The following is a 57,671-nucleotide window of genomic DNA, read 5'->3' as shown; positions in this document are numbered from 1 at the left end:
AATACCCCTTTTGCGCTTAATGTTAGTGAATATTTACAACCAGGGAAAGATAATGTGATTGCGGTTCGAGTACATCGCAGAGCAGACTTTGATTCTTATACAAGTCCGGATGCGAAGCCTGTTACCAATGACGTGGAACTGCCATACAAACCTGTAGACTACTGGCGATATGCAGGAATTACACGCAGCGTGTATTTGGAGGCAACATCAAATGTAAATGTTAGTAAAATCCTTACTTCAACAGGTGATCATACTTTAACAACAAAAGTGGTTGTATATAATCATGGAGATAAAAAAGTAGAACGTCAACTAGTTGTAGATCCAGGTGAACAAACTGGAGGAAAGCCTAAGTCAAAGGAAATAGAATTAAATCCAGGCGAAGTAAAAGTGGTCTCAATGGATTTTGATATTAAGAGTGCAAGCTATTGGACACCGGACTCCCCTACTCTATATGAAGTAACCGCAACTCTTTATAAGGGAAAAGGTGAAGGTCAAGTTACACAGAGTGGAATTGGCTCCGTTGATGACAGTCTTTCAACAAATTATGGAATGCGAACAATTGCTACAGAGGGTAGTAAATTAACATTAAATGGAGAACAGGTATTTTTAAAAGGTCTTAACTGGCATGAGGAAACAGCTGCAAATGGAAAATCTATGACAATTGAAGAGTATGATACCGAGTTGAATCATGTTCTGAATGTAAATGCAAACTTTATTCGTAACAGTCACTACAACCGTCACCCCTATGTATATGATTTTGCTGATAAGCATGGATTAATGGTATTAGATGATGTTGATAATATGTGGCTTGATACGAAGCAAGAAGCGTTACAAACAAACTCATACGGACTTTCAAGAGCATTAGTATTAAGTATGGCATGGAATCAAATTAATCGCCCTTCTGTTATCATGTGGTCATTACAAAATGAGTCTCAAATTTGGGATGATCAGCAAGTTTACCGTGACTGGCTTTCGGATATGAAGAGTGCTGTCAAAAGTGTTGATATCCAAAACCGTCCTGTCACATGGGCATCTGGAAGCAGTTGGGACCCAGCCTATGACTTGGCAGATGTCATCGGTTTAAATGAATATTTCGGTTATTTCTATATGAAGGATGAGGACCTAGGGACCACTTTAGAAGCAGTTCATAGAAACCATCCTAATAAACCGATACTAATTACGGAAAATGGAACGTGGGCCTATGCAGAAGAGGAACTCAAACATGGAGAACCTACAACGTCCGGGACCGAAGAATGGCAATCCGCTAAATTCCTAAATCACTGGAACCAGGTAACAGATTCCAACCGTCTAGATTATATGGCCGGATATACGTTCTGGGTGTTAAAAGATTATAAACAAAGGTTAGGCTATAACCAACAGATAAACGGAATTTCTACCATGGGATTAATGCGATTCGACAACGAAGAGCCACGCTTGGTATATGAAACCTTTAAAAACGCAGCAAATCCATTTAAATAAGAGTTTTTGTACTATAAAACCTAATCATTAATAATCCGGCAATACCTTAAAAAAGGTAAACACAATTTAGTTATGTGTTTACCTTTTTTAATATTCATATAATCACAAGGGGCATGAATGGGCATTAAGGCATTTTGAACAATCACTTAGAGCGCTGGTTAAATAGTTTTTATAATGGTAAAATTATTTGAAAAAGTAGTTGTTCGGAGGGTTATGATGAAAAATATTTATCAGGATGATAGCTTAGCACTGCATACTGATCTATACCAGATCAATATGGTAGAAACGTATTGGAGAGACGGAAGATTTAATAAACGCGCAGTGTTTGAATTGTTTTTCCGTAAGCTGCCTTTTGGGAATGGATATGCTGTTTTCGCTGGATTGGAAAAAGTCATTCAGTTTATCCAGGGCTTCCGCTTTTCAGAAGATGATTTGGAGTATTTAAAAAATGAAGTAGGCTACCAGGATGACTTTCTGGACTATTTAAAGAGCTTGCGCTTTACGGGTACTATTCGCTGTATGAAAGAAGGCGAGCTGGTATTTGGAAATGAGCCGATTTTAAGTGTAGATGCCCCGCTTTGTGAAGCTCAGTTGATTGAAACGGCACTATTGAACATCATTAATTATCAGACATTAATCGCGACAAAGGCTTCTCGGATTAAACAGGTTCTTGGAAATGAAATTGCAATGGAATTCGGTACTCGCCGAGCTCAGGAAATGGATGCAGCTATTTGGGGTACACGAGCTGCATACTTAGCCGGTTTTGATGGAACAAGTAATGTTCGAGCGGGTAAATTATTTCAAATCCCCGTTTCTGGTACGCATGCTCACTCGATGGTCCAAGCCTATAAGGACGAATATATAGCTTTTCGTAAATATGCTGAAACCCATAAGGATTGTGTCTTTTTAGTTGATACATATGATACGCTAAGGTTAGGTGTTCCAAATGCGATTAAAGTCGCCAAGGAGATGGGCGATTCTATAAATTTCATAGGAATCCGTTTAGACAGCGGTGACCTTGCCTATCTTTCAAAGGAAGCGCGTAAAATGCTCGATGAGGCGGGATTTAAGGATGCAAAAATCTTTGCTTCAAGTGATCTCGACGAGTATACGATTCTGAACTTGAAAGCACAGGGTGCGAAAATTGATAGCTGGGGAATCGGTACTAAGCTGATAACGGCATACGAACAAGCAGCACTTGGGGCTGTCTACAAAATTGTTTCGATAGAAGGCGAGAACGGCAAGATGGAGGATACAATAAAAATCTCTTCCAATCCAGTAAAAGTTACAACCCCAGGTATTAAAAAAATATACCGTATCATTAATAATAAGAATAACCATGCTGAAGGGGACTATATTGCACTCGAGAATGAAAAATTGCCTGAAAAGCAGCTGAAAATGTTCCATCCAACCCATACGTATATGAATAAGGTGGTTACAAACTTTACGGCAAAAGAGCTTCACGAAGTAATCTATTCCAACGGTGAGCTTGTTTATGAAATGCCATGTCTTGAGGAGTCTCGTGAGTATTTAAAGCAAAATCTTTGTGCTCTCTGGGATGAGTATAGACGGACCATGAATCCTGAGGAATATCCTGTTGACCTTAGCCAAAAATGCTGGGATAACAAAATGAGAAATATTGAAGAAGTAAAAGAGAAAGTAGCCGAAATGAAGGCAGAATAGGTAAGTGTGGCACCCATTAATGGGTGTCTTTTTGTTTGAAAAAAGTGGGTTCGCGGAATTATTTCCATATCACACGGAATAAACAAAAAATCCCGCGGAATTATTTTGAAAACCCGCGGGATTCTTGTTTATTTTTGTTTAAAGAAATCCATAAAAGCATGGTAGATTTCTATGCCTTGAAAGGTTAGCATACCGGCTGCTGTTATTGAAAAAATACCAATCATCACAAAGCGAATCCACATTCATTTTTCCTCCCTTTTTGTAAGTTTTAACTTATCAAATCAGGAGAGGAGATAACGTAATTCGACTGATGAAAAATGGGTAGAAGGAAGATAAGAATCTTAGTGTATATTCTAGGAGTAATTCTGTGAAGGGTGACTACGATCTGTGAAATTAAGACAAGTACTCCAATAAAATTAAAATGGTATAGATGTTTTTCTTCATCGTCGGATGTTGATTGCGTATTCCAATCATCAATGGTTAGAACCGCTTTATGTTCATGATGTAGATGAGTAATAACCTTAGACTGGTGAAGAAGAACTGTAAAGGATATGAAGGCAAGGAGTAATGCGATGGGAAGAATTTTTACCTTCTTAATCGTAATCACCTCCTTCCGGGATTGTTTTTAATTATAAACACTTTTGTTGTGTTGTAAATCAATATGCTCCGACAATTTACGCGAAAGTAAATGGGATATAATCAATTTATGGCTGATTTCGCAATTAGATTGGGTTTATGATACAATCTTGCTAGTCAATTCGGAGTAAAGGAAGTAAAAAATGAAAAAAACAATACCGGTTAATAAAAATGATTTTATAGATGTGGTATTTGAAGATTTAACTCATGATGGGGCAGGGGTCGCTAAGGTGGATGGATTTCCTTTGTTCGTCCCAAATGGACTGCCTGGCGAAAAAGCACAGGTTAAAGTGATTAAAGTGAATAAGGGTTACGGCTTCGGACGTTTAATTGAAATTTATGAAAAAAGCCCATATCGCGTTGAAATTCCTAACAGTGAGATTCATAAGTATGGCGGCTGCCAGCTCGAGCACATTAGCTATGAAGGGCAGCTGAAATATAAGGAAAATCAAGTTAAGCAAGTGCTCACCCGTATCGGTAAACTTGAGGATGTAATCGTACACCCAATTTTAGGGATGGACAACCCATGGAATTATCGAAATAAAGCACAAGTCCCAGTCGGTGAAAAAGATGGCAAGCTGATTGCTGGATTTTTTAAACCTAGAAGTCATGAAATTGTTGATACCGATGAGAGTTTGATACAGCTGCCAGAGATTAATAAAGCCGTTCAAACGGTTAAGGAATTATGTAGCGATTTAGGGATTACTGCTTATCAAGAAGAGTCGCATAAAGGTGTCCTTCGCCACATCATGGCCCGTTATGGAAAACAAACAGGTGAGCTGATGGTTGTCCTCATTACGAGAACGGTTGAAATTCCAAACAAAAACCAGTTGGTCGAAGAGATTATCTCACGACTTCCGAAAGTAAAATCAATTGTACATAATGTTAATTCAAAGCGTACGAATGTGATACTTGGCGAAAAAACAACACTCCTATGGGGAAATGAAGTAATTTATGATCTAATAGGTGAAGTTAAGTTTGCTATATCAGCCTTATCCTTTTATCAGGTTAACCCTGTTCAAACAAAAGTGCTTTATGATAAGGCTCTGGAATATGCAGGGCTTAATGGAGAAGAGTCTGTTATCGATGCATACTGCGGAATCGGCACCATATCCTTGTTTTTAGCCCAAAAGGCAAAGAAGGTTTTCGGTGTAGAAGTTGTACCAGAGGCGATTGAAGATGCGAAACGGAATGCAGAGTTAAACGGAATGACGAATGTAGAGTTTGCAGCCGGGGAAGCAGAGGTTGTGATTCCTAAGTGGTACAAAGAGGGGAATTCTGCCGATGTGCTTGTTGTGGACCCGCCGCGCAAGGGCTGTGACGAAACATTTTTGCGAACAATTATTGAAATGAAACCTAAAAAGGTTGTCTATGTATCCTGTAACCCAGCCACACTGGCACGTGATTTACGGATTCTCGAAGATGGCGGCTATAAAACAGTGGAAGTTCAGCCGGTTGACATGTTTCCTCAGACGACACATTGTGAAGCGGTCGCGCGGTTAGAGTTGTATCGATAGTGAGAGGATTTGAGTTTGAAATGATAGATAATTTTTGGCGTGATTTACCTCGGCCATTTTTCGTACTTGCACCAATGGAAGATGTGACAGATGTTGTTTTTCGTCACGTAGTAAGTGAAGCCGGTCGACCGGATGTATTTTTCACAGAGTTTACAAACTCGGATAGCTATTGTCATCCAGAGGGCATGAAAAGTGTGCGTGGCCGTTTGACTTTTACAGAAGATGAACAGCCAATGGTGGCACATATTTGGGGGGATAATCCCGAATATTTCCGTCAAATGAGTATTGGCATGGCAGAGCTAGGATTTAAAGGCATCGATATTAATATGGGCTGCCCTGTACCGAATGTGGCATCGAGAGGGAAGGGCAGCGGCCTTATTCTGCGTCCAGACGTTGCGGCAGAGCTTATTCAAGCAGCAAAAGCGGGCGGACTGCCTGTCAGCGTGAAAACGCGACTTGGCAATAAGGAGGTTCAGGAGTGGGAGGAGTGGCTAACGCATATTTTTAAACAGGATATTGCGAACCTTTCTATTCATTTACGTACAAGAAAGGAAATGAGCCAAGTAGATGCGCATTGGGAGCTAATTCCAGAGATTAAAAAATTACGTGACCGTATTGCACCAAATACGCTGCTAACAATCAATGGAGACATTCCTGACCGTCAAACTGGGCTGCAGCTTGCGGAACAATATGGTATTGATGGCGTTATGATTGGGCGAGGTATTTTTAAAAATCCTTTTGCTTTTGAAAAAGAGCCAAAAGAGCATAGCAGTAAAGAATACCTTGATCTTTTAAGACTACAGCTTGATCTTCAGGATCAATATGCAGAATTACTGCCACGTTCAATCACAGGGCTTCATCGCTTTTTCAAAATTTATGTCAAAGGATTCCCTGGAGCTGCTGAATTAAGGAATCGTTTGATGAACACGAAATCAACAGATGAAGTGCGTGCATTGCTTGATAACTTTGGAAAAGAATCTTGATAGTAATTTCACGTATGTACAGAGAATAAAACTTTATTTTACCTCACGACAAAATATGTTGTCAACAAGAAATTTGCAATATTTCACAAAAAATGTTATAATAGTCTTACAATTGTTTTTTCAATCGTATTCCGAATTCCGCTGTATTTTTTTGCAGCTAGAATTATGGATACGTTTTTTTAATATCCTTTTTAAATAGATGAAAAATTCAAACAGTTGTGTGAGCTTTAAAGGTAAGTTAGTTGACTAAAATTTGCAATTTACTATCTCTAAAAGTAACCATTTTTTATTCTACAAGGAGGCCTAGAATATTGAATCTAATCAATAAGAAAGTTACACACAAGCTTTTTGGCATGGGTAGTATAGTTAACCATAATGATACTAGTATTGAAATACATTTCGCATCGGAAAATAAAAAGTTTGTTTTCCCCGATGTATTTGGAAAGCACCTAAAACTGCATGATAAAAGTGATGCTAATTCACTTGAAAAAATTATGCAAAAAAAGGAGATGGAACGAAAGGAGGAAGAATGGAAGAAGGAAGAGGAAAAAAACCTACAACGAAAAAATCAGGAACTTCGCTTGGAACATGAAAAACTAATGAAAAATCATAAACTTCATCTCGAATCACAAATGGTTTTTTGGTGTGACACAGAGGAACAGCATAGTTCTTTTTCAGAATGGAAGGTTTTTTCAGGCGTAATAAAAAGTGGTAATAACAAGGGGAAGCCTAACAAACCCATCCGCTTGCACCAAAATAGTGCTGTCCTGTTAACAGCAATAGATCCCAGCATGCCTGAAAAAGACAGACGTATCTTAGGTGTCTATATGGTAAATGAAGATTTTATCGGTAAACTTTGTGAAGATGGATATATTCCTGCTCATTCAAAATACAGACTCCAACTTACAGAACAGGAATCGGATCAGATGCTTTTCTGGGAGTATTATGTGAATGAAAAATCCCCCCAAAAAATGACATGGAATACTGGTAAATACCGTTATTTTGAGAATTTATGGATGGCTCAAATTTTACTTGATATAGTTTCGTTGAAAAGTGACCCAAAGGAACGAGAGCTGGCACAACAATTTTTTGAACATTTTTGTAAAATGAATCAGATAACAGATCAAGAGTTACCGAAGCCTAATGGCACATTAATGCGTATTTAGACGTTAGCCCAAAGATAATAGGATACCATGGGGACGGTTCTTGTGGACATTCGGAAGTTTTTGTGCGTGAAAAAGCCCGACTAGCGGATAGGAGCTAGTCGGGCTTTTGTGTAATTTAGGGGTAAGATCTAAAGTATGTAAGACAGAGAAAAAGCCAATTTGGGCCCTAAAATACTATTCTGTCTTTGGAAACCTCCGTTAATAACTTTACTACATAAGATTCCTAGTTATAGAATGACCATAAGAACCGTCCCCATGTAAAGCAAGAAAAAAATGGTTGATTTTTAGTGTTTCTATGACTAAACTCAATTCGATACCTTTCACAAAGACCATGGGGACGGTTCTTATGGATTTAATACATAAGATTTCTAGTTAAAGTATGACCATGAGAACCGTCCCTATGAAATGGGTTAGATAAAGGATAGGTGAAAATGTTTAATTTAGCGGCATTAATGCTTGAGAAGGTCGGAATTATTGTCATTGTTGCTTTTTTACTTTCACAAATGAAATCATTTCGTCATATTATTCAAACCGACCACAAGATAAATGAGAGAATCCTGCTTATTTTACTTTTTGGTGCCTTCGGGATCATTAGTAATTATACAGGGATTGAAGTTCATTATAATTCCATTAACAGAGTGGCGTGGCTTTCTGATTTAGAACAAGAGAGTGCGCTGGCAAATACAAGAGTGATGGGAGTTGTCATTGGAGGTTTGCTTGGAGGCCCGATAGTTGGTGTTGGTGCAGGACTGGTTGCTGGAGTCCATCGTTCCACGCTTGGCGGTTTCACCGCATTTTCTTGCGCAATTTCTACTATCTTAGCTGGAATTATCGCAGGTTACTTTGGAAAAAAAAGAAAACAGATGGGGAAACAAATCACTGCTGGATTTGCTGTCATGATAGGAATGATAATGGAATCCGTACAGATGTTACTCATTCTTGTTATGGCTAAACCGTTTGAACAAGCGTGGAGTCTTGTACAGTTCATTAGCTTACCGATGATATTCGGCAATGGATTAGGTACATTGCTGTTTATGTTCATTATAACAGCAATTAAACGTGATAAAGAACTTACCCGTGCAAATCAAACCAACCAGGCATTTCTTATTGCCGATCAAACTCTGCCATATTTTCGACAAGGATTAACTATCCATTCCTGCAGGGGAATAGCGGAAATTATGCTGAAACTAACCGATGCTGATGCTGTATCCATTACAGATGAACATCAAGTCCTAGCTCATGTCGGCGCAGCGACAGACCACCATATCCCTAAGGCAAAACCAGAGACCGGTTTGACAAAAAAAGTGCTCGAAAGCGGCAAGATTTCAATAGCAAGATCGAAGAAAGAAATTCTTTGTATTCATAATGATTGTCCTTTAGAAGCCGCAATTGTGCTGCCGTTAAAGGTTAAAAATAAAATCGTCGGTACATTAAAAATGTACTATACCGAGCCTGAAAAATTGGATAAGGTGCAGCAGGAATTAGCGGAAGGACTTGCTAATCTCTTTTCTACACAGCTGGAGCTTGCAGAAGCAGAAAAACAGACGAAGCTATTGAAAGATGCAGAAATCAAAGCCTTACAGGCACAAATCCATCCGCACTTTTTATTTAATAGTATCAATACCATCTCAGCACTTTGTCGAACAGATGCAGATAAGGCTCGTAAATTACTGTTGGAGCTCAGTTCATTTTTTCGCGGAAATCTCCAAGGAGCCAGGCAGATGCTCCTCCCGCTGGAGAATGAATTGGCGAATGTCAGGGCTTATCTATCTTTGGAACAGACCCGTTTTCCAAATAAGTACTTCATCGATTTTCAAATTGAACTAGGTCTCGAAAAGGTGCTGATTCCGCCGTTTACCCTGCAGCCATTAGTAGAAAATGCGATTCATTATGGCTTTCCTCGAAGTAAATCTGAAGGGAAAATCACCATCCGGATTTTTTCCGAAAATAATCAATTGCACATTATTGTCGCGGATAATGGAAAAGGCATTCCTGAAGAGAGGATAGAAGTGCTTGGTAAGCAAATTGTAAATTCTAAAAAAGGAAATGGCACAGCAATTTTTAATATAAGTGAACGTCTTAAAGGAATTTATAATGGTCATGCCAGTTTAACTATAAAAAGTCAAGTGGAGCATGGAACAACAGTCACGATTTCCATTCCGTTCGACTATAAAGGAGTTTTTGATCAAAATGCTGAAAGCTTACATAGTGGATGATGAACCATTAGCAAGAGATGAATTAAAATACTTGCTTATTCGCAGCAAGCAGGTGGACGTCTTAGGTGAAAGTGATTGTATGGAGGATGCCATTGCAGATATTCATGATCTAAAACCAGATCTTGTTTTTTTAGATATTGAACTAGCTGAAGATAGCGGATTGGACTTAGCAAAGCAATTAGAAAATCTTAATTCAGCTCCAGCGATTATTTTTGCTACAGCTTACGATGAGTTTGCGTATCAGGCCTTTGAATTAAATGCGGTGGATTATATTTTAAAACCCTTTGATGAAGAACGTATCGGAAAAACACTGGAAAAAATTAAAAAGATGCAAAAAATTGGGGATCAGGATCTTCCCATTAATTCCCCTTTGAAAAACAGCTACAATGGAAAAATTGCCGTCCTTGTCGATGAAAGAATTATTTTGTTAACCTATGCTGACATTGTTTATTTAGAATCCAGTGAGGGTAAGTGCACGATCGAAACAATGGACCAAAAGTACAAAGTAAGTGAGGCGCTCGTTGTATTAGAGAAAAAGTTAACTAACACCAAATTTCTTCGCGTCCACCGCAGTTTCATTGTAAACATCGATCATATCGTAGAAATAGAGCCTTGGTTTAACGCTACCTATAATTTAATCATGAAGAACGGCTCAAAAGTTCCGGTCAGCCGGACCTATGTAAAAGAATTAAAGCAGATGTTAGGGTTTTAAATTTTCTGTTTTTCATTTGTCAATTGTTGTATTTCATCTGTCGGTTTTTGCAATTCACCTTCCCATTTGTGCAAGTTATCTTGAAAATGAAATAAAAACGTTTTCATTTTGTAAGATAATGATTGTATATAAGAAGAAATGGAGGGAGAGTAAATAATGAATGCGATTTCAATCGTAGTAGGTTCAATATGTATCCTCTTAATCGTTTATCGTTTATATGGCACTTTTATGGCGGCAAAGGTTTTGAAGCTTAATGATTCAAAGCCGACACCTGCTCAGAAATTAGAAGATGGACAGGATTATGTACCTACAAATAAATGGGTTGTATTTGGTCACCATTTTGCTGCGATTGCTGCAGCAGGACCTTTAGTTGGTCCAATCCTGGCAGCACAATTCGGTTATTTACCAGGACTACTTTGGCTGTTAATTGGTGCAGTAATTGGTGGAGCTGTCCACGATATGGTCGTTCTCTTTGCATCAATGCGCAGAGAAGGAAAATCTTTATCAGAGGTTGCAAAGGAAGAACTCGGTCCTGTAGCAGGATTCTGTACAGGATTAGCGATGTTATTCATTATCACGATTACTATGGCAGGTTTGTCAATGGTTGTGTTGGGTGCACTTGAAAGAAACCCATGGGGAACATTCGCAGTTGGCATCACCATTCCGATTGCAATGGCGGTTGGATTATACCATAAAAAGACAGGCAATTTAAAACTAGCTACAACTGTGGGTTTCATTCTAATCATGGCAGCAATCGTTTGGGGACCAAACATTCAAGGTACATGGTTTGGAGATTTGTTAACACTTGAAAAAAGTACGCTTGCTCTTATTTTACCAATCTATGCATTTTTTGCGGCAGCATTACCTGTCTGGTTATTGCTGGCGCCACGTGATTATTTAAGTACATTTATGAAGATTGGCGTATTCGCAGCATTGATCGTTGGGGTATTCATTGTAAACCCAGAAGTTCAATTCCCTGCATTTACAGAATTTATTAATGGCGGGGGTCCTGTTGTTGCTGGTCCAGTTTGGCCATTTATCTCGATTACAATTGCTTGCGGAGCAATTTCAGGATTCCACGCATTCGTTGGGTCTGGTACAACACCGAAGATGATCAGCCGCTGGGGTGACATTAAAGGTGTAGCTTTTGGAGCAATGCTTGTTGAATGCTTAGTGGCAATTATGGCTTTAATTGCTGCCATCTCTCTTCAACCAGGAGATTATTTTGCTATCAATTCATCACCTGAGAAATTCGCAACACTTGGAATGGAAACAGTTGAACTTGATCAACTGGAGGAAAAGGTGGGAATGGACCTTGAAGGAAGAACAGGTGGGGCCGTTACCCTCGCTGTAGGGATGACATACATCTTCACTGCAGTTCCATTCTTCGCAAAATTAGCATCTTATTTCTATCAATTTGTGATTCTATTTGAGGCTGTCTTTATCTTAACTGCGATAGATTCAGGAACGAGGGTTGCTCGTTATCTTATTCAAGATTTCCTTGGAGACTTTATTAAACCATTAAAACGTACAGATTCAATTGGAGCAAATATCTTTGCCAGTGCATTAGCCTGCTTCGTCTGGGGATATCTTCTTTTCTCAGGGGACATCAGTTCCGTCTGGGCACTATTTGGTGTATCAAACCAATTAATGGCTTCTATCGGACTCATTGTCGGAGCGACAGTAGTCCTAAAGATTGCCGAAAAGCGCTGGTACATGCTGACTTGTCTAATCCCGCTTGCTTACCTATTTGTAACTGTAATGACTGCAGGCTACTGGATGATTAAAAACGTCTACTTCAATTCAGATAATGCTGGTTTCAGCGTATTAAACGGTATTCTATCCATTACCATGCTCATCCTTGGTATAGTAATTATGGTTGCTTCAATAAACAAATGGATTAAGCTTTGGAAAATTCCACAAAATCTATTAGTAGAACAATCGGAAAAAGAAGTAGCATAAATAACAAGCACCCATTCGACTTAATGAATGGGTGCTGTTTTTTATAGGGGTTCCTCATTGAAGCTTTGCGGAAATAGATTTAAAGAAACCGAAACCAGATAATTTAAGTATAAGTTTCTCCTTGCCTCTAATACTTTTTTGTACATAGACAGATAAATCATCGATTATAACCTCATTAAATTGGTTTAACGATTTAGGTTTTCCTGGTATAGCAACCAGCTCTTGTACACCAGGAGCACAGCAAGCCTTTACCTCAAGCGTTTTTACAGTCAATTGATTGCCCTTTGACTTAATCCACTGTTTTGATTCATTATCTAATTCAACAATCATCGATTTTCGCTCCCTTAGCTCTTTCATTAAGTATAATATAGTAGTTGGACCATGGGGACGGTTCTTATGGATTTAATTCATAAGATTCCTAGTTAAAGTATGACCATGAGAACCGTCCCCATGACACTCCATGACACTTTTTACTTATTCATAGGAGGCTTCCATGGCAAACGATATTATTATCCGTTTTGATAACGTAACAAAATCTTACAACAGTCACAGTAAAGTATTACAAGATGTGAGCTTTGAACTTGAACGTGGAAAATTTTACACATTACTTGGTCCTTCAGGTTGTGGAAAAACGACGATTTTACGTATCATTGCAGGCTTTGAAAAACCGACAAAAGGGGATATTTACATTAACGGCAAGTGTGTAAACGACATTCCAGCAAACGAGCGTCAAGTAAACACTGTATTCCAAGACTACGCCCTATTCCCGCACTTAAACGTATTTGAAAACGTGGCATTCGGTTTACGCATTAAAAAAGTAAAAGAATCTGAAATTAAAGTACGCGTAGCAGAAGCGTTAAAGTTCGTAAACTTAGCAGGTTATGAAAACCGTGAAATTACAGAAATGTCAGGCGGTCAGCGTCAACGGGTTGCGATCGCACGTGCTATTATTAATGACCCAGAAGTGATTTTACTCGATGAACCATTATCAGCACTTGATTTAAAGCTGCGGACAGAAATGCAATACGAGCTGCGTGAGCTACAGCAACGCCTTGGCAAAACGTTTATTTTCGTAACGCACGACCAAGAGGAAGCTTTAGCGATGAGTGATGAAATTTTCGTTTTAAACGAAGGGATTATCCAGCAATCTGGTACACCCGTTGATATATACGATGAGCCAATTAACCGCTTCGTTGCAGACTTTATCGGGGAATCAAACATCGTTGACGGCGTCATGCTTGAAGACTATAAAGTCAAATTCGCTGGAAATGTATTTGACTGTGTCGACGGCGGTATGAAGCACAATGAAAAAATCGATGTTGTCATTCGTCCAGAAGACCTGCACATCACATCGCCAGAAGCAGGTAAAATTGGTGTTCGCGTCGATACGCAGTTATTCCGCGGTGTACATTACGAGCTATCAACATATGACAAGGATGGAAATGAGTGGCTTGTACACTCGCTGAAAAAGGCTGAAGTAGGTGCACAAGTAGGTCTAGATTTCGACCCAGAAGCGATTCATATTATGCGTCTAAATGAAACAGAAGAAGAATTTGACGCACGTATAGAGGCATATACGAATGAAGTTTAAGTCAAAACCAGCGTTCGTCCCATATTTACTATGGATTGCGCTCTTCGTTATTGCACCGATTGGGCTCATTTTGTATTATTCGATGCTCGATTTAAACGGAGAATTTACGCTAGTAAACTATAAAAACTTCTTTACATCAGCATACTTAACGATGACACTGACAAGCTTTTGGTATGCATTAATCATTACGTTTTTTACACTAATAATCTCTTATCCAACTGCGTATCTTTTAACAAAAACTAAGCATAAGCATTTATGGCTAATGCTCATTATCATTCCTTCATGGATTAATTTATTATTAAAAACGTATGCATTTATTGGGATTTTCGGTTTATACGGACCGGTCAATGCAATAATGAAATTTTTGGGATTCGACCCAACGCAAATTTTATTTACCGACTTTAGTTTCGTGTTTGTTGCGGTGTACATTTTTATACCGTTTATGATTATCCCCATTTTCAATGCGTTAGACAAAATGAATCCGTCATTAATTTACGCATCACGTGACTTAGGTGCTTCACCGCTTACAACGTTCCGACGCGTCATTTTTCCCTTAACCATTGAAGGTGTAAAATCAGGGATTCAAGTAACGTTCATCCCTGCTCTTTCACTCTTCATGATTACGCGCTTAATTGCTGGGAACAAAGTGATTACACTTGGTACAGCGATAGAACAGCAATTTTTAGTCGCGCAAAACTGGGGAATGGGTTCAACGATTGCCGTGTTTTTAATTTTAATTATGTTTGCAATCATGTTGTTTACGCGCACAAAGAAAAAAGGAGGTCGAGCATAAATGCGATCACAGTTAACGACTAGAGCTAAAGTATTTTTAGCAATCGTGTTTGTTATTTTATATGCACCGATCTTCTACTTGATTTTTTATTCATTTAATAGCGGCGGTTCAATGGGTTCATTTGAAGGTTTTACACTAGAACATTATCAAGCGGTATTTGATGATAATCGTTTACTCGTTATCTTAATCAATACCGTGATTGTTGCACTGCTATCTGCGTTAATAGCGACCATTATCGGAACACTTGGGGCAATTGGTATTGTTTCATTAAAAGATTACAAAATACGTAACCTCGTATTATCAATAAATAATATTTTAATTGTTAGCCCAGATGTTGTGATTGGGGCAAGCTTCTTAATTTTATTCACAATGATTGGAGTTAAGCTTGGCTTTACATCCGTATTAATTTCACATATTGCCTTCAGTATCCCGATTGTTGTGTTAATGGTCTTGCCTAAAATATTGGAAATGAATACGAACTTAATTGATGCAGCACTTGATTTAGGAGCGAATCGTCGCGATGTATTAACGCGTGTTATGATTCCCTATATTAAACCTGGGATTTTAGCTGGTTTTTTTATGGCCGTAACCTATTCATTAGATGACTTTGCAGTTACATTTTTTGTTACAGGTAACGGATTTAGCACATTGTCCGTTGAAATCTATTCTATGGCACGTGCAGGTATTTCGTTAACTGTTAATGCAATCTCGGGGCTAGTGTTTATCGTGACAGTCGGTATTGTCGTTATGTATTACTTCATTACGATGCGGTCGAAAAAAACGGAGGGCTCTACTCAATGAAATCTTTAATTCATACAATGTTGGCAATCGTTATAGCATGCGGTCTACTTTCGTTTGCTGCTTCAAAGCTTGAAGCAGCAAGCTCAACGGGTGGAAAGGACACTTTAGTCGTATACAATTGGGGAGAATATATTGACCCTGCACTCATCGACCAGTTTGAAGAAGAAACAGGCATTTCTGTTATTTATGAAACGTACGATTCAAATGAAGCGATGTTAACGAAAATTAGACAAGGCGGCTCATCCTATGATGTAGTTGTCCCTTCAGAATATACTATTGAAACAATGATTAAAGAAGATTTGTTAATAGAAATCGATCATTCGAAACTTCCAAACTTACAAAATATTGATCCTTACTTTTTAGATTTACCGTTTGACCCGAAAAACAAATATTCCATTCCGTACTTTTGGGGAACGGTTGGGGTAGTTTATAATCCTAATGAACTTCCAAAAGATATCACTTTTGATTCTTGGGACGATTTATGGGACCCAGCACTAAAAAATAAAGTATTTTTAGTTGATGGTGCACGTGAAATCATGGGTATGGGTTTAAACAGTTTAGGCTATTCGTTAAATTCACGTGACGAAAACGAATTAAGTGAAGCATTAGAAAAATTAAAACAACTAAACGGCAATGTTAAAGCGATAATTGGAGATGAGATTACACCACTAATGATTAATAATGAAGCTACAGTAGCCGTAACATTTTCTGGACAGGCAGCAGACATGATGTTCGAAAATGAAGAGTTGAATTACGCAGTACCTTCAGAAGGCTCAAACTTATGGTTCGATAACATGGTTATTCCTAAAACTTCATTAAATGTGGAAGGTGCCCATCAGTTTATTAATTTTATGCTAGATGCGCAAGTGGCTGCACAAAATACGGATTATGTAGGATATGCTATTCCAAATAAAGCAGCGTGGGAACTATTGGATGATGAAGTGGTAAACGATGAACGTTTTTACCCGCGCGAAGAAAGTCGCACAAACTTAGAAGTATATGAAAACTTAGGTCTAGAGCTGCTGGGAAAATATAACGAATACTTTTTAGAATTTAAAATGTCACTAAAGTAATTCTTTAGATAATGAATGTTAACTATAGTGAGATTATAAGAACTTAACTTCCTTATTGCTAACGATTCAGATGAAAATTGAATGTGATTTATGTTCCCTCAGACTAAGAGTTTGGGGGTTCTTTCTTGTGTCGGGAAAGCATCTATTAATCTCTAAATTGGTAAATTATACCTATTACAGTGGGTTAATTGTGCTTATTCTGTTATTTTATTTAAATATTAAAATAATTCCAATTATTCATGTTATTTGACTTTTACTAAACTATAATTAATCCCATGGAAATTAATGGGAGGTTTTTAAATGTTGAAGAAAAAGTTTATTTTACCAGTAGCACTGTCTTCTGCCATGTTGGTAGGTTCTATTCCTGTTAGTAGTGTATTTGCACAGCTGGCTGATTCGAAGGTCGCAAGCAGTGTACAAGCTTCTAAGGTGTGGAATGAGAAAGCAAGCGTACCTTTATTTGTGAAAGAGAGATTTGCAGAGAAATTCTCTTCAAGTACTTCTACCAATGCATTAAATTATTTGAAGAATAACGAGGGTAAAACCGGAATTAATAATCCAGATAAGAATTTAAAAGTGAAGAATATCCAAAAAGATAAACTTGGTATGACTCATGTTCGCTTTAATCAGGCAATAAATGGAGTGAACGTGGAAGGGTCCGAGGTTGTTGTCCATTTTAATAAGGATAATGAAGTGGTATCTGTTAATGGAAGAATAAATCAAAGTATTGATGATAATGCAGTGGATACGACTGCTTCTTTAAGTAGTGACGCTGCATTAAAGACGGCATTATCCTCTGTCAATGCTCCTGAAGAGTTAACCTATGAGCCAACTTCTGAGCTTGTTATTCTTCCATTTGAAGGGGAAAATCACACAGCTTATAAAGTGAATGTCAACTTCATGGGGGATGAACCCGGAAACTGGTTTGTGTTTGTGGATGCAAACTCAGGAAAAGTCATCGACAAGTATAATGGCTTAATGCATGCTGATGAAATGAAAACACAAAAAGGCGCTGGAAAAGGGGTACATGGTGAGCACAGGGAATTACATATTACGCAAGTAAAGGAACCGGATGCTAGAACGAAGTTTGCGTTAGCAGATTACTCTCATGCAAATCTTGAAGGAATCGTAACGTATGATGCTAAAAATGATAATACTTCTAGTAACGACACTCTCTATGTGGGAAATTCAGCTGCATTTATCGGTGACTATGATCGAGCGTTAGTCGATGCACACTATAATTCTGAAAAGGTATATGAGTATTATCTAAATGAGCATGGGCGTAATTCCCTTGATGGGGAAGGAATGGCAATCATTTCTAAAGTTCACTATGGTACAAACTATAACAATGCTTCCTGGAATGGACGTTGGATGACCTATGGTGATGGTGACGGTGTGTTCATGACTTCTCTATCAGCTGGTCTTGACGTTGCTGCCCACGAAATGACGCATGGTGTCATCACTAATTCTGCTAATTTAGTATACCGCAATCAATCTGGAGCATTAAACGAATCGTTTGCAGACGTCTTTGGTGCGCTTGTAGACGACAGTGATTGGGAAATGGGCGAGGATATTATGGCACCAGCTGCTAAAGCTGACGGTGTTAACGTATTGCGCAGCTTAAGTAATCCAAATAGTGTTGTAGTCAGCAACGTGGAAAGAAGATCATATAGTACAAATGGCGGCGTCTATCCGGATCATATGGATGAATTTTATAACATGCCAACATCTGTTGATGGCGGTGGAGTCCATGTTAACTCCTCGATTACAAACCATGCTGCATACTTGATAGGTCAAGAAATTGGAAGGGAGAAATTGGGACAAATCTACTATCGTGCCTTAACGGTTTATTTAACTCCGAATTCCAATTTTAGCGACGCACGTCAGGCAATCGTTCAGTCTGCAACTGACCTTTATGGTGAAGGCAGCGAGGAAGTGGCTGCAGCGAATTCTGGATTTGATGCGGTGGGAATTTACTAAGGTTATATAAATTTACCTATCGCATTTTAGTGTATATTATTTGGAATATTGAAGTGAGTTCCAGATTCCCTCAAACTAAAAGTTTGAGGGATTTTTTAGGTCCTGGTTGTTAATGATTACAATTATTTGTTATTGTGTGTTGAAACACACTTCTGATATGCTAATACTGTGTTATTTTCTTTATATAATACTTTTGGAGGTTGAGAAAAAATTATGCAACTAACTTTGGAAAACACAAATACCAAAAGTGATAAACTTCCATTTTCAAGGACTAATCCATTTCAAGCGAAGGTCCTAAAAAATATTAATTTAAACGGGACAGGTTCTACTAAGGAAACAAGACATATTGAATTATCATTAAAAGGTTCAGGTCTTTCTTATAACCCAGGTGACGCACTTGGCATTGTCCCTTCAAATGACCCTGAACTAGTGGCTGCCATTCTTGAAGAAATGCAGTGGGATGAAGAATCGGTTGTGACTGTCGGTAAGCAAGGTGAAACACTACCGCTCGGGAAAGCACTAACAGACCATTTTGAAATTACATTGCTGACTAGGAAGATTTTGCAGCAGGCGGCTGCGCTGACAGAAAACAGTGAGATACAAGAGCTTGTATTGGCTGAAAATGCAGGCCATCTTAAGGAATATTGTTATGGACGTGATTTGCTTGATATGCTGCGCGATTTTGGCCCTTGGAACGCATCCGCACAGGATATCGTTACATTATTAAGAAAAATGACGCCTCGTCTCTATTCAATTGCAAGCAGCAATGCCGCTAATCCTGATGAAGTTCATCTCACGATCGGTGCTGTACGCTACACGGCGCACGACCGCGAGCGAAAAGGTGTTGCCTCTATTTTATGTGCCGAACGAGTTCAGGAAGGGGAGATGCTTCCAGTCTTTGTTCAAGCAAATAAACATTTCCATTTACCGGAGACCCAAGATAAAGATATTATCATGGTTGGTCCAGGGACAGGCATTGCACCATTCCGTTCATTTATCCAGGAACGTGCAGTGAATAAAGGGGAAGGCCGTTCATGGCTGTTTTTTGGAGAGCAGCATGCAAAAGTAGATTTCCTTTATCAGAAAGAGTTGGAAAACTATCTGCAGGATGGGATATTGACAAGGATTGAAACAGCATTCTCCCGTGATACAGATCAAAAAGTATATGTACAGCACAAAATGCTTGAATACAGCAAGGAATTATTTGAGTGGTTTGAAAATGGAGCTTACTTCTACGTTTGCGGGGATAAAGAACGTATGGCAAAAGACGTTAACGAAGCACTCATTAACGTGATAGAAAAAGAAGGTGCCATGTCTCGAGAAGCAGCCGAAGTATATCTAAAAGATATGCAAAAGCAAGGACGCTATCAGCGTGACGTGTATTAAAATGTAACTATGGGTGACCATGGTGACCATGGGGACGGTTCTAGTGGTTATAAAATGACCATGAGAACCGTCCCCATGTTATTCCATGTTATTTGTTATTTTATGTCCACCACATCTGACCAATCGATTCACTTACCATAATTGGTTTTAGGTTTTCAACGGCCTTTGTAAACCCTTCTTCAATCGACATTAAGCCATCTTCATGTTCAATGCTTACGACATAGTCGTATCCGTAAAGTCGAAGTGTACTAATGATATCAGCCCATGTTTTTTGATCGTGACCAAATCCAACTGATCTAAAATACCATGCTCGGTCACGTATTTGGCTGTAATCTGTCATATCTGTTAGGCCATTTCGATTCATATTTTGCTGGTCAATAATCGTATCCTTTGCATGGAAATGGTGAATGGCATTTTCACGTCCAAGAATTTTAATTGCCTCAATGGGATCAATCCCTTGCCACCACATATGACTAGGGTCAAGGTTTGCACCGATAGCAGGTCCACACGCTTCTCTTAATTTCAACATGGTCGCAGGTGTATGGACGGAGAATCCACCATGAAGCTCTAAACCAATTTTTACATTGTGGGCTATTGCAAAATCATTCTTTTCTTTCCAATATGGAATCAGTTTTTCTTCCCATTGCCATTTTAACACCTCTTGAAAGTCATGAGGCCACGGAGTTACAGGCCAGTTTGGGTAAAGGGCATTTTCGTGATCACCTGGACACCCGGAAAATGTATTAACTACCGGAACATCCAGCTTAGAGGCTAAAACAATGGTTTTTGTAAGCACCTTGTCAGCAGGCTCAGCAATTTTCTTTTGCGGATGAAGTGGATTGGCATGGCAGCTTAATGCGCTTATAATTAATCCAGGATCTTTAATCTTTTGCTTAAAGCTCTCCAGTTTCATATCATCAAATATAAGTTCATCCATTTTACAGTGAGCATCACCAGGGTATCCCCCAGTACCTAATTCAATCGCTTCTATACCAAGGCAAAAGAAATTATTAAAAATGAAGAGCTTGGAAAAGTCCTTACCTTTAAAACAAATTTCGGACACTCTGGACCAGAACAATGGGGTGTCAATAAATCAAACACTACATGGTTTTTTAAAAAAGAGCGTTCAGGTCTGGGTGTAGCCGGAGATTTAGGGATCCACAAAATCGATTTAATTCATTTCTTACTAGATGACGAAATTGAGCAAGTCAGTGCATTTCAAGGGGCTTTAGATAAAGTAGATGAAAAAGGTCATCCGATTGAAGTATCCGACAACATCGTTTGCAGTTTAAAAACGAAAAAAGGACGTTTAGGCAATGCTTCTTTTTCCTGGACCTATTATGGAGAGGAAGATAATAGCACCATCATCTACTTTGAAAAAGGGATTCTAAAAATCTATTACAATCATGAATACCAATTGGAAGTGATTCACGATAATGGTGAGAAGGTCCGTTATCAAATCGAAAGCATCCAAACTAATGATAATCAGACAAATAGTGGTGTCATCAATGAATTTATTAACTGTGTCCGCCTCAACCGAGAACCATTAGTATCAGGGACTGATGCTCTGTCTTCTTTAAAAGTGATAGTAGGTATTATCGAGGCAGCGGAAACGAATACTGTTGTTACTATATAAAAATGGTAAAAGGGTTAGAGCCTACTATGAGTAGTGTCTAATCCTTTTTTTATGATTAGGGGTATAATATATTTGTATTCCCCCATAAGGATTTACCATGGGGGATTTTTATTAATTTATTTCGAAAGGCGGAAGGGCATTGAAACTTTACAGCTCAATTCTTGATTTAATTGGAAAAACTCCGATTGTAAAATTGAATAAATTACCTGATCCAACTGGCGGGAAAGTATACATAAAATTGGAATCATTTAACCCTGGAGGAAGTGTAAAAGATCGTGCGTCCATTAATATGATTGAACGTGCAGAAAAAGAGGGTCAATTAATTCCAGGAAAGAGTACCGTTATCGAGCCGACTTCTGGTAATACTGGTATTGGAATTGCTATGGTATGTGCGGTAAAGGGATATCATTGTATTATTACGATGCCTGATAATGCGACGCTTGAGCGTGTGAAAATTTTAAAAGCGTATGGGGCGGAAGTTCATTTAACTCCAGGAAGTTTGCGAATGCAAGGAGCGATTGATGAAGCAAACCGATTGGCTGAATCCATAAATGATAGTTTTATTCCGATGCAATTTGAGAATCCTGCAAATGCCGATGCACATCGTGAAACGACAGCAGTTGAGATTCTAGAAGCTTTTGAAGGAAAATTGGACGCCCTAGTGTTGACAGCAGGAACAGGTGGAACGGTAACAGGGGTAGGGGAAGAGCTGAAAAAGCATATTCCAAACTTGAAAATTTATGTAGTAGAACCGTTTGGATCCCCTGTGTTATCAGGTGGTGAGCCTGGGCCCCATAAAATCCCGGGAACTGGTCCTGGTTTCATTCCTAACATTTTAAATCGTGCTATTTATGATGAAATATTGCTCATTAAGGATGAAGATGCCCAAGTGACGGCACGCCGGCTTGCCGCAGAAGAAGGGATCTTTGTAGGTGCATCAGGAGCATCTTCCACATATTTTGCTGTCGAGGTAGCAAAAAAACTGCCATCTTCCACTAGAGTCCTTTGTTTAGCTCCAGACACAGGAGAACGTTATCTGTCCTCTGACTTATTTTTGGCTTGATTTTTAAAACTCATTATAAATGTTAATAAAAAACTCCTGCTAGGGGAAATATGTATTTCCTAAACCGACCCTGATTTCGTTAAAAGATATTTTACGATTTTAGGGTCTTTTCATGTTAAATCCCATGTTAAATCAATTTTTTTCTAATTTTTACTTCTCTTCATATTCCAAAACTCTAGTATTTTAAAGCGAAAAAAGTTTTTATGTACAAGAACCTACCAATGTATTTTAATTTTTATACAAAACAGTAGTTGACTTTAAAATCACTTTCAATTATCCTAAAAGGGAAAAGAATATGTAACCGGTTACATGTTGGAGTCATGTTTTTTTAGCTAATTGTGTAACCGGTACCATATTTTTGTTATATGAAGGTTAATTCTATTAATCTCAGATTATGATGAATGGCAAGGGGGGAGCATTCATTCATCGATTTTAAATTAATATTTTAAATAAATTCCAGGGGGAAAAGTAATGAGAAAATCTTTTTTAGCAATTTTAAGCTTAATTATGGTTTTTGGTTTCCTAGCAGCTTGTTCTAACAAAGAGGAAACAAACCAGGGAGATAGTAAAGACAGCGGTAAAAATGGAGGAGCAACTACGATTCGTATTGTCATGAAGGATGATAATAGCACTAACCCTGTATCAGAAAAATATTATGATGCAATTGAAAAAGGGCTTCTTGAAGATGAAAATATTAAAGTGAATTTTGAATTAGTAGATCTTCCACAAGGTAACTATGCTGAAAAGCTGAACTTACTGCTTAATAGCGGCGAAATTCCGGATATGATTTATTTCCAAGGTGGAGACCAAGCAATGGCAGAGCAAGGTTTATTAGAGGATTTACGTCCTCACATCAAGGATTCAAAATATCTAAAGGATATTATCCAACCTTATAACGAAAAAAGACTTGAAAACTATCCTTACTTATTATGGATTAAACCTCTTGCTCCTAAAGTCCCTGTTATTAGAGGAGATTGGTTTAACCAAATGGAAACTTCTAAAGCACTATTAGAAAATCCAACTGTGGATAATTACTATGCATTTTTTAAAGAGTTAGTTGAAAAAAAACCAGGCAGCGATAAACCAAATTATGCAATTACTGTTGCTGGTGACATTGCTGAAATCGATTATATGTTTGATATGGCTTTTGGAATCAATAAGACTTGGTTACAAAAAGAAGATGGTTCATACGAATACGCAAGAGTTTCTGAGCAGCAAAAAGAAAAGCTTGAATTCTATACCAAGTTATATAAAGAGGGACTTTTAGATCCTCAATATTTAACTAAACAATGGGATACAAAAGAAAAAGCATTCTTTGATGGAGAAGCAGCAATCATTCCAGGTACAGCTGGTAAAGTAATTGATATTTATGATGGTAAAATGGCTCAAGTGAGTGGGGAAGAAGCTTCATTAGTAATGTTGCCACCAGCAAAAGGTGAATTCCAAGGCTTTGGTTCTACAGATGTTACGAAAGAATCTAGAGGTATTGCCATTTCTGCAAACTCTAAGAACAAGGAACTTGTATTCAAGGTTCTAGATTATATGGCAAGCCCTGAAGGACAAATGATTGACCGTTTCGGATTCGAAGGCGAACATTATAGCACGGTTGATGGAAAGATTCAGCTTACGGATAAATATTACAGTGAATGGTTTGCGAGATTCTGGGAGCCAGTTGAATTCACTCCTGTGACTCCAATAGATGAAACTACACCTTTATTAAGTGAAACTGCTGCAAAGTCACTTGAATCTGCAGAAGTGTTCTATGAAGATGATAATAGCTTCATTATTTCAGAAGAATTTGTTGCAAACTGGGATGCCATGCAGAATTTGTATAAAGAGTTTACAACAGACATCATTACAGGCAAGCGTCCAATCTCTGACTTTGATAAATTTGTTAAAGAGTGGAACGAAGCTGGTGGAAAACAGATTACTGAACAGGCAAATAAAACATTAAAATAAGATATCTAAAGAAATAGTGGAGACAAAGTTCTCCACTATTTTTAAAAACTAGTATAGTAGGGGGTTCTCATTTGAATTTCGAACAATGGTACAAACGGGTATATGGTTGTTTAATAGGTTTATCTGTGGGCGACGCATTAGGAGCTCCAACAGAAGGTTTGGCTTTGGAAGAGATAAGAGACAAGTATGGTTGGATCACTGATTTTGTCAATGACGATCCTGTGGGTACAGATGATACTGAATACACAATGTTAACAGCAAAAATTATTTTAAAATATGGGAATAAATTAAGCTATGGGGATATGACAAGAGAGTGGACAAAATACCTTGTCTCTCAAGAAGGTGGCTTTAAAGGCGGCGGCTTTAGTGAAGTAGAGGCTATTTTTAATCTACGAAAAGGATTGACTGCACCCAACACAGGGGTGGACAATCACCAAATGTGGAGTGATGGAGTAGCCATGAGAATCTCTCCAATTGGTATTTATTGTGCTGGGAATCCTGAAGAGGCTGCTAGATTAGCTGAGATTGAAGCAAGAGTTAGTCACGACCGTGATGGAGTATACTGTGGACAAGCTTTAGCAGCAAGTGTTGCATATGCCATGACAGGAAATGACTGGAAAAAAGTGATTGAAACAGGGATTAGCCACATACCTAAAGATTCGTGGACATATCGAAAAATCAACGAGGCAGTAGAAATCGGCTCGAAGTATACGAATGTGCAAGATGCAATGGAAGAGCTCTACAATAAAATCTCAATTTTCTACTATCCTTGGGCAGATATGGGTCCGGAAGCGATCCCGCTGGCATATGGCGTTTTTGCAGCAGCGAAGGGTGAGTATATCCCGGCTGTACTAGGGGGGGTTAATATTGGAAGAGATTCTGATACGATTGCTGCGATGAATGGCGCTATGGCAGGGGCATTACATGGTGCTGATGCTGTGCCGAAGGCCTGGCAGGATCGAATCAACATTATTCGCGGGCGTTGTGTATTGGCAATGGCAGGGATAGACGTTCGAGATGTTGCAACAGATTTAACAAATGTTTTGATAGGAGGAAAAGAGTAATGTCATTTGATAATATTTACGGTTCCCTTCTAGGTATGGCAATGGGGGATTCAGTGGGCTTTGCTGCCATGTATCATAGATCGCTCGTACTTCCTCCCAAGCGAAGAAACCGATTATGGACCTTCAGCCAAATTACCGATTCTCACCGAATTAATAAAATATCATTACCCTTCACACATGCTATGAGTGAGGAATTATTAGATTTTTGCGGTACGGATGATACGGAATTTGCAATCGTTGCCGCTCAAATGATTTTGGATTGCGGGAATGAAATTACAGAAGAAAAATTACTTCATGGCTGGATGAAATATATAGTAGAAGCTGAACAGGAAATATGGAGTGGAGTAAGTGAGAGAGCTTCTATTGAAAATATCAAAAAAGGAATCCTTCCTCCAGCGTCAGGTAATGACAATCCGCATCACTATGATGATGGATCCGTTTCACGTGCTGTTCCAATCGGCCTAATCTATAAAAATCAACCAGAAAAAGCTGCCAATGCTGCACAAAAAATGGCTTCCATCACGAATGCAGAAGATGGTGTCTATGCAGCCAAGGCAATGGCTGCCAGCATTGCTGCAGCATTATCAGGAGTTACTCCACAAGAAGTGGTGGAGGAAGGATTGAAATTCATACCTGAAAATACCTGGATTCGAAGGAAAATAGATATTGCCCTAAAAGTATTAGAAGAAACCAATGGGGATGGACTTGCGGCTATTCCATTATGGCATAAACGGGTTGTTAATGCGGTATATAACTATGCAAATGTCGCTCCAGAAACACTTGCAGTTGCTTATGCTATCTTTTTAAGCACGCAAGGAGACCTGCAAAAAGGAATTCAGCTGGCAGCCTTATTGCCGAAACAGTCCGATAGTATGCCTGCAATGGTTGGTGCTCTTTCTGGGGCCTTACAGGGGGCAGGCGCAGTTCCGGAGACTTGGAAAGAAACATTGGATGAAATTAAAGGAATTTGTATCCCAAGTTTACAAGGGACATCACTGAAAGAAGTTGCTGCGAGATTAGCTAACTTTGAAAATGCCTAGAGTCTGAGAAATAGTATAAAGAAAGGGTGCACGACTCAAAAAGTGCACCTCTTCTTTCAATATTAGAAAAAATGATTTGGTACTGTAACTAATTATAGGTGTTAAAAGTGGTTGACAAGGACTATAGGTAAGCGGTAACATAAGAGTAACAATGTGTAACCGGTTACATATTTAAAAAAAGCTTTTTTTTAAACAAATGTGTAACCGGTTACACATCGATAGTCAAAGCGAGATACAAATTCCAGTTAAAAGAGGTTTTAGCATGACTAACAGTGACGTAAGAATCGTTTCCCCATGTGGGATATTAGGCTATGGATTTCCGGAAGAATCTTTTAATCGAGCGTTTGACAACGATCAACAGGTCCACGGTATCGTGGTGGATGCAGGATCGACTGATGCAGGACCGCATAAACTCGGTGCGGGAGTAGCGATTGTGAGCCGCCGTGCAACAAAAAAGGATTTGGATATCATAATAAAAAATGGAGTTCCACGCAACATTCCGATCGTGATAGGATCAGCTGGCGGAGCGGGTGCGAAGCCACATGTTGAGTGGACGCTCGATATAATTAAGGAAATCATGGCTGAGCGTGGCTTAACAGCGAAAATCGCGGTGATTTGGGCAGACTTTACACAGGAAGAAATTATGAAAGCAAACAATGAGGAGCGAGTTAAATCGCTAACGCCAAACATTCCGGACCTAACGAATGAAGTGATTCAAGAAACGAACAGCATTGTAGCGCAAATGGGACACGAACCTATTTTGGAAGCACTTCAAAACGGAGCAGACATTGTTGTGTGTGGAAGAGCGTATGATCCTTCACCATTTGCTGCAGTCGGAATTTACTACGGCAAGGATCCAGGTCTGGCTTACCACCTAGGTAAAATATTGGAATGTGGCGCTTTGTGTGCAGAACCAGGCACAACGAAGGATTGTATCGTAGGAACATTAAAGGAAGAATCTTTCACTGTTCAATCCCTTAATCCAATTCGTAAATGTTCGCCAATAAGTGTTAGTGCTCATACTTTTTACGAAAAAGAACATCCATACATTTTACATGGACCAGGCATTATATTGGATCTTAGTCAATGTGAATTTACTCAAGTGAGTGAAGGTGTTGTCGAGGTTAAGAATAGTAAACTACTAAAAAATAATCAATACTTTATCAAGTTAGAAGGCGCACGAAAGGTTGCCTATAGAACTTTTGTAATTGCCGGTGTTCGTGACCCGATTCTAGTGGAAAATATCGAAGAAGTTGAGGAGCTCGTGATCAATCAGGTGAAGAACTACTACGATGACATTCCAGAAGAAGATTATTCTATAAACTTCTATAACTATGGGAAAAATGGGGTGCTTGGAGCAAGAGAGTCAGCATCATTCCATGGGCACGAGATTGGTGTGATGTTCGAAGTTGTTGCGAAAACACAAGAGCTTGCAAGCAGTATTTGCTCTAGCGTTAGGTCGACATTTCTCCATTACGGATATGAAAACCGGAAATCAACAGCTGGAAATTTAGCTTTTCCATTTGCACCAAGTGATGTAGAGTTTGGACCCGTTTTTGAATTTTCTCTCTATCATCTAATGGAAATTACTGAAAATCCATTTGTTATTGAGTATTTGTGAGGGGATGAAAATATGGCGACTCTATTTGAACTAGCTAAAGTACTACGAAGTAAAAATGCAGGACCTTTTGAGCTGACATTCGATATTTTATTTGATTCAAAGGCAGTCTATGAGCGAGTAAAGAATTCAGGGAAAATCAATAAACAAATCATTTGTGAACTATATAACCTGACAGAAGATGAGATTGACCATCTTGTTTTCTACGATCAAGCTCTTGGAATTAAGATTACGATATTTAGAGATATTTCTTCTGGAACTGTTGGAGACCGAGATGTATATGGGGCACAACAGCATGCACCGTTAATGAATATACTGATTGATTAGGATGATGAACATGCAGAGAATAGCCGTTGTTGGAAGTATCAATATGGATTATTTTATTGAAACCGAGGTACTCCCTAAAATAGGAGAAACCGTCTTGGGTGAGAATTTCTTTTTATCCATTGGTGGTAAGGGGGCGAATCAAGCTGTAGCTGCTGCACGCCTTGGTGGTAACGTATCCTTATTCGGATCTGTTGGGGACGATGAGAATAGTGAAATCATTATCAAGAAGCTGGAAAAGGAAAATATCAATCTAGTGAATCTCCAATCTGTAAAAGGAACACCTACAGGGGCAGCATTTATTGAGCTTTGTCAAAGTGAAAATCGCATAATTGTAGTACCAGGTGCAAATGCACATACTAATATTGATTATGTACAAAGCATAGCATTAGAACTGCAAAAATTCGATGTTATCGTATTTCAACTCGAGACACCAATAGAAATGATTGAATATCTGGTTCCGGGACTTTACGAACATGGAAAAACGATTATATTAAATCCTGCACCAGCAAAAACACTAAAGCAAGAGCTGATTGAAAAAGTAACCTATATCACACCAAATGAGCACGAGTACAACATGGTTTTTAACACGAATGAATCAATGGAAGAGTTACTTAAAAAGTACCCGAATAAATTGATTGTTACATGTGGGTCAGAGGGTGTTCGTTTTTTTGATGGAAGCGAAATCAAATTAGTTCCTGCCATTAAGGTGACTCCGGTTGATACAACGGGTGCCGGAGATACATTTTCTGGTGCATTCTCTGTTGCAATTGCAGAAGGGAGCAGCCTGCAAGATAGTATTTGGTTTGGTAACATAGCTGCTGGAATATCAGTCACAAAAAAGGGTGCTCAAACTGGAATGCCCAAACGAAATGATGTGACTCAATTTGTAAAGGAAAAGGAGTATCAAGATGAAAAAGGGCATACTCAAGGAAATTAAATCAAGCTGGGTTCTCTATCTTATGCTTTTTCCAGCCCTCCTTTATTTTTCGATTTTCCACGTCATTCCAATAATCGGGATGAAGCTGGCATTTCAGGATTATCGAATAATCGGTGAAAACGTTTGGGTCGGTTGGAAGCATTTCAAAGTTTTATTTAGTTCCCCAGCCTTTATGGATGTATTACAAAATACCATTATTATTAGCGTGATGAAAATTGTGTTTTTCTTTCCGATACCGATTATTTTATCATTGCTAATCAATGAGGTAAGGGTTGGGAAGTTTAGAAAATATGTTCAGTCAATTGTTTACCTCCCACACTTTTTATCATGGGTCGTTATTGCGGGGATTTGGATCGCATTGCTGAACCCAGAAGATGGTGGAGTCAATGTCCTCCGTAACTTTTTTAATATGCCATCTCTTGATTTCATGACGAGTAAGGACCATATCCGTTGGGTATTGGTGTTCCAAGAAATTTGGCGCAGTGCTGGTTGGGACTCTATTATTTACTTGGCGGCTATTCTGAAAATTAGTCCTTCTTTATACGAAGCGGCTACCATTGACGGAGCATCCAAATTACAGCAAATGAGATATATTACGCTGCCATCTTTAACTAGTACGATCATGACAGTCTTTATTCTAAACCTTGGATTCTTCATGAATGCTGGTTTTGACCAAGTATTTAATATGATGAACGCATCTGTCATCAGTGTTATTGATATTTTAGATACTTATGTGTATCGAATTGGACTAATTAACGGCCAATACGCATATGCGACTGCAGCCAGTCTTTTCAAGGGTGTGATTGGGGTTACCTTAATCTTGGGAACACACTTTATTACAAAACGCATCACAGGTAAAGGAGTTTGGTAGGAGGTGGAACAATTATGAAAAAATTAACAAAATTAAGTATTTCATCCATTGTTATTTACAGTATTTTGTTTGTAATCTCTTTAGCAATATTAGTTCCGCTTCTTCACTTACTAGCGATGTCTTTATCAGATCCGCTCAAGGTTCACGAACTAGGTGGATTAGGAATAATACCTGAAGGATTTTCACTCATTAACTATAAAATACTATTTTCCAACCCGTTAATTGTAAAAAGTATTTTTAATACCTTTTTAATTACGATCATTGGTACGACCTTGAACCTATTACTTACATCAATGACTGCCTACGTGTTGGCAAGAACGAAATTTCCTGGCCGAAATATCGTTATGATTTTTTTAATTGTCATTATGGTGTTCGAACCAGGATTAATTCCGGAGTATTTACTAGTAAAAAATTTAGGATTGTTAGATACGTATGCATCCTTGATTCTATATAAAACAGTCAATATTTTTTACTTGTTTATTATGATGAGATTTTTTGAGGATGTTCCAGAGAGCATTCTAGAAGCTGCACGTATGGATGGAGCTGGACACTTCCGCATTTTTACAAAGATTATGTTACCTTTATCCAAACCCGCTTTGGCAACAATGGGACTTTTTTATGGAGTATATCACTGGAACGAATACTTCCGTGCAACCATCTATTTAACCGATATTGGAAAATGGCCGCTGCAGGTAGTTCTTCGACAATTTGTTGTGGAACGTGATAACACATCCTTGGTAGGAGCACAAAACTTCCTATCCTATGACCAAGTAGCAACAATTGACTTTGCTTCCCTTCAGGCTGGAACGATTATCATTTCGATTGTACCTTTGCTTTTACTTTATCCTTTAATTCTGAAGTACTATACAAAAGGTGCCTTCGAGGGTGGAGTCAAGGACTGATCATTAAGATTAAAGTGGAATTAGTTTTGAAAAAAAACAAATTTTGTAGAAATAAAAAAAGGGAGTTCTTCGTATGGTTTCTTTTAAAGAACGAGTTAGAGGTGTAGTATTATCCACTGCACTGGGCGATGCAATGGGGGCGCCTGTTGAAAAACTGAGCTATAAAGAGATTAAAAAAATGTATAAGAGGGTCGAAACTCTCCGTACAAAATGGTACAAGGAAGATTACCCAGCTGATATGAATTTAGGCAGAAAAAGAGGCAATGGTACTGTTACAGACGATACTCTTATGACCGTTGCTCTCATCAACGTCTATAACCAAGAAAAAAGACATATAGACGCTTACGATATGGGAAATGAATTTGTGAAAGAAATTGCTTTCAGAAAAACGTATATCCCTGAGTTCGGCAAAGAGGCGCTCATAATCGACCGTCTCTTCTACCCTGAAAAATATATATTTATGCGTCATGTATTAGCAAATTGTGAACCGCGCGAAGGCGGGATTGGCAATATGATTAACTGTGGTGCTGCGATGTATATTGCACCTGTAGGAATTGTCAATGCTGGAAACCCAAAGGCGGCTTATGATGAAGCAATATTGTTTGCGATGGGGCATCAAAGCAGTTACGGTTTAGAGGCAGCAGGTGTGTTGGCAGCTTGTGTGGCTAAAGCATTTGAAGAAAATGTGACGGTTGATGATATTGTGGAGACCGCCATTTATTTTGCAAAAGATGGAACGAAGAACGCAATCCGTGATTTAACCGCAGCCGCTCGCAAATTACGTTCTGAAAAGGCAGAAATGGATACTGTAATTGCCACTTTCCAAAATGTGATTGAAAAGTATTCTCCAATGAAAGACGATGTACACCGGAACATTGAGAAGGTTGGAATTCCTTCAAATCATTATACACCAAGCCGTCTCTTCTCGATTGAGGAGCTCCCGATGGCGTTAGCGTTTATCGTCTTGAACGATGGAGATTATTACAGAACAATATTAGATGGTATCAACTCTGGTCGTGATACAGATTCCATCGGAGTAATGGCCGGTGTTATTTTAGGTGCCATGTACGGAGATAGCATAATTCTTCCTGAGGACGTAGAGCTCCTGCAAGAAACGAACAAAATGAATTTAACCCAGGTAGCTGACCAATTTGCAGATACTGCTAAATTGATTATTCAGCAAGACATAGAATTAAATGAAAAAAGAAAAAGCCTACTTTAAAAGATAGTGGGGAGCAGGAGTTGAGTCGATTGATACCTGAAAACTATTTGGAAAAAATGTATGCAGGTTTCTTAGGAATGAATGTTGGAATCAGACTGGGTGCACCATTAGAGCCCAATGAATGGTCATATGAAAAAATAAAAGAAATTCATGGTGATATTCGGGGGTATGTAAAGGATTATAAAACCTTCTCCGCTGATGATGATGCAAATGGTCCTGTCTATTTTATCCGTGCTTTAATTGATGATGCACGCGGTCGGGAGTTAACACCGCAGGATGTTGCAAGAGCGTGGTTAAACTATTCGCGTGAAGGAATCGGTATGTTTTGGTGGGGCGGAGATCAGATAAGTACAGAGCATACGGCGTATCTAAATCTGAAAAAAGGAATTCCAGCCCCACAGTCTGGTTCGGCTGAGGTCAATGGCATTATTATGGCTGAGCAAATTGGCGGACAAATTTTCATTGATACATGGGGTCTTCTGTTCCCTGATGATATAAATAAGGCTGCCGATTATGCAGAAATAGCAGCAAGTGTTTCTCATGATAAGAATGGGTTATACGGAGCCCGCTTTATGGCAGCGTGTATTTCGAAAGCCTTTTCAGCTGATAGTATTGATGATATTATCGAAGCAGGATTATCTGTAATTCCTAAGAATTCCACCTATTTTGCCGTGGTTGAAGCGGTAATTGATTTTTACAAGAAGCACCGTGAGGAAGAGGATTTCCGTAAGTGCCGTCAGTATTTAGAAGAAGAATGGGGCTACGATAAGTACACGGGTGTTTGCCATATCATCCCGAATGCTGGGGTATGTGCTTTGGCACTATTGTATGGAAACGGTGACTTGGCCCGAACGGTTGAGATTGCTACCATGTGCAGCTGGGATACAGATTGTAATGCAGGGAATGTTGGAACCATCCTAGGTGTTTTCGTTGGGATTGATGGAATTCCAAGCCACTATCGCAAACCTATCAATGATATGATTGCTACATCCAGCGTGTCTGGTTATCTGAACGTGTTGGATATCCCAACCTTCTGTAAGGAGCTTGCTGTTCTTGGCTATGAAGTGAATGGTGTGAAATCTCCACAGTGGTTAGTAGAAAGTATTCGAAATGGTGAGGTTTACTTTGATTTTGCATTGCCAGGATCAACTCACGGATTTAGGACGAATAATAGCTTTAAGACTTTGCTGCATTCATGTGACGATGTGGGCTTAGAGGCAGCGTATGGATCATTGTCTGTTCTTTTCGACAGATTCATAGAAGGCGATTCCAGTAAAGTATATTACAAGCCTTTTTATCGTCGTGAAGAGTTCAATGATGAAAAATATAAGCCTACCTTTGCCCCAACAGCATACAGTGGGCAAACGGTAACTGCAAAGATTTTTATGGATAAATGGCAAGGTGGAGCAGATGTTTATTTGACTCCCTATATCCGCAACAGTTTTACAAAGGAAGACATGAAACTAGATCGTGTCGTGTTACGCCATCAAGAGTGGCTGGATATTGAGTTTATGATTCCAGAAACAGACGGCGCATTGATTGACGAGGTTGGTTTTATTGTAGAGAGTCCCTCCCCTACAGACAATCGGTCATTTGGCAAGTTTTATATCGGTGAGTTTCGTATCTTTGGAAATGCAAACTATACCATAGATTTTGCTAAACAAGCCATTGAGTTCAAATGTGTAACGCCTTTTGCTCATCACCGTGGTGAATGGACACTTGAAGGTGATAACATGAAGGCTGCAGCAGGTGAGGAAGATACATCTTCCTTTACTGGGAACTATTATGGAAGTGACCTTGAATTAGAAGTAAGCTTGCAGCCTGTTACTGGTGTAAGCCACGGAGTTATTTTTCGAGCAATGGGTACAGAACGCTATTATTGGGTAGGATTCGATGGTCCTAATCAGGTTACGCTCATTGAAAATAACTTTGGCTTTAAAAGGATAAAGACAGTTCCGTATGAATGGAATCTTGAAACCATACATGATTTTAAGGTTTTCATAAAGGGATCTGCCGTCCAGGTCGAAATCAATGACGATCTAGTTTTGGATTTCGATGGGATAGAAAATAATTATGGTATGATTGGTTTAGGACTTCTTGAAAAAGGGGAAACAAAATTCCATCGTTTCCATGTAAAAGAAACAAAAGAATAGAATTGAAGTGGCTTGAGGAGTAAATGATATTGGCAAAACATGCTCCTTGGGCTTTTTTAATGATCAATAGTAGTTCAAATATAGAAATATCCTTCTAAAGGAGAATTTTCGTGAGAGAGAAGCAAGTAACAATTCGAGATGTTGCAAGGGAGTCAGGTGTTTCCGTAGCGACAGTGTCTAGATATTTGAATAGTAATGGATATATTAGTCAAACGGCCGAGAAAAAAGTTCGTGAAGTGATGGAGCGCTTGAACTACCATCCGAATGAAATCGCGAGAGGATTAGCGAAGAAGAAAACTCGTACGATTGCTCTGATTATCCCTGATATCACGAACCCCTTTTTCCCAGAACTTGTAGTTGCCATTGAAGAAGTGGCAAAATCAAAGGGATATAGCATCATCTTAATAAATAACCAGTCTGACGACATGAAAGACAATCATTTTTGGAAGCAACTCCAAAACCGGTATGTAGATGGTTTTATACTTGCCTCGTTTCAAATTGATGAAAAAGTCTTAAAGGCAATTGAAAAATTACAAATACCGTTTGTGAGAATTGATAGAGCTGCTGAAAATAATACATTTGACTCGATTGGACTGGATAATTATAAGGGTGCCAGGTTAGCAGTTGAACATTTGATTGAAGTTGGCTGTAAGAAAATTGCTCATATCAGTGGACCCGAATCATTCCCATCTTCCACAGAACGGAAACGAGGATATCTGGAGACGGTTGCTGCCTGGTCTGGAATAGGTGAAGAGGTATCGCCAACTGGAGCAGGGGATAAAGATAGGATATATGAAGGAGACTTTACCCTAGAAAGCGGAAAGGTTCAAACCCAAATCCTTATGAACGAACATAAGGATGTCGATGGAATCTTTTTAGCAAATGATTTAATGGCGATTGGAAGTCTTAAAGCACTAAAGTTATTAGGCTACCATGTTCCAAAAGACATTGCTATCATAGGCTTTGACGGAATCAAGCTAACCGAAATGGTAGAACCGGAAATTAGTACGGTAGAACAGCCCATCTATGATATCGGGGTAGCTGCCACCAACAAACTTATTCGTAAAATTGAGGGTTTAGAGGATGATAAATCCTACCTTGAAGAACCTTTACTTGACGTCCGTCTTGTTAAAAGGCAATCTACGCTTGGGTTTGGGAAATAGCTTTTGATGTTTCTAGCTTGATTTTTTAGAAATCATTCAAATATCACTTCAGAATAAGGTAACTTCCCTCCGAAGGGTGTTGCCTTTTTGGCTTTTTTTAAAACTGTGTTTCTACCCTTACAGGAAATCCATATATATAAGAGTAAAAGCTAACAGGAGTAGAAATCATGGATAAACAAAATAGCAGGTTTAGATGGGTTGTATTTGCTTCTGTTTTGTTTACGTATTTATTAATGGCGAGCCAGCGAACCGCTCCGGGATTGATTACCGACCAAGTGATGAGGGATTTTAATGTAACAGCATCAACAATTGGATTACTGACAAGTATTCAATTTTTTGTATACACCGGTTTACAAATTCCGATGGGTATTCTGGCAGATCGGTATGGACCCAACTTTTTTCTTATTATCGGCGCAATCCTAACGGGATTAGGTACAATCATTTATAGTGTCGGCACGCATGAATATGTTCTATTTTTTGCCAGAATACTGACGGGGACAGGGGATGCGACTATTTGGGTTAATATGGTACTAATTTTGGGACAGTGGTTTAAAGTGAAGGAATTTGTTCGCTTAATTGGTTTCGCGGGGATGGCCGGAAGTCTTGGATTCCTCTTGGCAACCGTCCCATTTACGGCATGGATTGGTTTACTAGGCTGGAGGCCAGCATTTTTTTTCGTGGGACTATTATTATGTTTATGCGGGATTCTTCTTTATTTTGTCCTCATAAAAAAACCAAAACAACTTACTGAACCGACAGTAGTAAAAAATGAAATTCATCGTGAAAAAACCTTGGTTTTAATTCGTAGAATCTTTTCGAACCGACAGGCATGGGCTTTATTCTTTTGTCACTTTGGAATTGTCGGTGCGTATGTGGGATTTATCGGTTCGTGGGCGGTGCCTTATGGGATGAATGTGTATGGAATGACACGTTCAGATGCCAGTGAACTCATTATGATTGGTATGATTGGGGCACTTATGGGTGCTCCGCTGACAAGTTGGATTTCAAGCCGTTTGGAAACAATTAAACGGCCATATATTGTTGTTCATATCACTATTTTATCGTGTTGGGCTACATTTCTTTTATATAAAGGAAATCCCCCATTATTCATGCTCATTATGCTGTTTTTTATCATTGGCTTTGGGTATGGAGCAAGTGCATTAACCTTTGCTGTCGTCCGTCAATCATTTCCTATAATTGATTCTGGCGTTGTCTCTGGGTTTGCAAATACGGGTGGTTTCTTAAGTGCGGTCCTGCTGCCAAGTATTTTTGGAATGGTATTAGATCATTTTCAGCTTGCTTCAGGTAGTATGGGTGATGGATACTTCTACGGTTTCATTACTCCAGTCATCTTTTCTATGATTGGCCTGATTGGGGTAAGCTGTATTAAGGAAAAGCGCAGGGAAGCAGAAAAACCAAAAGGAAGCTGAGATTTCTTGTGGAATTTCGCTAAAATTCCTACACACTTTTTCGCTAGAACAGTTGATATAAAGGGATTTATAATGAATCTAATCAAACGTTTGATTGATATCGAAATATGAGGAAATTAATATATTTTGTTGCTTTTTAGTTTTTACAGAGAGAATAATCAGTTGTTTAATAAAAAAGTAATTATTTCCTCGACAATTATTGCATGGGAAATTAGCCAGGAACTGCTTTAAAGAAGAGCTTCCACCTGTTTTCAATCAAACGTTTGATTAATGAATTTCATTTGCAGATAAGTAGATTTATAGGAATTAATGTAGAATTTAATGTTTTTATAAAAGTGATGAACGCTTAACTGGGATGTAATCGACAATTTTATTTCTGTTTAAATGAGTTATATCAAGTTATGAAGCGATTAGAGGCAGTTTCAATCAAACGTTTAATTAACAAACAAACGCAATGAATTTTGTTGATATATAGGTTTTAATAAAAGTATAATCAGTGGAAATTGCTAACAAAGAAACAGTCTATATATAATAGTAGAAGAGTACGCTTGTTTACAATCATTATTGAGTTAGAGTAGAATTATTACTTCTACTCTAATTTTTTTTGAAATTTTTGGCCAGGAGAACCGTCCCCTTGGTCTTCCCTTGGTCTTGAGGTGATAAGATGATTCATACCTATTTAGGTCAGACAATTAGATTTGAGGTAAAGTATAAAAAGCGTACATCGATGAGCATTCATATAGATAGTAATGGATATGTTGAAGTACACGTTCCTAAGGGGATATCCGATGAACGAGTGATTCTAGCATTAGAGGAAAAATGGGATTGGATTCAGCTAAAGCTAAAAGAAATGAAGGCTAGATCCCTTGGACCAACGGCGAAGGCCTATGAACATGGCGAGAGCTTTCTTTATTTAGGAAATGAATATCCCATTCAGATTACTCAAGATACGGAAATACAACAAGACTTTGCAGTTTTTGAAGAGGAGAATTTACATATATTTGTGAAACAACTTGAAGATGAAAAAGTAAAACAAGCTTTGAAACGATTTTACTATCAGCAGTGCAAAATGTTAGTAGAAAAGAGTATTCGTTCCTTTCAAAGTAACTTTAAAGTAAAACCACGGTCAATCCGAATTACAGATAATAAGACGAACTGGGGAACCTGTGATTCCAAGCTGCAGTTGACCTTTAATTGGAAGCTGGCGATGGCACCACAGAAGGTGATTGACTATGTAGTCGTTCACGAAATGTGCCATATGGTCCATCTGAATCATGATCGCTCCTTTTGGCGCCTTGTAGGTAAAATAATCCCTGATTATGAGCAGCAAGAAAACTGGTTAGCTTTATCAAGTTGGAAAATGACTGTCTAACATTTGAAACGGATATACTTGTGCTATGCAAATAGCAATCATATTGGAGGAATATAAAAATGGAGAATAATGATATATTGATTCGATTACGGTATGCACTGGATATTAAAAATACAGATATGGTAGAAATATTTAAACTTGGCGGCATTGATGTAACAAAAGATGACGTCCTCAAAATACTAACAAAACCAAAAGACAGTTACGATGACGAAGATGATTATTATGATGATATAACGGAGGATGAAGAGTACATTAAATGTACGAATAGTATGTTAGAGTCATTTTTAAATGGTTTTATTACTTTTAAAAGAGGTAAACAAGAAACAAGGCCAGGACAACCTGATTTACCGGTACCTACAAAGAGTAAAGAAAGTGTTAATAATATGCTAGTAAAGAAGTTGAAGATTGCTCTGGCATTAACAAGTGAGGATATGCTCGATATATTTGAAAAAGCAGGAATTACAGTGACAAAAGGCGAATTAGGCGCGATATTAAGAAAAGAAGGCCATAAGAATTATAAGCAGTGCCTTGATAAATACGCCAGAAATTTCTTGAAAGGCTTAGCCATTGTATATAGGTGAGTTCCATGAAGAGTATTCTAGTTGTTGATGATGATCAGCATATCCGTTATTTAGTTAAGGATTTATTAATGAAAGAAGGTTACAAGGTTTTAGAGGCAGCAGATGGAGTAGAGGGACTAAAGCTTGTTGAGAAGGAATTGTGCGACTTGGCTATCATAGATATCATGATGCCGAAAATGGATGGGTACAGCATGACCGAAGAACTCCGTAAATTCAATGATATCCCTATTATTTTGCTTACTGCCAAAAGCCAAATTGAAGATAAGGAAAAAGGATATCAATCAGGCACAGATGACTATTTAGTAAAACCTTTTGAGCCGAAGGAATTGCTTTTTAGAGTAAATGCGCTGCTAAGAAGGTACGGAAGATTAAATGAATCGGATATAAAAATAGGAAATCTTTTTATTAATAAAAAGAGCTATGAAGTGGAAATCGCTCAGAAAACGTATATGTTACCTTTAAAGGAATTCGATCTACTGTATTTCCTGGCCTCGCACCCTAATCAGGTTTTCAATCGAAATCAATTGATTGAGCAAGTATGGGGATTGGAATATGAAGGTGACGAAAGGACAGTGGATGTCCATATTAAACGTTTAAGAGAAAGGTTTAAGCATGTATCTGAAGAGTTTTCCATCAAGACCATAAGAGGTGTAGGCTACTCCTTGGAGGTTCATTAAATGAAATCTCTTTATGGAAAGTTTGCTCTTACGACCATATTCATTATGGTGCTTAGTGGAGATTTGTCCTTTGTTATTTCAAATGTGTATTATCAACATTCGCTTAAATCCCAAAATGATCTTAAAATCACAAATTTTGCATTGGAGATTTCGGAATATATTCAGAAGGATCCAAACATTGATTTTAATGATTACTTGGATCATATTGGGTCCATTGGTTATCAACTATATATCGTGAATGATCTTGGAAGGGAACAGTTTTATGGGACTCCTTATCGGGAAAGAAACCTTTCAAAGAAGGCAATTGCCGCTGTTCATGCTGGTGAAATCTATCATGGTATTGAGCATTTTCCACATAAGACATTTGTTACAGGATTCTTTGCCAATGAATTAAAGAATAGTGTTGGAGTTCCTTTTACATACCAACAACGAAAATTTGCCCTATTTATCCGTCCGGATATTAAAATGATGTTTAATGAGATGCATTTATTGTTTGCCTGGCTTTTGCTTACTTCGATTTTATTAAGTATTTTATTTGTTTTAATAAGCTCGAAATTCTTAGTAAAACCGATTGTCAAATTAAATCAGGCTACCAAAACACTTGCTGAGGGAAATTTCACGATTCATTTGGATATTAATCGAAAAGATGAAATAGGTGACTTAGCCGGAAGCTTTATGAATATGTCGAGAAAGTTGGCTAAAGTAGATCAGTTAAGAAAAGAGTTTATATCAAATGTCTCCCATGATATCCAATCACCAATCACGAACATAAAAGGGTATATGAACTTATTAGATGATGAGGAAATTTCCTATGAGAAAAAGCAAAATCACATAAAAGTCATCCATTCGGAACTCAATCGTTTATCTACTCTATCAAAACAGCTGCTTCTTCTCTCTTCGATTGAAAGTAAGAAGGATTTAATGGACGTAAAAGAATTCAATGTGGCTGAACAAATTAAAAGTGTTATTCAGCAATATCGCTGGAGAATAAATGAAAAGGAACTTATGCTAAGCTACTCCCTTCCAGAGACAAAAATGAGTGGGGATCCTTTTTTGTTATATTCGGTGTGGGAAAATCTATTAACCAATGCAATAAAATTTAATGTGGAGAATGGCAGTATCGACATTAAATTAACGAACACTTCTGACTCCGTTGAAGTCCAATTTAAGGATTCAGGAATCGGATTGGCAGTTGAGCAAATAGAGCGAATCTATGACCGTTTTTACCGTGCAGACCCTTCGAGGTCTAAAGCTGTGGAAGGAACGGGATTGGGTCTTTCAATCGTTCAAAGTATTGTACAATTGCATCAAGGAAAAATAGTAGTGGAAAGTGGTAAAGATGTGGGCACAACTTTTACAGTTATTCTTCCATATAATGTCCCAGACACAAGTAAACTATAGAATTGTCATTTAAAATTCATCTTCCGTTCATATTCATAAGGTACACTCTTTATGCAATCATGAAAAAGGTGAATTTTTTTATAGAAAGGAATGAGGGGAAACGTATAATGAATATGAAATATAGTAATTTGCTTTTAAGGTTATCAGCAATTTTCGGCTTAATTGGAGCCGCGATGGGAGGACATATGGCAGGGTCGTATGATTATGCTTATAAACCTGTCCATGCCCATATACTAGTTGTCGGCTGGCTTTCGATTTTTTCATGGGCTGTTTACTATCGAGTATTTCAACCAGCGGCGAAAGTATTATCAGCTTTACATGTGTATACAGCGATAATTGGAGTGGTCGGATTAACTGCTGGGATGGCACTAAATATTCTCCAAGTCCTGCCTAGAGCGGTCAACTTAATCGTTTATATTGGTGGAGGAGCAACACTGCTGCTTAGTTTCAGCTTATTTTGCTTATTAGTATTTACTCAAAAAACAAACAAATAGTATTTAGATAGAACTATAATCTTAGCAACTATTCTATGTAACTAGTATTTAGGCCATTCCTCGCGAATGGTCTTTTTGCGTAGAACAGAAAGGATTTTAGATAAAGTTTGCAAACAGCTCAAATGTAACTTCCTGTTCATCGTCAGTTCACATGGCGATTATATACTAAGGATGTCAAAAAGAGATCGGGAGGAATTAAAGATGAACATTGCTTGGAAAGAAATTAAAAAAAATAAAGTAAGGTTTTTGATTTTAGGTTCAATCGTTTTTCTCGTTAGTTTATTAACGTTTATTATATCTGGTTTAGCAAATGGATTATCACAAGACAATGCTGCATTAATTAAAGATTTACCAAGTGGACAATTTTATATGAATGAAGATGCAGACGAAACCTATAATCTGTCAAGAATAGATAGCGGTATACAAGATGAAATGTTAGATAAACAGAAGGATGCTGTAGCATTATCCATTCAAATGGGCTTTTTAAATGATGAGAAGGGTAAGCAGCGAAGTATCGCCTTTGTTACATCGACAGATTCAAAGTTATTTAAAAATGTTAAAAATGGAGAAATCGTATTAGATCGCTCATTGGAGAATGAGGGTATAAAGGTTGGAGACACCTTAACGAATAATCAATATAGTGGAAAGTTTGTTGTAAAAGGTTTTGTCGACCAAAAGAAATACAGCCATGCCCCTGTCGCTTATATCAGTATGGAGGACTACAGAGAAATTTACCGAGTCGAAGAAATGCAATTGGTTTTCGTTCCGGGAGGGGATTCCTCACAAGAAATCGCTGGATTACAATCTTTCACAAAGAAAGATTTTCTCAGTACCATTCCGAGTTATAGCGCTGAACAGATGTCTTTAAATATGATAGTTTGGTTTTTAGTAATCATTAGCGGAATGTTGTTTGCTATTTTTTTCTACATGATGAATGTTCAAAAAATGGGTTTATACGGTATTTTAAAGGCAATCGGTGTAAAAACAAGTACGTTGTTCAAAATGATGTGGACGCAAATGGTTTTTATTACAGTCATCGCACTTGCCATATCTATTACATTCAGCCAAGTTTTTACTATGATTGCACCTAAGGAAATGCCTTTTAGTTTAACCCCTGAAACAACACTTCAATTGTCGGTAGTCTTCCTCATGATCGGATTTATTGGAGCTACGCTATCAGGTGTACAAATAAGAAAAGTAGAGCCATTACAAGCGATTCAACAAGGAGAGGTTTAATATGTCATTATTTACGATTGATGAAGTTAGAAAAACATTTACGAATGGTGAAGTAAAGGAAGAAATACTAAAAGGAATTAATCTGTCACTTAGAGAAGGGGAGATAACAGCATTAGTGGGTGCATCAGGTTCAGGTAAAAGTACACTCCTTACAATAGCAGCAGGACTTCAACCTGCATCAGAAGGACAAGTAATATTTGAAGGTGAAAATATGATTACCATGGGTTCAGAGCAAGTTCGGAAAATACGAGCAAGTAAATTCGGTTTCGTCTTTCAATTTGCACATCTTGTTCCTTTTCTCACCGTAGAAGAACAACTGTTGTTAATGCTGGATGTTTCTGAATCGAAATTAAAGAAACTAGAATATAAAAAAGAAATTGATAAAATTCTAAAATTAGTTGGAATGGAACATCGGAAAAATGCTTATCCGTCTTCCTTGTCGGGCGGGGAAAAACAACGGGTTGCAATTGCTCGTGCAATCATCCATAAACCTAAAGTTCTCTTCGCAGATGAACCAACGGCAAGTTTAGATTCAAAAAGGTCTAAGGATGTTATGTTGTTAATCCAAGATTTAACTAAAACGCTGAACATTACTACCCTAATGGTTACACATGACGAAGAAATGCTTGCATTTGCTGATCATGTAATTAAAATGATCGATGGACAGGTTTTGCAAAAAGACATTTAGAACAAAAATCCCTACAAGATGACGTCATCTTGTAGGGATATTTTTATTAGTCTTCTACAATATCTTTACGATTTTTCTTGAATATCTTAGATAAAACTTCATAAACGATTGGGACAACAATTAGTGTTAATAACGTTGAACTTGCTAAACCGCCTATTACGGTAATACCAAGACCTTTCGAGATTAAACCACCGCCGCCTGAGCCAATGGCTAATGGGATTAATGCTCCAATGGTTGCAATAGCGGTCATTAGGATTGGACGCAGACGAGTTGCACCAGCTTCTAGTACTGCTTCACGCATAGTCATACCATCACGTTCCATATGAATAATCCTATCAACGAGTACAATGGCATTCGTAACAACGATACCGATTAACATCAATAGACCCATCATGACAGAAACAGAAATGGTTTCGCCTGCGATTAATAAACCAACAAATGATCCAATTACTGCAAATGGTAATGAGAATAGGATGGCAAACGGTGCGACACCTTCACGGAAGGTTACAACTAGGATAAAGTATACAATCGCAATCGCTGCAAGCATGGCCATACCAAGCTGTGTAAATGTCTCGGTCATATCTGCCTGAACTCCGGCAACTCCGATCGTAACACCTTTCGGTAAATCTAATTTATCAATTTCTTTATCTATTTCAGCTGTTGCTTTTGAAATATCCTTATCAAGTATGGTTCCTGAAACCGTTGCATAGTATTCACCTTTGCTGCGTGCAAGGGTATTTAATGTTGTACCTTTTTCAACTGTTACTAGTTCTGAAAGCGGCATTGTCGTACCAAGTGCTGTCGGTACTTGTGTTGCTAAAATATCGTCAATTGATTTTGGCTGTGCAGCTTGTTCCTGCTGAACGATAACTTCTAATTCATTACCATCCTTTTCAACCGTTGTTAATACATCTTGTGTTTTTGTCGGGTTTAACATCATGACGATTTGACCGGTCGTTAAGCCATACTGAAGTAATTCATCTTGTTCTACTTTGAATGTATACTCAACGTATGCTTCCTCAGCACTTGAAGAAACATCTTCTAGGCCGTCATTTTTACTCAGAACGCCTTCTACCATTTTTACAGCATCATTTAGTTTATCTAAATCTTCACTGTAGAATGTGTAGCTAACTTCATTTGTAGACATCGACATAGCAGCGAAGTTTTGACTCTTCCATTCGCCTGTTTGACCAATATTAAACACATACTCTTCAATTTCTTCGCGGACTTCAGGGAAGTTATCCATTTCTGGGTCAAAGATTAAGTACATTAGCGCACCATCTCCGCCGCCTCCCATCATTGCGGCCATCGGATCTCCACTTTCGGTTATAGATATCTGAACGATGTCGATATCATCGCGTTTTAGCATTTCTTCTTCTACTGCTTCAACGTTTGCTAATGATTCATCCTTTAGCTCGCCAGCTTTTGGGGTGTACGTTAAGTACATTACCTTTTCTTCTTCACTGCCCATGAAGCTAAAGCCGATTAATGGTGTTAACGCCAAACTTCCTGCTAACAACACAACCGCAATAACGGAGGTAATCACTTTATGGTTAAGTGTCCATCCAAGGATGCCTTTGTACCAGTTCGCTAATTTACCAGCTTCTTTATGGCTGCTTTCTGTTTTTTCACTATATAACTTTTTCTTAAATAAGAAGTGAGACAACGCAGGAACGATTGTAATCGCAACAATTAATGAAGCGCCAAGAGCAAATGTCATCGTTAATGCAAACGGCATGAATAGCTCACCGACCATACCGCCAACAAAGATAAGAGGTGCAAATACTGCAACCGTTACTAATGTTGATGACAGGATGGGTTTGAACATTTCGATTGTCGCTTCACGGACAAGCGCACGACCTGATAATTTTTCTTCTTTTAAATGAAGACGTCGATATATATTTTCAACTACTACGATTGAATCATCGATTACACGGCCGATGGCAACCGTAACGGCACCGAGCGTCATAATATTGAGAGTAATCTCCATCCAGTTAAGAAGCAGGAATGCCATGAAAATGGAAACTGGAATCGACACAATGGAAATAATGGTTGATTTAATATCACGTAGGAATAAAAGGATAATTAAAACGGCAATTAAACCACCAAATAGTGCTTTTTCAACCATCGTTTTAACCGATTCTACGATTGGTGCACCTTGGTCGAGTGATACATCGATGACAAGACCATCAATTTTTTCCTTTTGTTCCTCGATTAAATCCTTCACACTGTTTACAACATCTACAGTGTTTGCTTCTTGACCTTTTACAATTTGAATGGCAATTGCATTTTCACCATTCGTACGTGAAATCGATTGTACTTTACCAACTACCTCGATTTCAGCGATGTCGCTAAGCTTCACAAATGGTAAAGGTTGTGTTGCTGATGGTGTTACAGGAATAAGCATTTCCTTTAATTCATCTGCGGTCATGAACTTTCCATCTATTGCTACAGCTTGTTCGCCTTCTTCAAATTCGTAAAGACCTAATGAAACCGCTAGGTCACTTGCTTGTATCATTTGTTTGACAGTATCTTCTTTTAAGCCATATTGAGCCATTTTTGCTTCGTCATACGTAAGTTGAACTTCTTCAATATGTTGACCTGTAATGGTTGCAGAGGCAACACCATCAATTTTCTCGATTTTTGGAAGAATAATATCCTCAACGGTTGACGTTAATTCAACTATGTCCTCTGTTGTACTGCTTATACTAAGTGCGACAACCGGCATCATATTCATGCTAATGGCTGTAATAATTGGTTCCTGTGCATTTTCTGGCAGCTTCACGGCCTCTAAAGCAGATTTTAATGCACGATTTGCTTCATCCATATCTTCACCGTATTCATATTCCACCTGCATACTAGCCATGTTAGCATTTGAATTGGAATAAACGGATTTTACACCTTTTAAGTTTTCTATCGCTTTTTCTAAAGGTTTGGAGACATCTTCCATTACTTGTTCTGGAGTTGCCCCAGGATAAACATCCATTACCATTAAGTATGGAATTGAAATATCTGGTATTGTCTCCATATTCATTTTTGTACCTGAATAAATACCAGATACCGTAATGATTATTGTAAGTAACCATACTGCTAGTTTATTTCCTAGAACAAAGTTGACTAAACCTTTCATAATTACACCTACCCTTAATTGACATATCTAGCTCATTTACTTATAATACTGACTAACCGGTCATCTGTCAATGATTGAACCTAGGAGCGTAGTATAAATGATGAAAAAACAATTAATTATGGAAAAAGCAATAGAGCTTTTTGCTAAACAGGGGTTTGAAGCTACATCTGTCCAACAAATAACAGAACATTGCGGTATTTCTAAAGGTGCTTTCTATTTATCTTTTAAATCAAAGGATGAATTAATTTTTGCGATAATCGATCACTTTATGATTCAATTCACCTCTGATATTGACTGTCTAGTCAGAAATGCAAATAATGGACAAAATCTCCTTTATGATTTTTTTTATGCAATATTTAACTCTTTTCAAAAGCATTCTGATTTTGGAAAAATTCTCATCAAAGAGCAATCTAGATCATTTAATCAAGATTTCATTTTGAAAATGCGTTACTACGACAGATTAATGGACAAAACGATTCTATCGATGGTGGAGCGTTTGTATAGAGAAAATGAGGTAAAAGAGATAAAATATGATTTAGTATTTTGTATCAAAGGCTTTATAAGCATGTATTCTCAGCTATTTTTATTCTATAACGTACCATTAGATTTGGACTTATTGTCACAATCGTTAGTGGAGAAAACAAATCTAATTGCAAGAAATTCTACAGTCCCCTTTATTACAAAAGAGCTTATCCAAATGTTTGGCGAACCCCTGGATGAAGATGTTACGAAGGAACAGATTCTTGAAATGATTCAACAAGGACTAGTAGAAATGGAAGAGTCAATTGAACAAGAATCATTAATACTGTTAAAACAAGAGCTGCTTGAACCAACTTTACCAAGAGCGATTGTGAAGGGATTATTAGAAAATATTCGAAATCATCCACAAATGAAATCGATTTCTTATTTACTGCGCATTTTTTTTAAGATGTAGAATAAAAAGGAGGCTCTGACTTGTTTGTTCTAACAGATCCTGCAAAAGCAGAAGTACAAAATAGGTTGGAATTATCAGTTTCAGGTAAGTATATTCGATTACAAATGCGTAAAAGTTGTTTTATGAAGGTGAAATTAACTTTAGAAGACTCTATTCAAGATAATGATAGTGAAATAGTAAAAGAGGACCTGCATTTCATTATAGACAAAGGTGAATGTCATTATTTTCGAAATAAAAAACTAGATTTTATACCGGATCAAACAGGTTTTAAACAGTTTGAAGTAATTTAATATTCGATGGATTTATGGGAGCTCATAATAAAAGATGAGCTCTTTTTTATTTTTGTAGAAAAGGAATAATCATGTATTTCAGAATAATGAATTGAATAGTATTGACATACTATTAGAAGCGAGTTAGTATAAATGCATCGATTAAAAAATTTACGAACGCCGTTCGATAATGGTGAACGAAAGAAGGAAGAGAATGTCTGAACGTTTAATTCAATCGATTGAAAGGGCAGCTGATGTCCTTGAATTGTTTTTAACCACAAGTCCAGAACTAAGTGTTAAAGAAATAAGTGAAAAGCTTCAATTATCAAAAAGTACCGTTCATGGAATTATTAAAACCTTGGAACATAGAGGGTATCTCGAGCAAAATCCTGAGGACTTGAAGTATAAGCTGGGGATTAAACTTTTCACATTAGGTAACTTTGTTGGTAAACATCTCGATATTGGGAACATAGCAAGACCCATTATTAGAGATTTAGCCGATGAATTAAATGAAACCGTTCACTTAGTTACATTACAACGGGATGAAGTTGTTTATATTGAAAAAGTAGAAGGTCCAAGAGCTCTTACTATTTACTCTCATATTGGAAAAAGAGCACCCGTTCATTGTACGGGTGTGGGGAAGGCAATACTTGCTCATTTAAGTGAAAAAGAGGTTGATAGGCTATTATCAGAAGCAAGTTTAGAGGCATTTACGGAGTACACGATGACTGATATTAATGAAATAAAAAAACATTTAGTTTCTGTTCGTGAGACTGGGTATGCTGTCGATGATGAAGAAATCGAGTTGGGACTTAAATGTATAGCCGCCCCGATTTTCAATCATAAAGGAAATGTAATCGCTTCAATTAGCTGTGCAGCTCCTAAAATGAGACTTGATGGAGAAAAACTTCCTAAAGTAATAGAAGGGATTAAGAAAGCTGCATCTGAGATTTCGAAATCTTTAGGTTATAAAGGTAATGTCTTTTAAAAAGAAGCTAGAGTAAGAAAACATACAAAAATAAAGTAATTTCTAGGAGGAGAATATTTTGTCAAAAGTTAAAGTTGCCGTTCTTGGCTCAGGGAACATTGGTACGGATTTAATGATTAAACTTGGTCGCTCGCAAATTTTAGAGTTAACTGCTGTGATTGGGATTGACCCGCAATCAGACGGACTGCGTCGTGCAAGAGAATTAGGCTATGCAGGGGTTGCTACTGGAATTGATGGTTTTCTAGCAGATCCTGAATTAAAAGCGGATATCGTTTTTGATGCCACCTCAGCAAAAGCGCATCTCTATAATGCAAAGGTTTTAAAAGAAGCAGGTATTAAAGTCATTGATATGACTCCGGCTGCTGTTGGTCCATATGTTTGCGCGGCTGTTAACATTAACGAGCATTTAGAAAAAGATAATATCAATTTGATTACATGTGGCGGACAGGCAACAATCCCAATGGTTCACGCTGTAAACCGGATAAGCCCTGTAGAGTATGCTGAAATCGTTGCTACCATTTCAAGTAAAAGTGCTGGTCCAGGAACTCGTGCTAATATCGATGAATTTACCGAAACGACATCTCGTGCAATTGAAGTAGTTGGTGGGGCAAAAAAAGGGAAGGCAATTATGATTTTAAACCCTGCTGAACCTCCAATCATGATGCGCGATACAGTGTATACCCTTGTAGAAGAGGGGAAAATGGACGAAGAAGGTATCAGAAAATCCATTGCTGTTATGACAGAAGTAGTTCAATCCTATGTTCCAGGCTATCAGCTTCGTACGGAACCTATTTTCGAAGGAAATCAAGTAACGATCTTTATTCAAGTAGAAGGTGCCGGTGATTACCTGCCAAAATATTCAGGAAACCTAGATATTATGACAGCTGCAGGTGTAAAAATTGCCGAAGAGTTTGCTAAAAATCTATTAAAGAAAGAAACAGTTTAAGCTGTAGAAAGGGGAAAATAAAATGACAAACGAAAGAGATATTCTTATCACTGAGGTTGCCTTACGAGATGGAAGTCATGCAGTCTCTCACCAATATACAGTAGATCAAGTACTAAAAGTCGCAAAAGCATTGAATGATGCCAATGTTCCATACATCGAAGTATCTCATGGAGATGGTTTAGCGGGATCATCATTACAATATGGACTTTCACGTACAAATGAAATGGAATTAATCGAAGCTGCGGTTTCCGTTGTAGATAAATCCAAAATTGCAGTCCTATTATTGCCGGGTATCGGTACTTTGCATGAATTGAAAGAAGCAGCAAATTTAGGAGCTAAGATGGCTCGTATCGCAACACATGTTACAGAAGCGGATGTGGCTCCACAACATATTGCCTATGCAAAAGAACTAGGCATGGAAACGGTTGGCTTTTTAATGATGAACCATATGGCTCCAGTTAATAAACTAGTTGAGCAAGCTAAATTAATGGAAAGCTATGGAGCAGATTCGGTCTACGTAGTAGACTCAGCAGGTTACCTGCTTCCAGGTCAAGTTCGCGAACGAATTCGTGCCCTTAAACAATCAGTAGGCATTAACATTGGTTTCCATGGTCATAACAATTTATCATTAGCAATGGCGAATACGCTTGTAGCGATTGAAGAAGGTGCTACTCGTATTGATGGCAGTGTTCGCTGCTTAGGAGCTGGTGCCGGTAATACACAAACAGAAGTACTTGTTGCAGTTTGTGAAAGGATGGGAATCAAAACTGGGGTAGATTTATATAAAATGATGGATTTAGCTGAAGACATCATTGCACCACTTTTACCAGTGCCGCAAGAAATTACAAAAGACAGTTTAACTCTTGGTTATGCGGGTGTTTACTCAAGCTTTGCACTGCATTCAAAACGTGCTGCTGAGAGATATGGCGTAGATTCTCGTGATATTTTAATTGAACTAGGAAAACGTAAAGTGGTAGGCGGTCAAGAGGATATGATCGTTGAAGTAGCTGCAGAAATTGCAAAAAGTAAGAATCGTTAATTAAAAAAATAGATTAGTAGATTTAATTAGGGGACAAAAATACAATTAAAAGTTTAGTGAAGTGAGAACTCGCTTTCTTGCTTCACTTTGATTGGCGCAAGCAAGTAGACAGGATCTCAATTTGGACAAGTCTACTTGCTTTTTTTGTTGAAAGATTCTAACTTGGTTCGTTATTCTATTACACCGGATTCACTAATCTTTACCTCCGGTTTTATTTTTACAACAAGGTCTTTATATTGTTTTTCTCTCCAATTATTAAAATCAAAATTTCTGGTCTGCGTCTTTACAAAATGTCCGATTCCTACTGGGTCTATTTTTTTCTCTTGAAATCGTTGTATTAACTTAAGACATTCCTTTTCAATTTCCTTTTCAAACTGTACTTGTAATTTTCCCATCGTTTTGGGTGTTAGGTCCTGACCAGTAAATTCATTGATGTTTCCATTAACTTTAATATGAATAGTAACCTCATACGGCTCTCTTTTTGTCAGTTCGAAATTATGAGAGGAACGAATGCTCCTTATGGCGGCTTCGCCACTGTCTATTTTGACTCGGCGCATACCTTCGCTGTATTTGTCTACAAGAAGCTTAAAAAAGAACATTTCCTTCGGTGTAATAAAATCGACCGTTTTTCCGTGTGCAAAGAGAGAAATGCCGTTAATTATCATTTTTTTATTAGATAGATGCTTTAATTGAGGGATGTAGGGAGTTTGTCCCTCTTGATAAAAATCTGAAAGGAATCGTTGTAAATTTGTTTTCGGCAGATCTTCATTTTTACTGTTATGCTCTATTAAATTAGAAATATAGGTTGAAGTACCCCTTATCCCGTATTGTCCTTTAACCAATTCCTTTACTTCTCCATCTACCACAGCTAAATAGAGGCCAGATCCCACTCCAGGATCCCTTTGGAAAGCATCAACCAATGGGAGTATTCCTACTTTATTTGCTAATTCCTTACTAAATAACACAACCTCAAGACTTCCGGTTACAATCGGGTCAGCCGCCTGCCGTTGAATATCCTGGAGGATTGACTTTTGTAACTCGGCTTTAGCCGAGAAGGTGTTGTTTTTAGGTGCCTGGTCGCGCAGGTAGACGGGGATAAGGACTGTCCCGAGAATGTTTTTTTGATCAATATAGTCAAAGCCTATACCTTCTATTAAGCTAATGTCATCGAGTACTTCTTTTTCAACACATCCACTTAGGCAGAGAGAAAGACAAATGTATCCTATAGATTTAAGTAGTGTTTTTTTCACGATTTCTCACCTTCTTTGCTATTAAGGTGCCTGCAAATAATATCGGAATGTAAATCATATTGAAATAAAAACCTACCTTTGCTGTTATATCAGTCACCATATTGATTTGTTCTCTTGTAGTCATGAAACAGGTAGCGATAAAACAAAGAATAGAGATAGTAGGAATCGTTGCCTTTTGGCGAATAGAGAAAAGCTGCTTCGCTAATCGACTTGCACACCATAGGCAGATACAAACATTCGGTAAAATAATTAAAAACCAGTTTGCGATTCCAATGTATTCAAAGCGTTCAACGAAGGGAAGCTTAATGATTTTCCACATGGTTAGAGTCGGCCATACATTTTTTTGTAATTGGGCCTCCGAAAAATAGGCAAAAGTTAAGACTGCTAAATATAGGCAGACCACCGTCGTAAATAAAAGACCAAGATGAACCCATTTCTTAGACTTTTCTTGTTCTTGTATAAACGGATAATAAAACAATATAGTTTCAAATCCTAATACCGTAAAAGACATATCACGACTTGCAAGCAATAACTCCTTGACAGAATGATCAAAAATGGGAAGCAGGTTGGTAAAGTCAGAATATGGAATCGTGACGACAAACATTACGGCAATATAGAATGGTAATACGATTGAAAAAAATGCAATCCCTGCTATGGTTTTAAAACCACCATTCACAATATAAATTACCAGTAAAAAAAATACGAGCGCAAACCAAAACGTTTCTAGGTCTGGAAACATCCAAACTTGGACAATCTCAATATAGCTTCTCAGGACTGTAACCGCGAACAAACTTAGATAAAGTATAAAAATTGAACTAACCATTTTACCTAGTTTGTTTCCAAGCACAAACGTATGAATGGTAATGAAGTCACCATTTGTTATGCTTAGCATTTTTAGTATCATCCACATAATAATATGGATCGCTAATCCAGTTATGATAATGGATATCCAGGCATCATAGCCTGCAGTTTTGGCAATAAATCGTTGAAACCCAAGGATACCTACACCAATCTGCATGGAAACAATAAGAAAAAACACGAGAAATGGAGATATCTTTTTACTTTCTGGAACAATTGATTTCATTAGGGTACCTCTATTCTTCTATATCTTTCTTTTCCTTAGCAGACTTCCTAGGAAAACGAGCAGACTGCTTTGTATTTACTAAGAATGGCCGTTTTCTTAGTTTATCAAAAGATAATCGTATAAAAGCATCTTTTAAGTCTGTCCATCTAGGAGGGTATATGGGTTCTAAATAAGGCCTTCCCAGCGAGGTGAGACGAATAAGATGGGTTATTAAAAAACAAAAGCATATGACAATTCCTAGTAGTCCCCACAACTCAGCAAAAAGTAAAAAAGGAAAACGTAGTAAGCGAATCGTGTTGCCTATTCTGTAGACAGGTGTTGTAAACGAAGCGAGGGCTGCTAATGCAATGAAAATAAGCAGGATGTTACTCGTAAGACCAGCCTCCACACTAGCAGTTCCAATGACAATCCCGCCTACGATACCAATCGTTTGACCAACCTTTGTCGGGAGTCTAGCCCCAGCTTCTCTTAGCAGTTCAATCGTTACTTCAAGAAAAATGGCTTCCAAAATAGGTGGGAAGGGTATCGCTCTTCGAGAAGCTACTAATGTACCAAGTAAATCTTGCGGTATTAATTCGTAATGATAACTAAGTGTTGCTACATATACAGGTGTAACCAAAATTGAAAACACAACCGCAAACAATCGAATTAAACGAAAAAAGGAAGATAAAATCCAATTTAAATAATAATCCTCAAAGGAGCTAAAAAACTCAACCAGTGTTGTGGGTCCTATTAATGCATGGGGTGAACCATCAACAAAAATGGCTACTTTGCCTTCAGCAAGAATGGCAGAAATTCGGTCTGGTCTTTCCGTATCAAGGAGCTGTGGAAATGGTGAATTTTGATTATCTGAAATTATTTGAACGATATAGGAGCTATCTGTTATCTCGTCGAATTCAATGTCTTTAATTCGCTGTCGGACTGTATTTACATTCTCAGGATTTACAATACCATCTATGTAAAGGATAGCTACTTTTGCCTTGGAAAGTGTTCCGACCGTTAACTTTTCCATGATTAATTCTTTAACAGGTATTCTTTTTCTAATAAGATTTAGATTCTGATCAAGTGATTCTACAAAGGACTCCTTAGGACCAATTACACTGAATTCAACTTCAGGCAGACTCACATTTCGCCCGATTTCTTTCTTGGCCCCTAAAAAACAAAACCTGTTTTCTTTACCATTTACAGTTAATAGAACAGATCCGGTAAAGAGCTTTTCTTCAATTTGTGAGATGTCCTCCGACATATGAATGTCGGCTAGTGGAATAATTTCTTTTGCGTCTTCTATTTGCTTAAAATTCTCTTCTAATAAATAAGGGAGAATACTTTCTTGAACGGTTTTTTCGTCAATTAATGTGGCTAAAAACTTTAGAGTAAAAGAGACCTTTGATTTTTGGTTAAAATACTCAATGCATTTATAATCAGCGGATTTGGCTAAAATTTTATCTAAACTTTCCTTATCATTATTTTTGTTCCTAAAAAGATTAAACATACTTTTTTCTCCTTTTTTGGAAGAGACTAAAAGTAGTGTTTCCAATATTGGAAAGTTTATGTTTCAGAAGGAATTTTGCTGTAATAGATAAAAAATCTATATTGTTTGAAAATTTGGTAAAAATAGTATATTATAAAAGTGGATATAGGGATATATGCTCTAATCTACCATTTTTTAACATTAAGATTCATTTACTATTACTGGGTAATGATTTTCTAGATATGTAGATGCTAGAATTTAAGCCAAAATAAGACGTAGGGACACTACGCTTATTTTGGCTTTTTTTATTTATCCAAAAATGGGAGGGAAGGTATTAAAATGGATAAGGATGAACTGAAACGATTAAACTTCTTACTTGAAATATATGTCGATGTGAATGTAGATAAAGATTTCTCAGTACTATCAAAAGACACCGATTCATTCTTTATATTAAACATGTCTGGGCAATTAATTTATGTCAATGAAGTCTGCGAAGAGCTTTTGCAATGCTCTAGAAACGAACTAAAGAAAATGAAACTGAGTGATATCTTCATTTCTTCTGCTTTAAGTGAAACTCAAACCTTTTTTATTGAAAAACAACGGGAACAACTTGTGAATTTCGATTCTAAAATTAATTTTAGATCTGGAAATCCGATTGATGTTAATGTAACTACTTTTCCCGTCCTTTTTAATAATGAAGTGGTAGGGAGTTATGTAGTGTTGAAAGATATAACATTGATTAAGAGGGAAAGACAATTACTGTCGGAAAAACGAGCAGCCGCAGGTCAATTAGCTGCTGGGATTGCACATGAAATTCGTAATCCCATTACCGCGATAAAGGGCTTTCTGCAGTTAATAATGGGTGAGCATAAAGGAGAAAAGACGTACTTTAGAATTGTGGAATCAGAGATCAACCGAGTGGAAATGATTCTAAAAGAACTAATGGTTCTTGCAAGGCCAACAAAAATAGATTATAAAAAATTGGATATACGTTCCCTATTAGACAAAGTCTTAACGTTGATGGAGTCTCAAACGCTGTTAAAAAATATTGAAGTGATAAAAAATTTCCATGCTTTAGAGGTAACGATAGTAGGGGACGAGAATCAAATGAAACAAGTGTTTATTAACTATATTAAAAATGCAATTGAAGCAATGAAGGATGGAGGAAAGCTGATCGTTGAAGGGATTCATTTAAATGAAAGCGTTCATATTCGAATTATTGACCATGGCAGTGGGATTCCGCCAGAGATATTAAAACGTATAAACGAACCATTTTTTACAACGAAGGAACATGGCATGGGGCTTGGGATGCAGGTGAGCAATGAAATCATTGAGGAGCATCGTGGGAAAATTAATGTAATCAGTAATACGGAAGGGACATGTATAGAAGTGATATTACCGACTGCAATCTAAACAATTGCAGTATAGTAAAAACAATGGTAATATAAGATAGTCTAATGTCTTGCAGTCATTAGTTTTATATTCTTTATATTTTACATAAAAATAATACTCGCAAACTGTGTGGTAAATGGAAGAAACTATTCATATAGTCGTCTGAACCGTGGCCTAACTTCTTTTTGAAGTTAGGCCATTTTTAATTTTATAAGGAGGAGGAATACATATTAAATCTAATCAAGAAAATTTGGTCTATCTTAGCAGTACATTTAGTAAATTGCTCAAACGCAGGTTCGGAAAAGGTCCAGAAACCTGTACTGTCATCTTTAAAGGTGATAGATATTACGTGTATATGCGAAATTTTATTACCCCGGCTGAGGAAGTATTAATTAAACAGGAAAAGTTAGAATTGGCGATACACTTTCGTTCTTCCATAATCAATGCAGTAACGGAGGAATATTTACCGGAAGTATCAAAGGTTTTGGGGATTTCTTTTGATTACTTCTTTCATGACTGGAATTATGATAAAAACACAGGAATTTTTCTGTTAGATAATTCTCAATCGGACCATAAGGAGAATATTGATTACAGTTTTGAAAGTAATCTTTTTGCCTTAATAGAAAATGTTGGGTCAAGTTACTATAAAAAACCTGAAAGCTTAAAAATTGTAAAGTTCACACAAAATATTTGTGCAGTTGAATCTAAAGAAGTATTGTTGCCACTAGAGAGATTAGTTTATGAAAAAGGGAATGTGGAATTATTGCTCCATCAGGCTTATGAAATCAAGAAAGGCTATTGGAGGAACAAAGGACAATTTGAAGGTCTCTTTAATCGTTTAATTGAGGATATGTTTATCATGTGGGACTATAAAAATAATAGAAATTATCTTGTTTTTATCTTTAATAAATTATATACAATGAAATAATTAAAAAAACATGTTGTAATGAAGGACTTCCTAAAATACAATGTGGTTTTTTATATCTTTATATTAACAAAGCATACTTTCGTACATACTAATTGGATATAAACGGCAACCTTCCGATTAAGGAAACGAAGGAGTTAAGCTTTATGACTGACACAAAAAAGGAAGAATATATTAGCAGTTACATAAGCAAGTTGTTAAGAAAAAAATTCGGCAGGGGCCCTCGCAGCTGTCAAACTACAATATCCCAAAATTACCTTGTCACTTATATAGGTGGATTTTTATCACCGATGGAGGATATTCTGTTACAGCATGGACAGAGCAAGTACGTCGATCATGCAAGAAACGTGATTATTACCCACCTGCTGGATGAAATAAAAGGAGTAATACAAATTACTTTTGATGTTGAAGTGGAAGAATACTACCATGAT

Annotated in this window: 48 protein-coding genes and 1 pseudogene (2 of these 49 cut by a window edge); 43 read left to right on the top strand and 6 right to left on the bottom strand. The window is 37.8% G+C overall.

The window, feature by feature from the left end:
* The 8 genes from CHI06_RS08620 to CHI06_RS08585 form a co-directional block, all read left to right on the top strand.
* Nucleotides 1-1,479: the 3' portion of a glycoside hydrolase family 2 protein gene (locus CHI06_RS08620; protein WP_095248020.1), read on the top strand. 552 nt of this gene lie to the left of the window's left edge; 1,479 of the gene's 2,031 nt are visible here — the last part of the coding sequence; the start codon falls outside the window, past its left edge; it ends in the stop codon at nucleotides 1,477-1,479.
* A gap of 216 nt (nucleotides 1,480-1,695) precedes the next feature.
* A complete protein-coding gene (locus tag CHI06_RS08615; RefSeq protein WP_095248019.1) occupies nucleotides 1,696-3,162 on the top strand; it encodes a nicotinate phosphoribosyltransferase in 1,467 nt (488 codons plus the stop codon).
* A gap of 779 nt (nucleotides 3,163-3,941) precedes the next feature.
* Nucleotides 3,942-5,315 carry a 23S rRNA (uracil(1939)-C(5))-methyltransferase RlmD gene (gene rlmD, locus CHI06_RS08610; RefSeq protein WP_095248018.1) on the top strand — a complete coding sequence of 458 codons (1,374 nt, stop codon included), beginning with the start codon at nucleotides 3,942-3,944 and terminating at the stop codon, nucleotides 5,313-5,315.
* Nucleotides 5,316-5,335: 20 nt separating this feature from the next.
* Nucleotides 5,336-6,298: a tRNA dihydrouridine synthase gene (locus CHI06_RS08605; protein ID WP_133370939.1), complete on the top strand. Its 963-nt coding sequence runs from the start codon at nucleotides 5,336-5,338 to the stop codon at nucleotides 6,296-6,298.
* Between the two features lie 311 nt (nucleotides 6,299-6,609).
* Entirely contained in the window at nucleotides 6,610-7,464 is an 855-nt protein-coding gene (locus tag CHI06_RS08600) for a malate synthase (protein WP_095248016.1), read from the top strand.
* 431 nt (nucleotides 7,465-7,895) lie between these two features.
* Entirely contained in the window at nucleotides 7,896-9,680 is a 1,785-nt protein-coding gene (locus CHI06_RS08595) for a sensor histidine kinase (RefSeq protein ID WP_095248015.1), read from the top strand.
* Nucleotides 9,655-10,392 (top strand): LytR/AlgR family response regulator transcription factor, encoded by a 738-nt coding sequence (locus CHI06_RS08590; protein ID WP_095248014.1) that lies wholly within the window; start codon nucleotides 9,655-9,657, stop codon nucleotides 10,390-10,392. Before CHI06_RS08595 ends, CHI06_RS08590 begins: the two co-directional genes overlap by 26 nt.
* Nucleotides 10,393-10,548: 156 nt before the next feature.
* Complete coding sequence (locus CHI06_RS08585) at nucleotides 10,549-12,354, top strand: carbon starvation CstA family protein (protein WP_095248013.1); 1,806 nt, start codon at nucleotides 10,549-10,551, stop codon at nucleotides 12,352-12,354.
* Between the two features lie 54 nt (nucleotides 12,355-12,408).
* Here CHI06_RS08585 and CHI06_RS08580 read toward each other — a convergent pair whose 3' ends face one another.
* Nucleotides 12,409-12,684 carry a CC/Se motif family (seleno)protein gene (locus tag CHI06_RS08580; RefSeq protein WP_095248012.1) on the bottom strand — a complete coding sequence of 92 codons (276 nt, stop codon included), beginning with the start codon at nucleotides 12,682-12,684 and terminating at the stop codon, nucleotides 12,409-12,411.
* A 163-nt stretch (nucleotides 12,685-12,847) separates the two neighbouring features.
* Here CHI06_RS08580 and CHI06_RS08575 point away from each other — a divergent pair, with 163 nt between their 5' ends.
* The 6 genes from CHI06_RS08575 to CHI06_RS08550 all read left to right on the top strand — a co-directional run bounded on the left by CHI06_RS08575 (nucleotide 12,848) and on the right by CHI06_RS08550 (nucleotide 19,978).
* Complete coding sequence (locus CHI06_RS08575) at nucleotides 12,848-13,945, top strand: ABC transporter ATP-binding protein (protein ID WP_095248011.1); 1,098 nt, start codon at nucleotides 12,848-12,850, stop codon at nucleotides 13,943-13,945.
* Nucleotides 13,935-14,738: an ABC transporter permease gene (locus CHI06_RS08570; protein ID WP_095248010.1), complete on the top strand. Its 804-nt coding sequence runs from the start codon at nucleotides 13,935-13,937 to the stop codon at nucleotides 14,736-14,738. Before CHI06_RS08575 ends, CHI06_RS08570 begins: the two co-directional genes overlap by 11 nt.
* Nucleotides 14,739-15,539 carry an ABC transporter permease gene (locus tag CHI06_RS08565; protein WP_095248009.1) on the top strand — a complete coding sequence of 267 codons (801 nt, stop codon included), beginning with the start codon at nucleotides 14,739-14,741 and terminating at the stop codon, nucleotides 15,537-15,539.
* Nucleotides 15,536-16,612, top strand: coding sequence for an ABC transporter substrate-binding protein (locus CHI06_RS08560; RefSeq protein WP_095248008.1), 1,077 nt, complete (start codon nucleotides 15,536-15,538; stop codon nucleotides 16,610-16,612). Before CHI06_RS08565 ends, CHI06_RS08560 begins: the two co-directional genes overlap by 4 nt.
* Nucleotides 16,613-16,912: 300 nt before the next feature.
* On the top strand, nucleotides 16,913-18,592 hold the full coding sequence (locus CHI06_RS08555; RefSeq protein WP_257009213.1) for a M4 family metallopeptidase: 1,680 nt from the start codon (nucleotides 16,913-16,915) through the stop codon (nucleotides 18,590-18,592).
* A gap of 213 nt (nucleotides 18,593-18,805) precedes the next feature.
* Entirely contained in the window at nucleotides 18,806-19,978 is a 1,173-nt protein-coding gene (locus tag CHI06_RS08550) for a sulfite reductase subunit alpha (protein WP_095248007.1), read from the top strand.
* A 100-nt stretch (nucleotides 19,979-20,078) separates the two neighbouring features.
* Here CHI06_RS08550 and CHI06_RS08545 read toward each other — a convergent pair whose 3' ends face one another.
* Nucleotides 20,079-21,032: a sugar phosphate isomerase/epimerase family protein gene (locus CHI06_RS08545; RefSeq protein ID WP_257009216.1), complete on the bottom strand. Its 954-nt coding sequence runs from the start codon at nucleotides 21,030-21,032 to the stop codon at nucleotides 20,079-20,081.
* Between CHI06_RS08545 and CHI06_RS08540 the strand changes: the two are divergent.
* The 21 genes and pseudogenes from CHI06_RS08540 to CHI06_RS08440 all read left to right on the top strand — a co-directional run.
* Nucleotides 20,955-21,614, top strand: a pseudogene (locus CHI06_RS08540) (Gfo/Idh/MocA family protein); the annotation flags it as partial. The gene CHI06_RS08545 and the pseudogene CHI06_RS08540 overlap by 78 nt on opposite strands.
* A gap of 139 nt (nucleotides 21,615-21,753) precedes the next feature.
* A complete protein-coding gene (gene cysK / locus CHI06_RS08535) occupies nucleotides 21,754-22,677 on the top strand; it encodes a cysteine synthase A (RefSeq protein ID WP_095248005.1) in 924 nt (307 codons plus the stop codon).
* Between the two features lie 471 nt (nucleotides 22,678-23,148).
* Nucleotides 23,149-24,636, top strand: a complete 1,488-nt coding sequence (locus CHI06_RS08530; RefSeq protein ID WP_095248004.1) for an extracellular solute-binding protein — start codon at nucleotides 23,149-23,151, stop codon at nucleotides 24,634-24,636.
* Nucleotides 24,637-24,707: 71 nt separating this feature from the next.
* Complete coding sequence (locus CHI06_RS08525; protein ID WP_095248003.1) at nucleotides 24,708-25,700, top strand: ADP-ribosylglycohydrolase family protein; 993 nt, start codon at nucleotides 24,708-24,710, stop codon at nucleotides 25,698-25,700.
* Nucleotides 25,700-26,740: an ADP-ribosylglycohydrolase family protein gene (locus CHI06_RS08520; protein WP_095248002.1), complete on the top strand. Its 1,041-nt coding sequence runs from the start codon at nucleotides 25,700-25,702 to the stop codon at nucleotides 26,738-26,740. The genes CHI06_RS08525 and CHI06_RS08520 overlap by 1 nt, the downstream gene beginning before the upstream one ends.
* Before the next feature lie 262 nt (nucleotides 26,741-27,002).
* Entirely contained in the window at nucleotides 27,003-28,361 is a 1,359-nt protein-coding gene (locus tag CHI06_RS08515) for an acyclic terpene utilization AtuA family protein (protein WP_095248001.1), read from the top strand.
* Nucleotides 28,362-28,373: 12 nt separating this feature from the next.
* Nucleotides 28,374-28,685 (top strand): DUF4387 domain-containing protein, encoded by a 312-nt coding sequence (locus CHI06_RS08510; protein ID WP_095248000.1) that lies wholly within the window; start codon nucleotides 28,374-28,376, stop codon nucleotides 28,683-28,685.
* Between the two features lie 10 nt (nucleotides 28,686-28,695).
* Complete coding sequence (gene rbsK / locus CHI06_RS08505; protein ID WP_095247999.1) at nucleotides 28,696-29,622, top strand: ribokinase; 927 nt, start codon at nucleotides 28,696-28,698, stop codon at nucleotides 29,620-29,622.
* Complete coding sequence (locus tag CHI06_RS08500) at nucleotides 29,594-30,493, top strand: ABC transporter permease (RefSeq protein ID WP_095247998.1); 900 nt, start codon at nucleotides 29,594-29,596, stop codon at nucleotides 30,491-30,493. The genes rbsK and CHI06_RS08500 overlap by 29 nt, the downstream gene beginning before the upstream one ends.
* Before the next feature lie 14 nt (nucleotides 30,494-30,507).
* Nucleotides 30,508-31,395, top strand: a complete 888-nt coding sequence (locus CHI06_RS08495) for a carbohydrate ABC transporter permease (protein WP_095247997.1) — start codon at nucleotides 30,508-30,510, stop codon at nucleotides 31,393-31,395.
* Between the two features lie 73 nt (nucleotides 31,396-31,468).
* Nucleotides 31,469-32,617 (top strand): ADP-ribosylglycohydrolase family protein, encoded by a 1,149-nt coding sequence (locus CHI06_RS08490; RefSeq protein WP_095247996.1) that lies wholly within the window; start codon nucleotides 31,469-31,471, stop codon nucleotides 32,615-32,617.
* Between the two features lie 29 nt (nucleotides 32,618-32,646).
* Entirely contained in the window at nucleotides 32,647-34,770 is a 2,124-nt protein-coding gene (locus tag CHI06_RS08485) for an ADP-ribosylglycohydrolase family protein (RefSeq protein ID WP_095247995.1), read from the top strand.
* Between the two features lie 110 nt (nucleotides 34,771-34,880).
* Entirely contained in the window at nucleotides 34,881-35,933 is a 1,053-nt protein-coding gene (locus CHI06_RS08480) for a LacI family DNA-binding transcriptional regulator (RefSeq protein ID WP_095247994.1), read from the top strand.
* 167 nt (nucleotides 35,934-36,100) lie between these two features.
* Complete coding sequence (locus tag CHI06_RS08475; RefSeq protein WP_095247993.1) at nucleotides 36,101-37,363, top strand: MFS transporter; 1,263 nt, start codon at nucleotides 36,101-36,103, stop codon at nucleotides 37,361-37,363.
* 664 nt (nucleotides 37,364-38,027) lie between these two features.
* Nucleotides 38,028-38,735, top strand: coding sequence for a M48 family metallopeptidase (locus CHI06_RS08470; protein WP_095247992.1), 708 nt, complete (start codon nucleotides 38,028-38,030; stop codon nucleotides 38,733-38,735).
* A 53-nt stretch (nucleotides 38,736-38,788) separates the two neighbouring features.
* Nucleotides 38,789-39,316 carry a DUF1456 family protein gene (locus CHI06_RS08465; RefSeq protein ID WP_179292563.1) on the top strand — a complete coding sequence of 176 codons (528 nt, stop codon included), beginning with the start codon at nucleotides 38,789-38,791 and terminating at the stop codon, nucleotides 39,314-39,316.
* A gap of 5 nt (nucleotides 39,317-39,321) precedes the next feature.
* Nucleotides 39,322-39,993: a response regulator transcription factor gene (locus CHI06_RS08460; RefSeq protein ID WP_095247990.1), complete on the top strand. Its 672-nt coding sequence runs from the start codon at nucleotides 39,322-39,324 to the stop codon at nucleotides 39,991-39,993.
* Nucleotides 39,994-41,394, top strand: a complete 1,401-nt coding sequence (locus tag CHI06_RS08455; protein WP_095247989.1) for a HAMP domain-containing sensor histidine kinase — start codon at nucleotides 39,994-39,996, stop codon at nucleotides 41,392-41,394. It abuts the gene before it with no gap.
* A gap of 107 nt (nucleotides 41,395-41,501) precedes the next feature.
* The gene (locus CHI06_RS08450) at nucleotides 41,502-41,888 is read left to right on the top strand and encodes a hypothetical protein (RefSeq protein ID WP_095247988.1); all 387 of its coding nucleotides are present in this window, start codon (nucleotides 41,502-41,504) and stop codon (nucleotides 41,886-41,888) included.
* Between the two features lie 201 nt (nucleotides 41,889-42,089).
* Nucleotides 42,090-43,124: an ABC transporter permease gene (locus CHI06_RS08445; protein ID WP_095247987.1), complete on the top strand. Its 1,035-nt coding sequence runs from the start codon at nucleotides 42,090-42,092 to the stop codon at nucleotides 43,122-43,124.
* Between the two features lies 1 nt (nucleotide 43,125).
* Nucleotides 43,126-43,812 carry an ABC transporter ATP-binding protein gene (locus CHI06_RS08440; RefSeq protein ID WP_095247986.1) on the top strand — a complete coding sequence of 229 codons (687 nt, stop codon included), beginning with the start codon at nucleotides 43,126-43,128 and terminating at the stop codon, nucleotides 43,810-43,812.
* A 46-nt stretch (nucleotides 43,813-43,858) separates the two neighbouring features.
* On the opposite strand, the gene CHI06_RS08435 is transcribed toward CHI06_RS08440, so the two are convergent.
* On the bottom strand, nucleotides 43,859-46,942 hold the full coding sequence (locus CHI06_RS08435; protein ID WP_095247985.1) for an efflux RND transporter permease subunit: 3,084 nt from the start codon (nucleotides 46,940-46,942) through the stop codon (nucleotides 43,859-43,861).
* A 97-nt stretch (nucleotides 46,943-47,039) separates the two neighbouring features.
* On the opposite strand from CHI06_RS08435, the gene CHI06_RS08430 reads away from it, so the two are divergent.
* The 5 genes from CHI06_RS08430 to dmpG all read left to right on the top strand — a co-directional run bounded on the left by CHI06_RS08430 (nucleotide 47,040) and on the right by dmpG (nucleotide 51,118).
* A complete protein-coding gene (locus CHI06_RS08430) occupies nucleotides 47,040-47,876 on the top strand; it encodes a TetR/AcrR family transcriptional regulator (RefSeq protein WP_095247984.1) in 837 nt (278 codons plus the stop codon).
* 20 nt (nucleotides 47,877-47,896) lie between these two features.
* Complete coding sequence (locus tag CHI06_RS08425; protein WP_095247983.1) at nucleotides 47,897-48,166, top strand: iron-sulfur cluster biosynthesis; 270 nt, start codon at nucleotides 47,897-47,899, stop codon at nucleotides 48,164-48,166.
* 193 nt (nucleotides 48,167-48,359) lie between these two features.
* Entirely contained in the window at nucleotides 48,360-49,133 is a 774-nt protein-coding gene (locus CHI06_RS08420) for an IclR family transcriptional regulator (protein ID WP_095247982.1), read from the top strand.
* Between the two features lie 58 nt (nucleotides 49,134-49,191).
* A complete protein-coding gene (locus CHI06_RS08415) occupies nucleotides 49,192-50,079 on the top strand; it encodes an acetaldehyde dehydrogenase (acetylating) (protein ID WP_095247981.1) in 888 nt (295 codons plus the stop codon).
* Nucleotides 50,080-50,101: 22 nt separating this feature from the next.
* A complete protein-coding gene (dmpG, locus tag CHI06_RS08410; RefSeq protein ID WP_095247980.1) occupies nucleotides 50,102-51,118 on the top strand; it encodes a 4-hydroxy-2-oxovalerate aldolase in 1,017 nt (338 codons plus the stop codon).
* Between the two features lie 170 nt (nucleotides 51,119-51,288).
* On the opposite strand, the gene CHI06_RS08405 is transcribed toward dmpG, so the two are convergent.
* The 3 genes from CHI06_RS08405 to CHI06_RS08395 are packed head-to-tail and all read right to left on the bottom strand — an operon-like array spanning nucleotide 51,289 to nucleotide 54,944.
* The gene (locus CHI06_RS08405) at nucleotides 51,289-52,368 is read right to left on the bottom strand and encodes a Ger(x)C family spore germination protein (protein ID WP_179292561.1); all 1,080 of its coding nucleotides are present in this window, start codon (nucleotides 52,366-52,368) and stop codon (nucleotides 51,289-51,291) included.
* Nucleotides 52,349-53,452, bottom strand: coding sequence for a GerAB/ArcD/ProY family transporter (locus CHI06_RS08400; protein WP_095247978.1), 1,104 nt, complete (start codon nucleotides 53,450-53,452; stop codon nucleotides 52,349-52,351). Before CHI06_RS08400 ends, CHI06_RS08405 begins: the two co-directional genes overlap by 20 nt.
* A gap of 10 nt (nucleotides 53,453-53,462) precedes the next feature.
* Complete coding sequence (locus CHI06_RS08395) at nucleotides 53,463-54,944, bottom strand: spore germination protein (RefSeq protein WP_095247977.1); 1,482 nt, start codon at nucleotides 54,942-54,944, stop codon at nucleotides 53,463-53,465.
* Nucleotides 54,945-55,262: 318 nt separating this feature from the next.
* On the opposite strand from CHI06_RS08395, the gene CHI06_RS08390 reads away from it, so the two are divergent.
* The 3 genes from CHI06_RS08390 to CHI06_RS08380 all read left to right on the top strand — a co-directional run.
* A complete protein-coding gene (locus CHI06_RS08390) occupies nucleotides 55,263-56,336 on the top strand; it encodes an ATP-binding protein (RefSeq protein WP_095247976.1) in 1,074 nt (357 codons plus the stop codon).
* Between the two features lie 229 nt (nucleotides 56,337-56,565).
* Nucleotides 56,566-57,243: a DUF2294 domain-containing protein gene (locus CHI06_RS08385; RefSeq protein WP_257009206.1), complete on the top strand. Its 678-nt coding sequence runs from the start codon at nucleotides 56,566-56,568 to the stop codon at nucleotides 57,241-57,243.
* Between the two features lie 143 nt (nucleotides 57,244-57,386).
* Nucleotides 57,387-57,671, top strand: the 5' end (the start) of a protein-coding gene (locus CHI06_RS08380; protein WP_095247974.1) for a DUF2294 domain-containing protein. It continues 396 nt past the right edge of the window; the window shows 285 of its 681 coding nt (coding positions 1-285); the start codon lies at nucleotides 57,387-57,389; its stop codon lies beyond the right edge, outside the window.

The sequence above is a fragment of the Bacillus sp. 7884-1 genome, assembly GCF_002272245.1.
Classification (GTDB): Bacteria; Bacillota; Bacilli; order Bacillales; family Cytobacillaceae; genus Neobacillus.
Note: the sequence above shows the minus strand (reverse complement) of the source record. Positions and strands in the feature narration are given on the sequence as shown.

Bases quoted from the DNA above. Each gene is read 5' to 3' on its own strand.
- CHI06_RS08615 (WP_095248019.1), top strand. From the start codon at position 1,696: ATGAAAAATATTTATCAGGATGATAGCTTAGCACTGCATACTGATCTA.
- rlmD (WP_095248018.1), top strand. From the start codon at position 3,942: ATGAAAAAAACAATACCGGTTAATAAAAATGATTTTATAGATGTGGTA.
- CHI06_RS08605 (WP_133370939.1), top strand. From the start codon at position 5,336: ATGATAGATAATTTTTGGCGTGATTTACCTCGGCCATTTTTCGTACTT.
- CHI06_RS08595 (WP_095248015.1), top strand. From the start codon at position 7,896: ATGTTTAATTTAGCGGCATTAATGCTTGAGAAGGTCGGAATTATTGTC.
- CHI06_RS08590 (WP_095248014.1), top strand. From the start codon at position 9,655: ATGCTGAAAGCTTACATAGTGGATGATGAACCATTAGCAAGAGATGAA.
- CHI06_RS08585 (WP_095248013.1), top strand. From the start codon at position 10,549: ATGAATGCGATTTCAATCGTAGTAGGTTCAATATGTATCCTCTTAATC.
- CHI06_RS08580 (WP_095248012.1), bottom strand. From the start codon at position 12,684: ATGATTGTTGAATTAGATAATGAATCAAAACAGTGGATTAAGTCAAAG.
- CHI06_RS08575 (WP_095248011.1), top strand. From the start codon at position 12,848: ATGGCAAACGATATTATTATCCGTTTTGATAACGTAACAAAATCTTAC.
- CHI06_RS08570 (WP_095248010.1), top strand. From the start codon at position 13,935: ATGAAGTTTAAGTCAAAACCAGCGTTCGTCCCATATTTACTATGGATT.
- CHI06_RS08565 (WP_095248009.1), top strand. From the start codon at position 14,739: ATGCGATCACAGTTAACGACTAGAGCTAAAGTATTTTTAGCAATCGTG.
- CHI06_RS08560 (WP_095248008.1), top strand. From the start codon at position 15,536: ATGAAATCTTTAATTCATACAATGTTGGCAATCGTTATAGCATGCGGT.
- CHI06_RS08555 (WP_257009213.1), top strand. From the start codon at position 16,913: ATGTTGAAGAAAAAGTTTATTTTACCAGTAGCACTGTCTTCTGCCATG.
- CHI06_RS08550 (WP_095248007.1), top strand. From the start codon at position 18,806: ATGCAACTAACTTTGGAAAACACAAATACCAAAAGTGATAAACTTCCA.
- CHI06_RS08530 (WP_095248004.1), top strand. From the start codon at position 23,149: ATGAGAAAATCTTTTTTAGCAATTTTAAGCTTAATTATGGTTTTTGGT.
- CHI06_RS08520 (WP_095248002.1), top strand. From the start codon at position 25,700: ATGTCATTTGATAATATTTACGGTTCCCTTCTAGGTATGGCAATGGGG.
- CHI06_RS08515 (WP_095248001.1), top strand. From the start codon at position 27,003: ATGACTAACAGTGACGTAAGAATCGTTTCCCCATGTGGGATATTAGGC.
- CHI06_RS08510 (WP_095248000.1), top strand. From the start codon at position 28,374: ATGGCGACTCTATTTGAACTAGCTAAAGTACTACGAAGTAAAAATGCA.
- rbsK (WP_095247999.1), top strand. From the start codon at position 28,696: ATGCAGAGAATAGCCGTTGTTGGAAGTATCAATATGGATTATTTTATT.
- CHI06_RS08500 (WP_095247998.1), top strand. From the start codon at position 29,594: ATGAAAAAGGGCATACTCAAGGAAATTAAATCAAGCTGGGTTCTCTAT.
- CHI06_RS08495 (WP_095247997.1), top strand. From the start codon at position 30,508: ATGAAAAAATTAACAAAATTAAGTATTTCATCCATTGTTATTTACAGT.
- CHI06_RS08490 (WP_095247996.1), top strand. From the start codon at position 31,469: ATGGTTTCTTTTAAAGAACGAGTTAGAGGTGTAGTATTATCCACTGCA.
- CHI06_RS08475 (WP_095247993.1), top strand. From the start codon at position 36,101: ATGGATAAACAAAATAGCAGGTTTAGATGGGTTGTATTTGCTTCTGTT.
- CHI06_RS08470 (WP_095247992.1), top strand. From the start codon at position 38,028: ATGATTCATACCTATTTAGGTCAGACAATTAGATTTGAGGTAAAGTAT.
- CHI06_RS08460 (WP_095247990.1), top strand. From the start codon at position 39,322: ATGAAGAGTATTCTAGTTGTTGATGATGATCAGCATATCCGTTATTTA.
- CHI06_RS08455 (WP_095247989.1), top strand. From the start codon at position 39,994: ATGAAATCTCTTTATGGAAAGTTTGCTCTTACGACCATATTCATTATG.
- CHI06_RS08450 (WP_095247988.1), top strand. From the start codon at position 41,502: ATGAATATGAAATATAGTAATTTGCTTTTAAGGTTATCAGCAATTTTC.
- CHI06_RS08445 (WP_095247987.1), top strand. From the start codon at position 42,090: ATGAACATTGCTTGGAAAGAAATTAAAAAAAATAAAGTAAGGTTTTTG.
- CHI06_RS08440 (WP_095247986.1), top strand. From the start codon at position 43,126: ATGTCATTATTTACGATTGATGAAGTTAGAAAAACATTTACGAATGGT.
- CHI06_RS08435 (WP_095247985.1), bottom strand. From the start codon at position 46,942: ATGAAAGGTTTAGTCAACTTTGTTCTAGGAAATAAACTAGCAGTATGG.
- CHI06_RS08430 (WP_095247984.1), top strand. From the start codon at position 47,040: ATGATGAAAAAACAATTAATTATGGAAAAAGCAATAGAGCTTTTTGCT.
- CHI06_RS08420 (WP_095247982.1), top strand. From the start codon at position 48,360: ATGTCTGAACGTTTAATTCAATCGATTGAAAGGGCAGCTGATGTCCTT.
- dmpG (WP_095247980.1), top strand. From the start codon at position 50,102: ATGACAAACGAAAGAGATATTCTTATCACTGAGGTTGCCTTACGAGAT.
- CHI06_RS08400 (WP_095247978.1), bottom strand. From the start codon at position 53,452: ATGAAATCAATTGTTCCAGAAAGTAAAAAGATATCTCCATTTCTCGTG.
- CHI06_RS08395 (WP_095247977.1), bottom strand. From the start codon at position 54,944: ATGTTTAATCTTTTTAGGAACAAAAATAATGATAAGGAAAGTTTAGAT.
- CHI06_RS08390 (WP_095247976.1), top strand. From the start codon at position 55,263: ATGGATAAGGATGAACTGAAACGATTAAACTTCTTACTTGAAATATAT.